The organism is Dolichospermum compactum NIES-806 (genome assembly GCF_002368115.1).
Classification (GTDB): domain Bacteria; phylum Cyanobacteriota; class Cyanobacteriia; order Cyanobacteriales; family Nostocaceae; genus Dolichospermum; species Dolichospermum compactum.
This window is the reverse complement of record NZ_AP018316.1, coordinates 202,232-259,902: the sequence shown is the minus strand read 5'-3', so window position 1 is coordinate 259,902 and position 57,671 is coordinate 202,232. Positions and strand designations below refer to the sequence as shown.

General features: G+C 38.3%; 45 protein-coding genes, 3 pseudogenes and 1 riboswitch (2 of these 49 running past the window's edge). Of the genes and pseudogenes, 21 read left to right on the top strand and 27 right to left on the bottom strand.

Features of this window, described 5'->3' with window-relative positions:
- Nucleotides 1–1,002, top strand: the 3' portion of a protein-coding gene (gene lnt, locus CA730_RS01110) for an apolipoprotein N-acyltransferase (protein WP_096662909.1). The gene continues 555 nt to the left of window position 1, outside the view; only the last 1,002 of its 1,557 coding nucleotides appear in the window; the start codon falls outside the window, past its left edge; the stop codon is at nucleotides 1,000–1,002.
- 478 nt (nucleotides 1,003–1,480) lie between these two features.
- Here the strand turns inward: lnt and ftsY are convergent, their stop codons facing one another.
- From ftsY to murG, 4 genes are all read right to left on the bottom strand, one after another.
- A complete protein-coding gene (gene ftsY / locus CA730_RS01105) occupies nucleotides 1,481–2,950 on the bottom strand; it encodes a signal recognition particle-docking protein FtsY (protein ID WP_096662906.1) in 1,470 nt (489 codons plus the stop codon).
- Nucleotides 2,951–3,040: 90 nt separating this feature from the next.
- The gene (nusB, locus tag CA730_RS01100; protein ID WP_096662903.1) at nucleotides 3,041–3,682 is read right to left on the bottom strand and encodes a transcription antitermination factor NusB; all 642 of its coding nucleotides are present in this window, start codon (nucleotides 3,680–3,682) and stop codon (nucleotides 3,041–3,043) included.
- A 71-nt stretch (nucleotides 3,683–3,753) separates the two neighbouring features.
- Nucleotides 3,754–4,539 carry a DUF502 domain-containing protein gene (locus CA730_RS01095; RefSeq protein WP_096662900.1) on the bottom strand — a complete coding sequence of 262 codons (786 nt, stop codon included), beginning with the start codon at nucleotides 4,537–4,539 and terminating at the stop codon, nucleotides 3,754–3,756.
- A gap of 490 nt (nucleotides 4,540–5,029) precedes the next feature.
- Entirely contained in the window at nucleotides 5,030–6,103 is a 1,074-nt protein-coding gene (gene murG / locus CA730_RS01090; RefSeq protein WP_096662897.1) for an undecaprenyldiphospho-muramoylpentapeptide beta-N-acetylglucosaminyltransferase, read from the bottom strand.
- Nucleotides 6,104–6,188: 85 nt separating this feature from the next.
- On the opposite strand from murG, the gene CA730_RS01085 reads away from it, so the two are divergent.
- Nucleotides 6,189–7,001: a hypothetical protein gene (locus tag CA730_RS01085; protein ID WP_096662894.1), complete on the top strand. Its 813-nt coding sequence runs from the start codon at nucleotides 6,189–6,191 to the stop codon at nucleotides 6,999–7,001.
- A 57-nt stretch (nucleotides 7,002–7,058) separates the two neighbouring features.
- Entirely contained in the window at nucleotides 7,059–7,820 is a 762-nt protein-coding gene (locus CA730_RS01080; RefSeq protein WP_096662891.1) for an SDR family oxidoreductase, read from the top strand.
- 161 nt (nucleotides 7,821–7,981) lie between these two features.
- Here CA730_RS01080 and CA730_RS01075 read toward each other — a convergent pair whose 3' ends face one another.
- The 11 genes from CA730_RS01075 to CA730_RS01025 form a co-directional block, all read right to left on the bottom strand.
- Entirely contained in the window at nucleotides 7,982–8,992 is a 1,011-nt protein-coding gene (locus CA730_RS01075) for an ABC transporter ATP-binding protein (RefSeq protein WP_096662888.1), read from the bottom strand.
- Entirely contained in the window at nucleotides 8,989–10,077 is a 1,089-nt protein-coding gene (locus CA730_RS01070) for an iron ABC transporter permease (protein ID WP_096662886.1), read from the bottom strand. The genes CA730_RS01075 and CA730_RS01070 overlap by 4 nt, the downstream gene beginning before the upstream one ends.
- Complete coding sequence (locus tag CA730_RS01065; protein ID WP_172891149.1) at nucleotides 10,077–11,288, bottom strand: ABC transporter substrate-binding protein; 1,212 nt, start codon at nucleotides 11,286–11,288, stop codon at nucleotides 10,077–10,079. Before CA730_RS01065 ends, CA730_RS01070 begins: the two co-directional genes overlap by 1 nt.
- A gap of 56 nt (nucleotides 11,289–11,344) precedes the next feature.
- Complete coding sequence (locus tag CA730_RS01060) at nucleotides 11,345–12,205, bottom strand: (2Fe-2S) ferredoxin domain-containing protein (RefSeq protein ID WP_053537768.1); 861 nt, start codon at nucleotides 12,203–12,205, stop codon at nucleotides 11,345–11,347.
- 69 nt (nucleotides 12,206–12,274) lie between these two features.
- On the bottom strand, nucleotides 12,275–14,377 hold the full coding sequence (locus tag CA730_RS01055) for a TonB-dependent receptor plug domain-containing protein (protein ID WP_096662882.1): 2,103 nt from the start codon (nucleotides 14,375–14,377) through the stop codon (nucleotides 12,275–12,277).
- Between the two features lie 283 nt (nucleotides 14,378–14,660).
- On the bottom strand, nucleotides 14,661–15,041 hold the full coding sequence (locus CA730_RS01050) for a DUF1636 family protein (RefSeq protein WP_053537766.1): 381 nt from the start codon (nucleotides 15,039–15,041) through the stop codon (nucleotides 14,661–14,663).
- Nucleotides 15,042–15,412: 371 nt separating this feature from the next.
- Nucleotides 15,413–15,554: riboswitch (cobalamin riboswitch) on the bottom strand.
- A 73-nt stretch (nucleotides 15,555–15,627) separates the two neighbouring features.
- The gene (locus CA730_RS01045; protein WP_096662880.1) at nucleotides 15,628–16,128 is read right to left on the bottom strand and encodes an MbnP family protein; all 501 of its coding nucleotides are present in this window, start codon (nucleotides 16,126–16,128) and stop codon (nucleotides 15,628–15,630) included.
- A gap of 249 nt (nucleotides 16,129–16,377) precedes the next feature.
- A complete protein-coding gene (locus CA730_RS01040) occupies nucleotides 16,378–16,524 on the bottom strand; it encodes a chlorophyll a/b-binding protein (RefSeq protein WP_039204925.1) in 147 nt (48 codons plus the stop codon).
- 48 nt (nucleotides 16,525–16,572) lie between these two features.
- On the bottom strand, nucleotides 16,573–16,785 hold the full coding sequence (locus CA730_RS01035) for a chlorophyll a/b-binding protein (protein ID WP_039204924.1): 213 nt from the start codon (nucleotides 16,783–16,785) through the stop codon (nucleotides 16,573–16,575).
- Between the two features lie 146 nt (nucleotides 16,786–16,931).
- On the bottom strand, nucleotides 16,932–17,945 hold the full coding sequence (gene cydB, locus CA730_RS01030; protein WP_039204923.1) for a cytochrome d ubiquinol oxidase subunit II: 1,014 nt from the start codon (nucleotides 17,943–17,945) through the stop codon (nucleotides 16,932–16,934).
- Nucleotides 17,945–19,375, bottom strand: coding sequence for a cytochrome ubiquinol oxidase subunit I (locus tag CA730_RS01025; RefSeq protein ID WP_039204922.1), 1,431 nt, complete (start codon nucleotides 19,373–19,375; stop codon nucleotides 17,945–17,947). The genes cydB (CA730_RS01030) and CA730_RS01025 overlap by 1 nt, the downstream gene beginning before the upstream one ends.
- Before the next feature lie 460 nt (nucleotides 19,376–19,835).
- On the opposite strand from CA730_RS01025, the gene CA730_RS01020 reads away from it, so the two are divergent.
- From CA730_RS01020 to CA730_RS01005, 4 genes are read left to right on the top strand one after another with little or no spacing between them, the layout of a single operon-like run.
- Nucleotides 19,836–20,618 carry an energy-coupling factor ABC transporter permease gene (locus tag CA730_RS01020; protein WP_096662877.1) on the top strand — a complete coding sequence of 261 codons (783 nt, stop codon included), beginning with the start codon at nucleotides 19,836–19,838 and terminating at the stop codon, nucleotides 20,616–20,618.
- Entirely contained in the window at nucleotides 20,605–20,907 is a 303-nt protein-coding gene (locus CA730_RS01015; RefSeq protein ID WP_039204921.1) for an energy-coupling factor ABC transporter substrate-binding protein, read from the top strand. The genes CA730_RS01020 and CA730_RS01015 overlap by 14 nt, the downstream gene beginning before the upstream one ends.
- Nucleotides 20,904–21,716: a cobalt ECF transporter T component CbiQ gene (cbiQ, locus tag CA730_RS01010; RefSeq protein WP_096662874.1), complete on the top strand. Its 813-nt coding sequence runs from the start codon at nucleotides 20,904–20,906 to the stop codon at nucleotides 21,714–21,716. The genes CA730_RS01015 and cbiQ overlap by 4 nt, the downstream gene beginning before the upstream one ends.
- Complete coding sequence (locus CA730_RS01005; RefSeq protein WP_039204917.1) at nucleotides 21,691–22,521, top strand: energy-coupling factor ABC transporter ATP-binding protein; 831 nt, start codon at nucleotides 21,691–21,693, stop codon at nucleotides 22,519–22,521. Before cbiQ ends, CA730_RS01005 begins: the two co-directional genes overlap by 26 nt.
- Before the next feature lie 93 nt (nucleotides 22,522–22,614).
- Here the strand turns inward: CA730_RS01005 and feoB are convergent, their stop codons facing one another.
- A complete protein-coding gene (gene feoB / locus CA730_RS01000) occupies nucleotides 22,615–24,414 on the bottom strand; it encodes a ferrous iron transport protein B (RefSeq protein WP_197705481.1) in 1,800 nt (599 codons plus the stop codon).
- Nucleotides 24,411–24,656, bottom strand: a complete 246-nt coding sequence (locus CA730_RS00995; protein WP_096662871.1) for a FeoA family protein — start codon at nucleotides 24,654–24,656, stop codon at nucleotides 24,411–24,413. Before CA730_RS00995 ends, feoB begins: the two co-directional genes overlap by 4 nt.
- 309 nt (nucleotides 24,657–24,965) lie before the next feature.
- On the opposite strand from CA730_RS00995, the gene CA730_RS00990 reads away from it, so the two are divergent.
- The 3 genes from CA730_RS00990 to pyrE all read left to right on the top strand — a co-directional run bounded on the left by CA730_RS00990 (nucleotide 24,966) and on the right by pyrE (nucleotide 28,201).
- Nucleotides 24,966–26,408 (top strand): cytochrome ubiquinol oxidase subunit I, encoded by a 1,443-nt coding sequence (locus tag CA730_RS00990; RefSeq protein WP_096662868.1) that lies wholly within the window; start codon nucleotides 24,966–24,968, stop codon nucleotides 26,406–26,408.
- Between the two features lie 10 nt (nucleotides 26,409–26,418).
- The gene (gene cydB / locus CA730_RS00985; protein WP_096662865.1) at nucleotides 26,419–27,432 is read left to right on the top strand and encodes a cytochrome d ubiquinol oxidase subunit II; all 1,014 of its coding nucleotides are present in this window, start codon (nucleotides 26,419–26,421) and stop codon (nucleotides 27,430–27,432) included.
- A 151-nt stretch (nucleotides 27,433–27,583) separates the two neighbouring features.
- On the top strand, nucleotides 27,584–28,201 hold the full coding sequence (pyrE, locus tag CA730_RS00980) for an orotate phosphoribosyltransferase (protein WP_096662862.1): 618 nt from the start codon (nucleotides 27,584–27,586) through the stop codon (nucleotides 28,199–28,201).
- A gap of 86 nt (nucleotides 28,202–28,287) precedes the next feature.
- Here pyrE and CA730_RS00975 read toward each other — a convergent pair whose 3' ends face one another.
- Nucleotides 28,288–29,598 carry a tetratricopeptide repeat protein gene (locus tag CA730_RS00975; protein WP_096662859.1) on the bottom strand — a complete coding sequence of 437 codons (1,311 nt, stop codon included), beginning with the start codon at nucleotides 29,596–29,598 and terminating at the stop codon, nucleotides 28,288–28,290.
- Between the two features lie 95 nt (nucleotides 29,599–29,693).
- A complete protein-coding gene (locus CA730_RS00970; protein ID WP_096662856.1) occupies nucleotides 29,694–32,792 on the bottom strand; it encodes a plasmid replication protein, CyRepA1 family in 3,099 nt (1,032 codons plus the stop codon).
- A 360-nt stretch (nucleotides 32,793–33,152) separates the two neighbouring features.
- Between CA730_RS00970 and CA730_RS00965 the strand changes: the two genes are divergently transcribed.
- Both CA730_RS00965 and CA730_RS00960 read left to right on the top strand, forming a co-directional pair.
- Nucleotides 33,153–34,163 (top strand): DUF262 domain-containing protein, encoded by a 1,011-nt coding sequence (locus CA730_RS00965; RefSeq protein WP_096662853.1) that lies wholly within the window; start codon nucleotides 33,153–33,155, stop codon nucleotides 34,161–34,163.
- Nucleotides 34,160–34,615 carry a HEPN domain-containing protein gene (locus tag CA730_RS00960; RefSeq protein ID WP_096662849.1) on the top strand — a complete coding sequence of 152 codons (456 nt, stop codon included), beginning with the start codon at nucleotides 34,160–34,162 and terminating at the stop codon, nucleotides 34,613–34,615. Before CA730_RS00965 ends, CA730_RS00960 begins: the two co-directional genes overlap by 4 nt.
- Before the next feature lie 109 nt (nucleotides 34,616–34,724).
- On the opposite strand, the gene CA730_RS00955 is transcribed toward CA730_RS00960, so the two are convergent.
- Both CA730_RS00955 and CA730_RS00950 read right to left on the bottom strand, forming a co-directional pair.
- Nucleotides 34,725–36,371 carry a Ppx/GppA phosphatase family protein gene (locus CA730_RS00955; RefSeq protein ID WP_096662846.1) on the bottom strand — a complete coding sequence of 549 codons (1,647 nt, stop codon included), beginning with the start codon at nucleotides 36,369–36,371 and terminating at the stop codon, nucleotides 34,725–34,727.
- A gap of 203 nt (nucleotides 36,372–36,574) precedes the next feature.
- Nucleotides 36,575–37,621: a methyltransferase gene (locus tag CA730_RS00950; protein ID WP_096662843.1), complete on the bottom strand. Its 1,047-nt coding sequence runs from the start codon at nucleotides 37,619–37,621 to the stop codon at nucleotides 36,575–36,577.
- Between the two features lie 220 nt (nucleotides 37,622–37,841).
- Here CA730_RS00950 and CA730_RS00945 point away from each other — a divergent pair, with 220 nt between their 5' ends.
- Both CA730_RS00945 and CA730_RS26315 read left to right on the top strand, forming a co-directional pair.
- Entirely contained in the window at nucleotides 37,842–38,723 is an 882-nt protein-coding gene (locus tag CA730_RS00945; protein ID WP_096662840.1) for a 4-hydroxybenzoate solanesyltransferase, read from the top strand.
- Between the two features lie 118 nt (nucleotides 38,724–38,841).
- Nucleotides 38,842–39,021, top strand: a pseudogene (locus CA730_RS26315) (hypothetical protein); the annotation flags it as partial.
- A gap of 273 nt (nucleotides 39,022–39,294) precedes the next feature.
- Here the strand turns inward: CA730_RS26315 and bchD are convergent.
- The gene (gene bchD / locus CA730_RS00940; protein ID WP_096662837.1) at nucleotides 39,295–41,316 is read right to left on the bottom strand and encodes a magnesium chelatase ATPase subunit D; all 2,022 of its coding nucleotides are present in this window, start codon (nucleotides 41,314–41,316) and stop codon (nucleotides 39,295–39,297) included.
- A 440-nt stretch (nucleotides 41,317–41,756) separates the two neighbouring features.
- Here bchD and CA730_RS00935 point away from each other — a divergent pair.
- A pseudogene (locus CA730_RS00935) lies at nucleotides 41,757–42,401 on the top strand (Uma2 family endonuclease).
- Between the two features lie 188 nt (nucleotides 42,402–42,589).
- On the opposite strand, the gene CA730_RS00930 reads toward CA730_RS00935, so the two are convergent.
- The gene (locus CA730_RS00930) at nucleotides 42,590–43,543 is read right to left on the bottom strand and encodes an RsmB/NOP family class I SAM-dependent RNA methyltransferase (RefSeq protein WP_096662834.1); all 954 of its coding nucleotides are present in this window, start codon (nucleotides 43,541–43,543) and stop codon (nucleotides 42,590–42,592) included.
- Between the two features lie 290 nt (nucleotides 43,544–43,833).
- Between CA730_RS00930 and CA730_RS00925 the strand changes: the two are divergent.
- Both CA730_RS00925 and CA730_RS00915 read left to right on the top strand, forming a co-directional pair.
- Nucleotides 43,834–45,285 (top strand): annotated as a pseudogene (locus CA730_RS00925) (DUF2157 domain-containing protein); the annotation flags it as partial.
- Between the two features lie 661 nt (nucleotides 45,286–45,946).
- Entirely contained in the window at nucleotides 45,947–46,681 is a 735-nt protein-coding gene (locus CA730_RS00915) for a GDYXXLXY domain-containing protein (protein ID WP_096662831.1), read from the top strand.
- Nucleotides 46,682–46,948: 267 nt separating this feature from the next.
- Here CA730_RS00915 and sppA read toward each other — a convergent pair whose 3' ends face one another.
- From sppA to purE, 3 genes are all read right to left on the bottom strand, one after another.
- Nucleotides 46,949–48,766 carry a signal peptide peptidase SppA gene (sppA, locus tag CA730_RS00910; protein ID WP_096662827.1) on the bottom strand — a complete coding sequence of 606 codons (1,818 nt, stop codon included), beginning with the start codon at nucleotides 48,764–48,766 and terminating at the stop codon, nucleotides 46,949–46,951.
- A gap of 77 nt (nucleotides 48,767–48,843) precedes the next feature.
- Entirely contained in the window at nucleotides 48,844–49,893 is a 1,050-nt protein-coding gene (fni, locus tag CA730_RS00905) for a type 2 isopentenyl-diphosphate Delta-isomerase (RefSeq protein ID WP_096662824.1), read from the bottom strand.
- A 292-nt stretch (nucleotides 49,894–50,185) separates the two neighbouring features.
- Nucleotides 50,186–50,698 carry a 5-(carboxyamino)imidazole ribonucleotide mutase gene (gene purE / locus CA730_RS00900; protein ID WP_096662821.1) on the bottom strand — a complete coding sequence of 171 codons (513 nt, stop codon included), beginning with the start codon at nucleotides 50,696–50,698 and terminating at the stop codon, nucleotides 50,186–50,188.
- A 184-nt stretch (nucleotides 50,699–50,882) separates the two neighbouring features.
- Between purE and nagA the strand changes: the two genes are divergently transcribed.
- The 4 genes from nagA to sodB all read left to right on the top strand — a co-directional run bounded on the left by nagA (nucleotide 50,883) and on the right by sodB (nucleotide 57,038).
- Nucleotides 50,883–52,079, top strand: a complete 1,197-nt coding sequence (nagA, locus tag CA730_RS00895; RefSeq protein ID WP_172891147.1) for an N-acetylglucosamine-6-phosphate deacetylase — start codon at nucleotides 50,883–50,885, stop codon at nucleotides 52,077–52,079.
- A 1,283-nt stretch (nucleotides 52,080–53,362) separates the two neighbouring features.
- Entirely contained in the window at nucleotides 53,363–54,478 is a 1,116-nt protein-coding gene (locus CA730_RS00890; RefSeq protein ID WP_096662815.1) for a septal ring lytic transglycosylase RlpA family protein, read from the top strand.
- A gap of 145 nt (nucleotides 54,479–54,623) precedes the next feature.
- A complete protein-coding gene (locus tag CA730_RS00885; protein WP_096662812.1) occupies nucleotides 54,624–56,240 on the top strand; it encodes a bifunctional pantoate--beta-alanine ligase/(d)CMP kinase in 1,617 nt (538 codons plus the stop codon).
- A 198-nt stretch (nucleotides 56,241–56,438) separates the two neighbouring features.
- The gene (gene sodB, locus CA730_RS00880) at nucleotides 56,439–57,038 is read left to right on the top strand and encodes a superoxide dismutase [Fe] (RefSeq protein WP_096662809.1); all 600 of its coding nucleotides are present in this window, start codon (nucleotides 56,439–56,441) and stop codon (nucleotides 57,036–57,038) included.
- A gap of 305 nt (nucleotides 57,039–57,343) precedes the next feature.
- Here the strand turns inward: sodB and CA730_RS00875 are convergent, their stop codons facing one another.
- A protein-coding gene (locus CA730_RS00875) for a ParA family protein (RefSeq protein ID WP_096662806.1) crosses the window boundary here: on the bottom strand, nucleotides 57,344–57,671 show its 3' end. It continues 557 nt past the right edge of the window; only the last 328 of its 885 coding nucleotides appear in the window; its start codon lies off the right edge, out of view; it ends in the stop codon at nucleotides 57,344–57,346.

Below are 57,671 nucleotides of genomic sequence, written 5' to 3'. Positions count from 1 at the left end.
GCGGTGATTGTGGCTTTTAATGGGTTAATTGCGGAATATCTCACGCAGAGACGCAGAGGCGCAAAGGAAGAAAGAATCGCTATTTATTCGGCTTTTTCTCTATTTATTTTGGCTCATTTAATTGGTTTTCTTTTCTATAGTCAACCGTTGACGGAAGGTGCGAATACGGCTTTAAAAATTGGTGTAATTCAAGGTAATATTCCTAATAAAATTAAGGTTCTTCCTGAAGGTTTACGTCGGGCTATGACAGCTTACACTGAAGGATATTTAAGTTTAACTAATCAAGGTGTCAAAGCTGTTCTTACCCCAGAAGCTGCTATCCCTATTTTTTCTCGGACTTTACCCCAAACTCCTTTATTAGAAGCTATTCGAGAACAGGGTGTCATAGCTTGGGTAGGTGCTTTTGGTGAACAAGGAAGTAGTTATACAAATAGTTTATTTACGGTTCTTGGTAATGGGGAAGTTACCAGTCGTTACGATAAATCTAAACTTGTCCCATTAGGAGAATATATTCCTTTTGAAAATATTTTAGGGGGGATTATTCAACGGTTATCACCACTAGAAGCACACCAAGTTCCGGGTAAAGCTAATCAAATTTTTGATACTCCTTTTGGTAGGGTAATTATTGGTATTTGTTATGAATCTGCTTTTGCGGAAAATTTCCGTTATCAAGCTTCTATGGGTGGGAAATTTATCCTCAGTTCTTCTAATGATGCTCATTATACTGCTGCAATGGCAGATCAACATCATGCCCAGGATATCATGCGGGCAATTGAAACCGATAGATGGGCTGTAAGGGCAACAAATACAGGCTATTCGGCATTTATTAATCCACATGGGCAAACTCTCTGGAAATCGGCTTATAATACCTATCAAACCCATTCAGAAACTATTTATCCCCGTCAAACTCGGACTTTATATGTGCGTTGGGGTGATTGGTTAACTCCTTTATTGTTGGTTCTGAGTGCTTTGAGTGGGATATTCCGATCAAGCCCTATTTAAACCCACATTCCGTAGATGTGACTCAGATTATACCTTTGATTTATTTACGTTTTTTCAGCAAACCCTAATTAGGCTTGTTGAATAAAGCTAAAGTTCCTTCCGCAACGCTAATTTTTAGATATGAAAACTTCCAGATTATATACCTTGACAATAGCATAAAATTTCCAGATGTCAATACCCTAGTAAAATCGTTAGCTTATTGATTACATTCTCAATAATCTTGAGAATCAACCGAGTATATTCTCAACAAACATAGAAATGTGATTTTTTTGAAAAAGAGAGATTGAAAAAACTTATCTGTCTGACTGCATTGCTAGAAAATTAGCAGCTATGGTTTAAATCTTGCTAGATTATCAGAAGATGTAAGGATACCTGGACATACTCCTGATAGCGCAGCGTGGCGTTAGCCATACTTCTAGCCCTCACAGATAACTTTTTGGTGCAAACCCTATTTATGATCGCTTTTTTGATGGCGGTATCAACCGCTTAGTAATGCTTCTACAAATTCGTAACTAGAAAATGGACGCAAATCTTCAATTCCTTCACCAGCGCCAATAAATCGGATAGGTAAGCCTAGTTGCTGGACAACAGCGATCGCTACACCGCCTTTACCTGTTCCGTCTAATTTGGTTAAAACAACGCCGCTGAGTTGGGCTGCTTGGGAAAATACTTCAGCTTGTCGCAGTCCATTTTGTCCTAAGGTGGAATCGAGAACTAATAGGGATTCAACCCGGGCATTAGGGGCTTTTTTATCTATGATTTTGCGAATTTTGCCCAGTTCGTCCATGAGGTTTTTCTTATTTTGCAGTCTCCCAGCGGTATCTATTAATAGTAGTTCAGTTTCTCTGGATTGGGCAGCGGCGATCGCATCAAATACCACTGCTGCTGGATCTGTGTTTTTACCAGGATTGGCGATAACTTCGACACCGCTTCTATTTCCCCAAACTTTGACTTGTTCCACTGCTGCCGCCCGGAATGTATCTGCTGCACCAATTAGGCATTTATAACCGGATTTTTGGGCTAGGTGAGAAATTTTACCGATGGTTGTAGTTTTTCCTGCGCCATTGACTCCGGTAATTAACCAAATTGTGAGTTGATCTTTTTCGGGTGCAAAGCTGGGTTTGTCTGGGTTTTGCAAGGGTGCATCTAGCATACCTCTGAGAATTTCTTTCAGATAAGCGATCGCTTGTTCCGGTGGAGTAACTTCTGTCAGTATTTTTTTCTGGAGCGCAGCAATAATATAATCTGTTGCCTCTACACCCACATCTGCCTGGAGAAGTAATGATTCAATTTCATTTACAGCCGCTTGGTTAAGAGGTCCTTGACCAACAATTGCTTTGAGTTGGTTGAGAATATTCCGTCGGGTTTTATCCAAACCTTGACGGAGTTTTTTCAACCAAGTAATTTCTTCTAGAGAAATATCTTCGGCTTTTCTCCCTTGGGCGGCTAAAACCTTGGCTGACCACTTAAATCCATCATCAAATACAAGTTCTGGAATCTCGACTTCTGTTTCTGTTGGGGTTGTTGGTGTTTCTGGAATTTCTGTTTCTATCGCACTAGCAATTAATTTCTCTTGTTTAGCTTTTCTTTCCGCCGCAGCCCGTTCTAAAAAAGATAAATTAGCTGTTTCTAGTTCACTGACAACATCTTCAGTAATTTCTACTATATTTTCATCTACTTCTATCGGTGCAGTTTCTGCTTCTGCTTCAGTTTCTCCTATTTCTTCAGTAACAGGATTTTCTTCAACAGCTACAGATGATTCTGGTTCTATTTGTTGTTTTTCTTGAATATTTTTATAAGCAGCCTTAGCAAAAGCCAACAAGTCCGCCGTATCTGGTCCGGTTGTTGCTGTTTCAGTTGCTTCTACTGCGGGTGTTTCCTTCTGATTTTGAGTTTCAGGAGTATCAGCAGATTCATTATTTGGACGACGAAACCAATTAAAAGCCATTGTAGTTTAGGGAATGGGTAATAGGTAATGGATAATGGGTAACAGTTTTGCAACTGACAACTGACTAATGACAACTGACCAATGACCAATTTAAACAGGTTGTTTTTGTTCGCTAACTCGACGGAGAACACCATTAATAAATCGGTGTCCGTCTTCTCCACTGTAACGTTTAGCTAGTTCTACAGCTTCATTAATAGCAATGCTGTCGGGAACTTTCATAAACTTTATTTCTGCGGTGGCTATTTGCAAAATATCTCTATCAATTTGGGCTAAACGGGTAACTTGCCAATCTACTAAAGCATGAGAAATAGATTCTTCGATAGCCTGATGATTTTCACTAACGGTAATAATAATAGCTTTAGCGTAATTACGAACTTCCTTATCTTGATTAGCTAACTGAATTAATTCAGGAAAATCAACGGATGTACCTAATTGATTAATAGCTATTTGGGTATAGGAAATTGCCTCTTTCAACATAGTTCTAGCTGTATTTAAGTCAGCGGCTCTCGTTTCGCTAGTTAATAGGCGATCATTGCTCCGTTGTAGTTCGCCTGCGGCATTATTCAATGTGTCCTGTACCTCTAATGTCAGGGTACGGACTGCCCCTAAAACTAGCTTAGAGACTAATTGCTCGTCTGATAGGGTTTCCAGTTTCTTGGGGTTAATGGGTAATTGGCTAAGGCTTAACAGAGCCAATTCACGGGCTATTTGTTGGGGTTTACGACGTTGCATACAGTTAGTTGGGATGATAAAAAATATATGAGTTCTAGCACAGATGAACAATTAGCTTATCTATTTTTTGTTCACTTTACTAGGTTGGTATCGAGTTTAGGTTCAATTTCGGGAATTTCCCGCTGTTGTATTTCTAAAGATGATCCTGCTGACAGTCCAGAAAGCTCTGGTAATTGAATATTAGGGGCGACTATACCGCCAGACACAACTATCTTAAAAGCATCCTCAACGGATATAGAGAGATTAACTACATCCTCTTCTGGTACTACTGCATACCATCCTGTTGTGGGATTGGGGGTAGTGGGAATAAATAGACTGAGGACGGGACGGGATATTTGATTTTGGATTTCATTGCTAATTGCGCCGGTGACAAATGCGATCGCCCAAATGCCCGGACGAGGGTATTCTACTAAAACTACTCGGCGAAATTTACCATTAGAATCCTTTAGGAGGGTTTCTAATAGTTGCTTGAGAGTTTTATATACCTGTCCTGCCAGAGGAATCGCTTGTAGTAACCGTTCACCAAAATCCAATAACCACCGACCAGCAATATTTCTAGCCATTAAACCAATAGCCAGAATACTTAGTAATGGTACGGCTAATCCTACCAGTAAATTAAGTATATTTACTAATATAGGATTTAACCCATCAAAGGGATTCAGTTGTTTAGGAACTTGGGTGAGAAAGTTAATTACCCAGGTAGCTATGGTAATTGTTAACCAGATTGTAGTTGCGAGGGGAATTACCACCAGCAAACCAGCAATCAGGTCATTTTTTAAGTCTTGTTTCCACCGTTCCATTCCCAAACCCCGATTATCGTTATTTAGCTTCGTCAAACTGTTGTGATTATTTTCCATTTCAGCTTAGTCACATTGGGAAGATCAGCAACTGATGACAACAGGCTTTTATCATGGTGAGAAAATGCCCTTTGTCCTCTTCTCTCATAATAAAAGTCAAACTATCGCTACAAAAGTTCGCAATTTTCCTAGTTCAATGTAAATATAGCCATTAGTCCACCGTCATGACGGCTGGTAAATCTTTTAGAGTTGTTACTTACAGATTAATGAGGTACAGAATCTAAATTCAAAGCCAGACAGCAAACCAGTTTTACTCCTGACTCCTGACTCCTGCTGTATCTTTGTAATATAGCAACGGACAATGCTGTTAGGACATCTACCAATGCTAAAACTTAGACACTAAAAGACTTTTAGCACTGTCACCTGTCACTTCCTGTCACCTGCTATGCTTGTAAACGATTGTTGCAAATCTGAGAGATATTGTCTATCTTACCGCGCCATATCACCAAATGCTCACAATTTAGATATGACTATTTTAAGTTAATGGGAATTAATTTTCGATCGCCTCTCTCACCAAAGTCGCCAATTTATCTGCACTATCAGGAACAGCGATTGATGCGGCTTTCTCTGCCATTTTCCCTAATTCCGTCCGAGACTGCAACAAATTCAACACCTGAGTTGTAAATATTTCTGGAGTTAAATCCGACTGTTTAAAGGACAAAGCCGCACCAGCCTGAGTAAATACTGCCGCATTATAAGATTGATGATCTTCCGCCGCAAAGGGATAGGGGATCAAAATTGATGGAACACCACAAACTGCCAATTCTGTCAAGCTACCCGCGCCAGAACGACTAATAGCTAAATTAGCTCTTCGCAACAAAGCCGCCATATGATCATAAAAAGCCAAGGCGATATATTGAGGATGTTGAAGACTATGAATATCAGGATCATTATCCCCTGTTAGATGCACAATATAAGCACCGGCTTGAAACAAAGCGTCCGCAGACTGTCGGACTAATTTATTTACAGCTACAGCCCCTTGACTACCACCAAACACCACAATTAGAGGCACACCATCAGGAATAGGTAAATCTAAAGTGTTATTAACAGCTTCATCTAAAAATTGAGACCGCACAGGAGTACCCACACAGACAGTTTTTGTCCCAGGTAAATATTGAGTAGTTACGTCAAATCCTATTGCCACAGCCTTACACCAAGGACCAAAAAAGCGGGTAACTTTACCCGGTATTGCATTGGATTCATGAAAAACCACAGGTAAACCCAAAGAACGCGCTGCAATCACCGCAGGACCGGCAATATAACCCCCTGTGGTGAAAACTCCTTGGAACTTTCCTTGTTGCAAAATCCGTCTAACTTGAAGAATCGAACTGATTAGTTTCCATAAAGTGCGGACAGAACCAAGACTCAAACCTTGCTGAAACCCTTCAACAGCAACCGTATTTAAAGGATATATCTTGGGAACTAACTGAGTTTCTAGCCTATTTGGCACACCCAGCCATTCAATATTGTATTCTGGCAGTTTTTCTGCCAATGCGATCGCAGGAAACAAGTGTCCACCTGTCCCACTAGCTGCTATAAGTAATTTAATTGATGGATTTACCATTCCCGACTATACCATTTATCTCCCAGTTTCATTAAGATAAAACAAATTCCTTATCTTGTATCATCAAATCAGTAAAATCTTCCTTATGACTAAAATTATCCCCTTATTAATGAAACGTAACAAAACATTAAGCCTTAGTATTTCCCTAATTTCCAGCGTACTAGCAATTGGTTTATCCAGCACTTGGCAATTGGTGCAAGCCGGTCAACCCGCAAATGCTTCTGCTACACTAACTAACCTATTAACACAAATTGATAATGCTGCTAATCAAGGTAATGTGAACGGTGTCATGGAATTTTATAGCCCTAAATTTACTCATGGTGACGGCTTAAATCGCAAAGCAATGGAACAAGCCTTAACAGGACTTTGGAAACGATATCCCAAATTACGTTACACAACCAAGCTAGAATCTTGGAAATCGGAAGGCAATACAATTATTGCGAATACTGTCACCACAATTAGCGGTTTACCAGCATCAGGTAATAATAATTTAACTCTGCAATCTACAATTAAATCGCGGCAAAAAATCGCAGGTGCAAAAATCGTTCAGCAAGATATTCTATCAGAACGGACTCAACTAACCGCTGGTAGTAAACCACCCCAAGTAGAAATTAAATTACCACAACAGGTAAAAGTTGGGGAAAAATATAGTTTTGATGCCATTGTCCAAGAACCATTAGGTGAAGATTTTCTCTTGGGAACAGCCATAGAAGAACCCATTCAAAGCAGTAAACTCCTCAACCCCACAATTGCAAATTTAGAATTTCTCAATTCTGGTGGACTCTTCAAAATAGGACGCGCACCTTCTACTCCCGGACCTCAATGGATTTCCGCTGTAATTCGCCGAGGTGAAGATATGACTATTATTACTCAACGGTTACAGGTGGTTAAGAAGTAATTATTAGTCATTAGTCATTGGTCAAGAGTATACTAACAACGAACAACTGACAACTCTATGCAAAACCAAATTGTTTTCATTACCGGTGCAAGTAGCGGTATTGGCGCTGCTTGTGCGAGAATTTTTGCTCATGCTGGTGCAAAGCTGATTTTAGCCGCACGACGGTGGGAACGGTTACAGCAATTAGCTAATTCATTAGATATTCCATCAGAGAAAATCCATTTATTACAACTTGATGTGTGCGATCGCTTGGCTGTAGAATCAGCTATTACTAACTTACCCTCATCTTGGAAAAATATTGATATTCTCATTAACAATGCCGGTTTAAGTCGCGGTTTAAGTAAATTGCAAGAAGGCGATTTTCAAGACTGGGAAGAAATGATAGATACTAATATCAAAGGTTTACTTTACCTTACCCGTTATATTGTCCCAGGAATGGTAGAACGGAATCATGGTCATGTCATCAATATCGGTTCTATTGCCGGACATCAAACCTATCCTGGTGGTAATGTCTATTGTGGGACAAAAGCCGCCGTTAAAGCCATTTCTGAAGGCTTAAAACAAGACCTTTTAGGAACTCCTGTGAGAGTGACATCTGTAGATCCTGGTATGATAGAAACAGAATTTAGTCAAGTCCGGTTTCATGGTGATACAGAACGAGCTAAAAAGGTGTATGCAGGCGTTAAACCCTTGACTCCTGATGATGTAGCTGATGTGATCTTTTTCTGCGCCACTAGAGCCAGTCACGTTAATATTAACGAAGTCATACTTATGCCAGTTGATCAAGCCAGCGCTACCCTAGTAAATCGGCAGCTTTGAACTCAATCCTCGTTCCCAGTCGGAGTCTAAAACTGTAAAGATCAAAATCCCACAGATTCTTCACTCCTGCCCTTTGCCTCTTGCCATAACGACAATTTTCAATGCGAACCTACTTAAGTAAATTAAAAATAAATAGGGTAATTTTTTGTATAATTACGAATTTAAAAACTTAAAAATTTAATTACTTCATATAAAGAATAATATGTAGACACAGCTTTATATTTCCTGACTTTCCAAAAAACCTCTTGAGGACTAGAAATAACTTCTACTGTAATTTGTGCAGATTTACCACCTTGTAACACTGTAAATCCTACTCTTTCTAAAGCACGAATTGTCCAAATAGTCGCAATATCTTCACCTATCAAATTAACTGTTCCTTTTTCAGGTATATGCAGATTAAATTCCCCAGAAAAAATATTAAATTCTACACCTTCAGTGCGGAAAGCATCAGCAAATATACCATTTAATATCAAATCTTCCGGTGCGCCAACGTGGAGAATACCATTATTTCCTAATAGCCAAATTTTATCAGCAAGACGTAAAGCTAAATCTAAATCATGGGTAGAAAGCAAAATTGCCTGATTTATATCCCTTGCTAATTGACGTAATAATTGCATAATTTCCACCCGACGTGGTAAATCTAAAAATGCTGTAGGTTCATCCAATAGCATCACCATAGGCGACTGTGCTAAAGCTCTAGCAATCATGATTTTTTGTCGTTCACCATCACTTAATTCACTCACATTCCGTTGGGCTAAATTTACCGCCCCCACAGATTTTATCGCCCAATTAATAATCTCTTCATCTTCAGATGATAACTTTCCCCACCAGTCAGTATAAGGATATCTGCCCATACTCACCAAAGCGTAAGCTGATAACATTCCCACATCAATTTTTTCAGTCAATACCAAACTTAAACGTTTTGCTAATTCTTGTGGTGGTAACTTGTAAATATCATTTTCTAAAAGTTTGACTTCCCCAGCAATTGGTGGCTGCATTCCTGCCAGAGTGCGCAATAATGTAGACTTACCCGCACCATTAGGACCAAGTAGACAAACTAATTCTCCTGTTTGCAAAGAGGTAGAAATATTAGATGCAACATTCCGAATAGTTTTCTGGGAAGTCTTATAACCAATAGTTAAATTATGAGTTTCCAGAATTGAGTTACTCATGACGGAAAAGATTTTCTAGAGTTACGTTGTAGAATTACCCAAGTAACAACAGGAGTTCCTATCAAAGCAGTAATAGCATTTAAAGGTAAAACCATTTGATTTATCAGAATTTGGGAAACCAAATCAGCAAATAAAGCTAAAATTGCCCCCATGATTATGACACTAGGAATTAATATCCGATGATCTGAAGTATTAAAAAGACTACGACAAAGATGGGGAATTGCCACACCTAAAAATGCTATCGGACCACAAAAAGCAGTAATCGCTCCCGCTAATATAGAAGCACTGCTAATCACAGAAAATCTGGTTTTTTGGACTGTTAACCCTAAACTGCGTGCATAAGATTCACCTAATAAAAGTGCATTTAAAGATTTTGATTGCAGCACAGCAATTAATAAACCTACACAAATAACTGGAGTTAAAATAGCTAATTGTTGCCAAGTTACCCCAGTAAAACTGCCAAAAGTCCACATTATATAACTTTGAATCCGTTCTTGTGAACTAAATTGTAACAAAATACTTACCATTGCACTTGTCGCATATCCAAATAATAAACCTAAAATTAACAGCGTCATTGTGTCTTGCACACGACGAGAAACAACTAACATCAACCCTAATACTGATGCTGCACCAAAACTTGCCGCTATAACTAAACTAAAATCACCAATCATTCCTAAATCAGTTAATAACGTCGGTACAGTCAAACTTGCTGTCAGTAAAACCAACGCTACTCCTAAACTTGCACCGGAACTAATTCCTAATACAAAAGGACCCGCTAAAGGATTTTTAAATAGAGTTTGCATTTGCAAGCCACTTACCCCTAAAGCTGCACCGGCTAACGTTGCAGTTAAAGCTTTAGGTAGACGAAATTTGAGAATAATATTTGTCCATGTTGTCTTTTCTGCTTCTTGTCCCAGCAAGATATTCATAACCTCATGAATGGGAATATTCACAGCCCCAAATCCTAAATCCAGCAAAAATGCCAAAATTAAACAGATTAGTAAAATTGAAAAAATCAAATATTTCTTATTAATAAATTTCCAGAGTAAAAATTTATTAATAACCTCATGCTTTTTAATTAACATTATTTATTCACTTTTTGATAGTAAAATAGGTTATAATTTGGTAATATTTCTGGATGAAATATTTTAATTAAATCAGATAAAACTACATCAGGGTTACTAATCCCACTTTGCCAGTAATCATTACCACCATTGGGACTAAGGCGAGCATTATTATTATAGAGATTTCCTTTTTTGAAAGCATTAAAATCACCATAACGATTATCTTCAGTCACAACATCTTTTAAACTTAGCCAAGATTGTCTAAGATTCAACCAATAATCAGCATTAGCAGCGCGTTCAAAAACAGCTTCAAAAGATATAGGTAAACTACCAGAAGATTTATCCTCACTCCAGAGATAATTTGCACCTGCATCAGCGAGATATTTGGCTACATAACTATTACCACCTGGTGTGTGCCAAGTCCCTTTAAAATTGAAGCCTACAAACACAGTCGGACGATTTTTAACAGCTTTAGCTTTAGTAGCAATATCTGCGTATTTCTTAGCAATTTCAGCAAATATTTTCTCCGCATCTTCCTCCTTATTAAAAAATAAAGCAGTAAATTTTAACCATTCACTTCTCCCCAGTGGAGTATCTTCCATATATTCAGCATTTATCGCCACCTTTAACCCAGCTTCCAACAACTTAGGAAAACTATCAGTTTGTTGATTTCCAGTACCAAAAGTTGTAACTAACTCAGGATTAAGTTCTAAAACTTTCTCCACATTCACAGTAGAATTATTCCCAACAGATACCACCTTACCAGCCTTAATTCTGTCAATAAAATCTGGTGTAGTTACTTGTTTAATATCACTAACACCGATTAACTTATCAACAACATTTAACTTAGAAAAATGTGGTAAATGAGTTGTAGAAAGAGAAATCACAGAACTTACAGGTGTAGTAAATACTTGGGACTTTTCAAACCCTGGTGGTGTCGGTGTACCGCATTGAACCAAAACATATTTAAAACCTGTTTTAGCATTTTTCCAAGGATTTTTAATCGTCACGACTTTGTAGTTTTTATAATATTCAACTGCAAAGCCGATAGCATGATTAACCTTCACCTTATTGGGAAAATAATCAACATTAGAATCATACTTTTGAACACAGCCATTATCAACTGAACTAACAACCGGACTATTCTGAGAACCTTGACAAGAAACAACCAAAACAGCAACTAAAAACAACTGACATAAAAAGATAATAATCTTAGACTTGCCAAAAATCATCTTCCATATTCCTCTTTGCGCCTCTGCGTGAAAAAATCACCCTACCCAAACACCAACTAAGGATATATATATTCAACAACCTTATTCCCCTCAACCAAATGTTCCTGTACAATTCTTTCTGCAACTTCCGGTTTAACACGACTGTACCAAGTTCTATCAGTAGAATGATAAACAACAGGACCTAACTTACAAACCTGTAAACAACCACTTGTTCTCACTTCCAAATCTAATTCTGCCTTCTCAACAGCAGCCTTTAAAGCCTCAAAAGTAGGTTGCCATTTTCGAGAAGGATAACAACGTCCAGAAGTACAAACTGCAATGTAGGCACATTTGAGAGGATTTTTAGTAAAAGGAATGGGCTTTTTACCTAATACATAAATATCTCTAAGTTCCTGATAAAAATCCAACTTTTTAAAATCAGCCTTACCTTCAGGAAGCAAATTTTCATCTTCCACATAAGGATTAGGTAAAAATATCGTCATAGCCTTTTCACCAGCACCATTCCAAAATTGAATACCCCAACTTCTGGGTTCTCCTTCGGGATTTATCCTTCTATAAAATGCACCCTTATTAATCAAACGTTGCTGTCTTACTTCGATAGAAGTTTCAGCATTAGGTCCACCTAGAGTTTCCTCAATACATAAATGAAAATGCCAATCTCTAGTAATAACAGTTAAATATCCATCATAGAGAACGCATTTTTTAGGTGCTTCGTGAAACTCCAACTCTAAAACACTACCTTGTTCCAAATGTCCTAAACCAACTTGATGCCAATTTTCCTGAAATAAAGTATAAGCTAAACAAGCCAGAACATCACCTTGACAATCAAAAAACTCATATTCAATTTGCCAATCATTTCCCGTAGCTTCAATTGTTTTTTCATTTACTGGTGTTACCCAACAATTAAAATCAGCCATAAAACATCCTCCTTGTATTAAACTCTTGTATTACTCTCTGTGACTCTGCGGCTCTGCGTGAGAAAAATATTAAAAAGTAGAACTTAAACCAACTTGAAAACCTCTACCTCCGTCAGGAAAACCAGGAAACAACTGATAACGCTGATTAAAGAGATTTTCCAAACTACCTGTAACTACCAGTTTATCACTTAAAGGTACACGCAGTTTAAAATCAAAAGTCGTATAACCAGATAAAAATTCTGTATTTGTATTATTAGTAGGATACCCATTTAAGGAATTCATTAGTAAACCCAAATACAAACCTTGAGGATTTTCATAAGAAACTCCCAAATTTAATTTATCTGCACCAGCAAAGCGCAGTTCTTTGTCAATTTCCGCCGCATTAGAACTTTTCAAAATACGTGGATCATTTGCCGTGTAATTAACGAAAGTATAAACGTTTTTGGCCATTTGCAAATTCAAACTAGCCTCAATTCCTGTAGTTTCCACCAGTCCGATATTTTCCCAAGTTCCTGTATTACCATTTACTGGTGGTGTCAGTCGCTTAAAGGCAATTGGATCTGATACGCTATTTTTGAAAAAGGTTAATCTTACTAAACCAATATTACCAAGTTTTTGGTCAATGCCAATATCAAAACTATCACCTCTTTCTGGTTTAAGTTCTGGGTTGCCAATATTACTAGGATTGACATTAAATAAGTTAGCAATGGTGGGAACTCGGAAATTTTTGATGTAATTTGCTCTTAAAGTAGTTGAATCAGAGACAGCAAATTTTGTTCCTACAGATGGAGATGTAACAGAACCATTTACTAAGCTACTAAAGTCTTGACGTAACCCTAAATTAATAGTCAAGTTGGGGATTAATGCTACTTCATATTTGCCAAATAATGCTCCTTGATTAATGTCATTATCATAATTCAATGTTTCTTTATTAGTGGAATAGCTAAAAGAAGTATTCCGAACATTGACAGTGCGATAATCAAAGCCATAAACTAAGCTTTGATTTTTAGCAAAGTTCCAACTATGTGTAGTTTGAATTCCGTAGGAAGTTTGATTAGTCTCAAAGCGACTGGGAGATGAAGATGAACCACTAGGATCAAAACGAGTATTCAAAAAATCACCATAAATTCTTGCTGTTAATAAAGAATTATCCCCACCTCCTAATTTTGAATTCCAGGTTAAATCAGTTAAAACTTGATCTGTGTATTTGCGATTTTTATCTGTAAGTGAATTAAAAAAACCTTGTCCATTGACTGGAAAAGGAATTGGCACTCCTCCTGGTGTTCCTTGTTCTTTATTTAAGTATAAAGTCGAGAAACTGAGGGTATTCCGTTTTCCTAAATCTGCCTCTAATTTGACATTGAAATTATTATAAAGTGCATCATTATTTTTTCGAGTTCCTGTAAAGTTAGCTTCGGGAATAGAAAAAGGATAATTATTTTCAGCTTGGGTACGGTTGTAACCTACAACCCAAGAAATATCACCTTTTTTGCCACTATTTTGAATACTCTGTTGATTGAGTCCGTAAGCACCAAAATTGACTTTTGCTTCTGTGGTAATTTTCTCTGTAGGACGACGGGTGATAATATTAATTACTCCCCCAATTGCATCAGAACCATACAGAGTTGAACCTCCTCCTGGTAATACTTCAATTCTTTGAATATTGTTAGTTGTAAATTCGGAAAGATCAAAACCACCACTTCCGGCATTATTAATTGGTCTACCATCAAGTAATATTAATACTTGACCAGTATTAGAACCACGAATTAATTGACCACTTAAAGCATTAACTTCTGTTCCTACTGTACCATCGCCTAATATACCAGGCAGAAATTTAAGTGCTTCTCTGATAGTTCTCGCACCTTGCGCTTCCATTTCTTCACCCGTAATTACATAAATTGGCCGGGTAGAATCTTTCACTGTTCCTTCCTGACGAAAGGGTGAAAAAACAGGTTCATTTAATAACTTCTCAATGACATCTATTTCAATATCAGCTTCTTTTTCTTCAATATCTGCTGGTGTATTTTGAGTAATTTTCTCTGTGACTGGTTCTTCATGTTGGGGAATTTCTACTCCTATAACTTTGCAATTCTCACACAACATTCCCAAAGTCATAGTCACACTAGACGCAACAATTTGAATTCCCAGTTTCGCAACTAAATTGATAGACATTTTTTACCTAAACACCTGTATAACTAAAAATTTGACCAAGGTAAAAGTTGCAGTCTTTTTCGTTAACTAGCACGGTAATTTACTCAATTACACGGTAAAAAAGAATGCGACAATAAAGAAAAAAGCCGCACTGCACTTGAATGATAATTATAATCATTATCACACAAATGGTAAAAATTGCAATAGCGGCTTGGCATCAATTTAACTAGTCACCAACAGCAAAATACTTTTTATACTGATATCTAGTGAACAATTAACAATAGTTGACGTTTAACTTTGCCACTTATTTTAGTGCAGGTATTTTCGCTAAAATACCTTTTTTCAATGGTTCTGGGCGTTCTGACCAAGGTAGCAAACCATCCGCTTTAGCATAGTATAGACTGGCACATTTTAGTATAGCAAATGTACTATTATCTACGGGTAAATCACCAAAGAGATAGGTTGATTTTCCTGCTGCTGCAAAAGCAACGACACAGGAATGACTGCAAGCACTCATACATTCAACCCCCTGAATGGAGAATTGATTGTGCAATTCACTGTCTGCTGCAAGTTGTTGAAGCTGTTTTAGTAGTTGTTCACCTTTACTTTCACCAACTCGCTTACCGTCTTCCCACTTACCACCACAAGTTGTGCAGACAAATAGATTATGTTTTTGATTGAGCATTGATTTAGAAATGTGTAAGAATCAGTTAAAAATGCAGACATGAAAGTTTTTACAGCAGCAACTTCTCCTGTAAATAAATAATGTTTGAAATCATTCCTTCCCAAGTTAAAAAAGGGCTGATATCAATTGGTGTATTTGATTGAATGGCAAACTGCTATGTCTATTTGAAATTGGCAGAAATCTATTGAAGATAGCAGTAAGCGTCAGTCATATATGCTTTCCGTCTTCTTGAATAAAAGGTTGTAAAAAATTAAATTGACTGTTGATTGTCTCAGAGTAATAGACAATCTGTAGAGAATCTCTGAAGCTAAAATGATTACTTTTGATGGAATATTCATGATTTTACTCATCTGTACCACGCAGATGGATATGAGTTGATTTTACTTTCGGCGGGCATTCTGACTTAGAGAGATAAATCTCATTACAGCTGCGGGACAGCGTTGGATTTACACCAAACTTTCCCCCTTGCGTTTAATGGTTTTTGCCATTAAAACCGACGTTGAGGACAAACATACAATAATTATCGTTTATTGTCAATGGGAGTGGTAGGATAATTTTATTTAAGTCTTGCTGAATTGAACTGCAATTACAAAAGATTGTCGTTAAATATAGCAATTACGACATTTTTATTAACATCAAACTTGGTAAAAATGACTTTTGAGGCATTCAAATTACTACAAGTTGATGGTTTTTGAATTCCCTCAATTGCTTGACAACAAGTGCTACCTAAATGAATCGATAAACCCTGAGATTTTTCACTTTTTTCACCATGCTTTACCTGAGAATCGTGAGTTTGGGTTTTCCAATCCAAACGAGCAAATTTATAGCCAAATAGCCAATTCCACCATAAAGAAGTCAGATTTAATGGAGATGGTGCAGTGACAGAATCAGCATGATTAAGATTGACAGGAACACCTAAAGTAAATTGTAAGCCTTGATAAGGTTGTTTACCCACTCTTCCTTGAAAATTAATTGTTACTTCTTGGGTATTAGTAGTTTGAGCTACAGTTTTGGTAACACCACCAAAATTTCCAGCCAGAATAATTCCTGCTATTGTGGCAGATGTTAATAATAATTGCCGTTTCATGGTTATTTGTATAAATACACGAATTTAGTCTGAAGTAGTCGTACCTTTACCAGACTCAATTTTCAGTTAAATAAATCACTAAGTCAAAAGACAAGTTGTCAAACTTGATTTTTAATATGATTGGTTGCTATAAATTACTGAATCTTTAAATCAAAAGAAGTCTTAGTTTCAAAAACCAAGACTCCATTTGAGATTACTTAATATTTTCCTAATTTAATTGATGTTTTATCTGTTGATTCAAGAACTGATTTACAGGCTTGTCAACCATCCAATCAAGCCATTTCCTGTAATCGCTTCTACAGCTATGAGTGAGACAAAGCCAATCATGGCTAAACGTCCATTCAGCTTTTCTGCGTATTCTGTGAAACCTACTCTTGGTGTTTGGTCTACTTTCATGATTTTCCTACTTTAATTAATGTTTTGTCTGTTGATTCAAGAACTGATTTACAGGTTTGTTAACCATGCAATCAAGCCATTTCCAGTAATCGCTTCTACAGCTATGAGTGAGACAAAGCCAATCATGGCTAAACGTCCGTTGAGCTTTTCTGCGTATTCTGTAAAACCTACTCTTGGGGTTTCGTCTACATATACTTTGGGTTCAATCGCAAAGCTGTTGAGTTGACCGAGTTCGTTGGTGGTAAAGCCTTTAGCTGTCATGTTTTTTTCCTTTTTGTTCTCTTATGTAAATAAATATAACATTTTGTAAATATATTTTGCAAGGGGTTGACACGATAAAAAAATACGGTATACTGTACAAAGTCTGTCGGGTATACCGTATAATCAAGTTCAGTTAGAATGCGATATTATTCGCCGTAATGACTACTAACTACTTTGCCTCGAAATACCCTATATAGATAGGCATTATAGAACAGCATAATCGGTACAAAAAAGCCAATGAAGGTAATCATCAAAACTTGAGAACTAAAGGAAGAAGCTGCCTCAAAAATGGTGATTTGGGTGGGAATAATGTAAGGAAAGATGACAAAAGCTAAACCCACAGTTGTAATTAAGAAGACCACAACTGCCCAAATAAAAGGTGTCATTTCCTGACGAGCGTTGATGCTGTAAATTAATCTGCTAACTGCTAAAAGAGCCAGTATAGGAATTAACGCAAAGATAAATACTTCTGGTTGATGAAACAAGCGATCGCGTATATTTTCATAGTACACGGGAACAGCAGCAGTAATCAAAATTGCTCCAATAACTGTCGCCCAAGTTGATAATAAAGCTGTGCGATAATAGGTTTTTTGTAGTTCACCTTCTGTCTTGATAATTAGATAGGTTGCACCAATCATCACATAGCCTTGCATGACAGTTAAAGCTACTAGAATTGATGGCAAATTTAACCAATCCCAAATCCCACCAATAAACGCACCTGTACTATCAACTTTGATTCCAGCTAAAACCCCACCCAGAATTAATCCTTGGGATAAAGTAGCTAATAAACTACCACCAGCAAAGGCAAAACTCCAAAAAGTTTTATTGTGGGAATGTTCTCTAAATTCAAATGCCACCGCCCGCAAAATAAATCCAATTACCATGCAGGTGATTGGAATATACAGAGCATGAACAATTGTGGCATAAGCCAGAGGAAAAGCCCCAAATAAAGCTCCTCCAGTACACACTAACCAAGTTTCATTAGCGTCCCAAACACTACTTAAAGTGTTAATTAAAATGCCTTTTTCTTCCTCATTTTTTCTCCTGAAAGTTAAAATCCCTACTCCTAAATCAAAACCATCAGTAATCAAATAAATGGAGAGAAATAAGGCGATAATACCAAACCAAACTATCGGTAATATTCGTTCCAATGTGTCCATTAAACCTCTCCTTTCTGAATTTTAGTTCCTACAACTTCACCCACAAATTCTCTTTCATTACTACCTGTTGGTAGTGGTAATTCCAAATTTGGACCTTGGCGAACAATGCGACTACCAAAGTACAAAGCAGAACTAAATAACAGCAAATAAATAACTGTATAGGCTATTAATGAAGTGAGAACCGTATTTGCTGGAAGATGAGAAACTGCATCTGCTGTTCTAATTTTTCCGTAGACAGTCCAAGGTTGTCTTCCCACTTCTCGCACTATCCAACCAAACTCCACAGCCATATATCCTAAAGGTGCGGCAAATACCCAACCTCGCATCAACCAACGTTGTTTAGTGATATTTTCTATGGCAAGTTTACCGCGTAACCATTGAATAACACTGAACAACATTAATCCACATAAAAAGAAGCCAATTCCTACCATGATACGGAAAGAATAGAAAATAAGACTGATAGCATGAGGTCTATCTTGTGGTTGCCATTCTTTTAAACCTTTCACTGGTTCAGAAAGAGTAGGTTTCATTTCTAAGATGTAACTCAAAGCATGAGGAATATTAACTTCCCAATGATTTTTCTCTCCAGTTATATCAGGTGCAACTAACGCTGTCCAAGGTGCAGATTTTCCGGCGGGAATAGTATCCCAAATTGCTTCTATCGCGGCTAATTTTGTGGGTTGGTTGTGATAAACTTCTTCACCACTGATATGACCAACAAATAGTTGTAAAGGAGTGACAAAAATAGCTAAAGCTAAAGCCAATTTGAAAGATGTACTAAAGAAAGCATGATGGCGATTCTTGAGAATATACCAGGCACTAATTCCGCCAATTACAAATAGTGCAGTTTCTAAAATCGCCAAAACCATGTGAAACCAACTATTTAATGCGGCTGGATTAAAAATGGCTTCGATAAAATCATGGACGATGAATTTACCATTCACCATTTCACCACCAGCAGGTGTTTGCATCCAAGAATTAGCGACAATAATCCAAAAAGAAGATAGACTTGCACCGACAAAAACCATGATTGTTGATAGCAAATGTAACCAACTAGGTACACGATGCCAACCAGAAATCATAATGCCTAAAAAGGCAGCTTCTAGCATGAATGCCATTGTGCCTTCAAAGCCTAAAATTGTGCCGAAAAAGTCACCAACAGCTACAGAAAATGGAGACCAATTAGCACCAAATTCAAATTCTAAAGCAACTCCTGATGCGACTCCACACCCAAAATTAAGAATGTAGATTTTTGACCAGAAACGCGCATGACGGTAGTAATCAGGGTTTTTTGTGAGCAACCAGAGAATTTCTACTACTACCAAATAACCCGCCATGCCGATGGTTAAGACAGGCCATAACATATGAAATATGCTAGTCACGGCAAATTGTATGCGTGACAATATAATGGGGTCTGACAAAAATCCCATAACTACCTTTTTGTGAATAAACAAAATTTTAGGGCGATGAGTTGTAGATATAGCCCGTATCTCTATTTATGACTTTTTTTATTATTTCGTCAAAAGACACTTTGTCAGAGTTAAAATAAATAGATTAATTCTATTTATTTTGTATATAAACTATCTTAATTAGTGGTTATATTTGTTAGCAATAATACTTTTATTTCATGCCATAAATGTTGAATTATATTATTGTTAGTAGTTTTTTCTGTCTAACTCTGGGGTAAGTCCGGGTTTAACTATAGTACTATAGTCAATACCAGGTAAATATCTTATTTGACAGCTTGTCTTTTGACAAACTGACTCTATGAAGTAAATAATCCTACCTGGAGACTTGGGACGTAATATCTCTAGTTATTTTTTCGTAGAATGTGGGGGGATGCCCGCCGATAAGAAAAAAAAGACGTTTATATAAATCTGCGAGGTACAGATGATATCTAGAAAAAAACCGGGGTTAGTTAGTCTAATCCTCATAGCTGTTATTAGTTTTTACTTAGTAGTTAATTTTCCCAAACCTGCTTACGCAATGCACATTATGGAAGGTTTTTTACCTGTGCAATGGGCTATTTTTTGGTGGGTTGTGTCACTACCATTTTTTGTTTTAGGGTTGCGGAGTCTGACTCGCATTACCCAAGCTAAACCGGAATTGAAACTTTTGTTAGGTTTGGCTGGTGCTTTTACTTTTGTCCTGTCAGCGTTAAAAATTCCCTCTGTCACAGGTAGCTGTTCTCACCCCACAGGAACAGGTTTGGGTGCGGTGTTATTTGGACCTTTGACTATGACAGTTTTGGGTAGTTTGGTATTGTTATTTCAAGCTTTGTTATTGGCACATGGCGGTTTAACTACTTTGGGTGCAAATACTTTTTCAATGGCGATCGCTGGACCATTTGCCGCCTACTGGATCTATAATCTCACAATGGGGCTGAGTGGTAAACAAAGAATCGCCATATTTTTAGCCGCCGCATTGGCAGATTTACTTACTTACATTATCACTTCAATCCAACTTGCTTTGGCTTTTCCTGCACCTGTGGGTGGATTTATCGCTTCATTGATTAAGTTCGCGGGAATTTTTGCTATTACTCAAGTACCCTTAGCAATTAGTGAAGGATTATTGACTGTTTTGGTGTGGAACTGGCTGCAATCTTATAATCCTCAAGAATTGGAACTTTTACGATTAATCAAGGGTAAAAATCAAAGTCATGAATCAATCTAAAACAACCTTAAATAACTGGTTTTTAATATTAGCCGTTTTAGCTTTAGCCGTTGCACCTTTAATATTTGTCCGCGGAGCAGAATTTAGTGGTGCAGATGGTGAAGCAGAAAAAGCTATTACAGAAATCCAACCTGAATACAAACCTTGGTTTAAATCATTTTTTGAACCAGCTAGTAGTGAAATTGAAAGCTTATTATTCGCATCGCAAGCGGCTTTAGGTGCGGGAGTAGTTGGTTATGCAATTGGTGTATATAAAGGACGTTCCCAGCAACAAAAACGTGAAGAATGAGTCTACAATTAGATACTTTAGCTTATACCAATCAACTGCGAAAATTACCACCAGAACATAAACTAATTTTTGCATTTACGACTCTGATTATTTCTCTTTGTAGTCATCCCTTAGTACAAATTTTAATGGTACTTTGGATGACTGTTTGGATAGTAATCTATGCAAGGATTCCGGCTGGTGTTTATTTGCGATTGTTAATGTTTACCATAGTTTTCTGTTTGACAAGTTTACCAGCATTAATAGTAAATGGAGTTGCAATTACTAATTTGCAAATCGTCCAATTAGATTCATGGTATGGACTGACTTTTGGGCAGTTATATATTTATGTTAGCCGTAGTGGTAGCATTCAAGCATGGGGAATTTTAACTAGAGCAATAGCTTCTACATCTTGTTTATATTTTCTCATGTTAACTGTACCTTTCACAGAAATATTACAAACTTTACGTTGGTTGAAATTTCCAGCACTTTTAACCGATTTATTATTACTAATGTATCGGTTTATTTTCATTTTGCTTAAAACAGCTAATGAATTATTAACAGCACAAAATTCTCGTGGTGGCTACCGCACTTGGTATACTAGCATGAAAAGTTTAGTATTATTAATCGGACAATTATTACAGCGAACCTTACAACAATATAGTCAGTTTTCCCTGGGATTACAAGCACGAGGTTTTGCTGGTGAATTACGATTTTGGCATCCCCGCCGCTATCATTCATCTCCACGATATACCATTGAAGCAATTTGTGGCTGTGTAGTATTAATAGGATTAGAAATTTGCCGAAATGCAGGAATATTTACTCGAATTTGAGCAAGTATATTACACCTATCCAGGTTCAGAAAGGCTACAGCAACCAGCTTTGAATGGTTTAACAATGAGGATTCCCTATGGGAAAAAATGTGCCTTAATTGGTCAAAATGGTTGTGGTAAAACCACCCTTTTCTTATTAGCCAATGGTTTATATAAACCTAATTCTGGTACTATTAGTTGGTGTGGAAAACCGTTAATTTATAATCGTCATTATTTAAGTCAAATTAGGCAAAAAGTCGGTTTAGTATTTCAAGATCCAGAACAACAATTAGTAGCTTCTACAGTTGAAGAAGATATTTCTTATGGTTTGTGTAATTTAGGTTTACCCACAGTAGAAATTAAACAGCGAGTAGAACAGGTATTAAGTGAATTTCAACTAACTAATTTAGCAGAAACACCAGTACATCATCTCAGTTTAGGACAGAAAAAACGAGTTTCTATTGCTGATGTTATGGTATTACAACCGCAACTTTTAATATTAGATGAACCAACGGCATATTTAGATATTAAACATACTCGTAATCTGATGAAAACTCTCAAGGACATTCATCAACATGGTAAGACTTTATTAATAGCAACCCACGATTTAGATTTAGTCTATCGCTGGGCAGATTGGGTTTTTGTCATGGATAAAGGACAATTGATGCTAGAAGGAACACCAGAAGATGTATTTAGCCAAAAGACACTTTTGGAGGAATTAGAATTGGGTATACCATTAATATATGAAATGTTAGTTAATGGTTTATCTCCTGAAGAAGGAATAATTATAGAACGAGTCCGACAACAAATATTAGAAGATGGTTGAAAATTTAGCTAACCGTAATATATTTTTGTAGATAAATTGTAGGTTGGGTTAAGCGACATAGCAACCCAACAAAATTCCGAAAATGTTGAAAAATTAAAATCCTAAAGCCCTCGCACTTTGATAGAAAATAAAACTTGTTACCCAAGCTAAACCAACAGACCAAGCCACCGATATAACTGCAAATTTCCAACTTTTAGATTCACTTTTGAGGACGGCAACAGTTGACAAACAAGGAACATAAAGGAGAGTAAATAACATGAAACTATAAGCCTGTACCCAATCTATTTGATGGGCGATCGCACCCATTAAATCTGCCCCCTCAGACTTACCATAAATGACCGCTAAACCACCTAAAACAATTTCTTTAGCAATAAAGCCAAAAATCAGTGCCACAGCCAATTGAGGATTAATTCCAATGGGTGCTAATAATGGTTGTGTGGCTTGACCAATCATTCCTGATAATGTTTGGGAACTGGCAATTGGGACACCAAAAGGCAAATTATTTAATAACCAAATAGCCACCACACCAAAGATAATAAACCGATTTGACCACTTTAAAAAATGCCTAATTTCTCCCCAAGCACGTAACCACATTTGCTTGATGGTGGGAAAGCGATAAGGTGGTAATTCTAATACCAATGGTTCTTTATTCGGATATCTGCCTCTAAACAAAAATGCCGTCAAGATAGCTGCGACAAAACTAAATAAATACAAACTAAATAAAACTACAGGTGCAATGTGAGGAGAAAATAAAGCTGTAGTCATGAAAATAAATACATTCAGTCGCGCTGAACACAAAGAAAAGGGAATGACGAGCATGGAAAGCATTCGCAAACCAGGGGAACGCATGACTCTTGTCCCCATAATTGCGGGAACATTACAGCCAAATCCCATTAATGACATCACAAAAGAACGACCATCTAATCCCAGTCGTTCCATAAAAGCATCCATCAAAAATGCCGAGCGTGATAAATATCCGCTATCCTCAACAATAGCCATGCAGAAGAAAAATAACAAAATTACGGGGATAAAAGCCGCAACTGTTCCCATACCACCATAAATACCGTCAATTAGGAAACCTTTCAAAAACGGTGGTAAACCCCCTAATAGTGGTTCTAATGCTGCTACTTTAAACCAGTCCAGGATATTTCCCAAAAACTCTTGCATAGGTGTTCCCAAGGCATATACTACCTGGAACATCAAAAACATGGTTGCAAAAAACAGCGGTAAGCCGAAAACTGGATGTAAGAGAATTCTATCTAAGCGTGTTGTTAGGTTTTCCTGAACTTGTGCTGGAGTATAAACTGCATCTTGTAATAAACTGCTCATTTCTGAGGTGATTTTACTATCGCACGCAGAACACTGTTCTAAAGAACCTGCTGTGATTGCTTCTTCCTGTTGCTGGAGACTATGAGCGATCGCTTTTACTGCTTCATCATAACCATTACCATACTTAGCACTAATGGGCAATACTGGTATTCCCAGATGCTTGGCTATTTTATCAGGCTCAACTTTTACCCCAAATTTTGGGGCTTCATCTGCCATATTCAGTAATAATACTGCGGGAAGATGTAAATGTTTTATCTGTAAAGCTAGACTAATTTGGCGGTCAATTTGAGTAGCATTGAGAATTATTATTATTAAATGTACTGGTGTACTTTCCAGAAACCGCCGCACCACAGCCTCATCTTCCGAAAAACCCCGTAAATCGTAAATTCCCGGCAAATCTACTACCTCGGCTTCTTCCTCACCAAGTTTGATTTTTGCCATCATCAAATCTACTGTCATCCCTGGCCAGTTGCCGATACTAGCATTAGCGCCTGTAAAACGGTTAAAAAATGTGGATTTGCCAGTGTTTGGCATTCCTAAAACCGCAATCTGTTTGATAGTCATGCTTTTACACTCACATTTGTAACTTCTATTTCTCTAGCTTCCCGACAACGTAGCATCACTTCTGTTGTGCCAATGCGAACATGAAGTGGTCCAGAAAGCCATCCCCGACGTAGCATCACAACTTGTCTACCGGTGCGGAAACCCATTGCTAGAAGGCGTTGGTGTAATCCAGGTTCACTATGCAATTGGGAAATTGTGGCAATTTGACCAGGCTGTAACAAGCCGAGATGATTTTTTACCATTATTTAGAAATAATTCTCAGTTGTATTGAGAGTAATTATCAATATAATCTCATGTTTTTACAAAAATATTAAAATTATCTCAAAAGATTTATTCTGTACTGTTATATTTTAGGTTAGTTTTGATATGGGTATCTTTGCAGTTAATACCTTTGCATAGAACAAGTATAAAACGACCGATTGTCAAACCTTAAACGACCGATTGTCAAACATTTCAAAGCTTAAAACTTTTGGAAGTAATATAATGTAAACAAATATTAATGTGTATCCTGAATAGGTATTTAGCCCTTTTGCGTAACTCCCTTAAAGAGTATGGAAATTTTATCTAATACCGTCGCGTTATCACGGTTGCAATTTGCATTTACGGCGATTTTCCACATGATTTGGCCTGTTCTGACTACAGGTATGTCTATCTACTTAATTGTCGTCGAAGGACTCTGGTTAAAAACCAAAAACCCTACTTATTATCATCATGCTCGTTTTTGGTCAAAACTGTATTTACTAAACTTTGGAATTGGTGTTGCATCAGGTTTACCAATGGGTTTTCAGTTTGGGACTAACTGGGCCCCACTATCAGAAGCGGTAGGAGATTTCTTAGGTAGTATTCTGGGATTTGAAGGCTCAATGGCATTTATGTTAGAGGCTTCTTTTTTAGGAATTATGATGTTTGGTTGGGAGCGAGTTCCTCCCGTAATTCACTATTTAGCGACTATTCTTGTGGCTTTTGGTGCGAATCTTTCCACATTCTGGATTTTAGTTGCTAATTCATGGTTTCAAACTCCTAGTGGTGGACAAATGGTGAATGGTAAGTTTATTGTTGATGACTATTTTCAAGCAATTTTAAATCCTTTCATGGTGAATAGTGTTCTCCATATGTTCTTGGCAACGTTGGAGACTTCTTTATTTGTCATTGGGGGAATTAGTGCTTGGTATATTCTCAATAATCGCTATCAAGAATTTTTTAGCAAATCATTTAAAATAGTTTTAGCAATATCTATTTTTGTCGCTCCTGTACAAGTATTAATTGGTCATGCTAGTGGTGATCAAGTTTATCACTATCAACCAACTAAATTAGCAGCAATAGAAGCCCAATGGGAAACAATTCCCGCTGGAGAATCTGCAAATTGGAGTATATTAGCATCTCCTAATGGCAAAGCGGAAAAAAATGATTGGGAAATTTCTATTCCTAATGGTTTAAGTTACATTTTAGAACTCAAACCTAAACTTTCTGATCCTGTTTTGGGACTCAAAGAATGGAAACCAGAAAACCGTCCACCAATGATTCCTTTAATTTTCTATTCTTTCCGAATCATGGCGGGAATCGGATTTTTCTTAGTCGGATTAATGCTGTGGAGTATCCTTCAATGGCTTAGAGGTAAACTGAATGCCAATAATATCAATCAGCAAAAATGGTTGTTACGGGCTTGGATTTTAGCTGCACCTTTAGGCTATCTAGCAATTGAATCAGGCTGGATTGTGCGCTGTGTAGGAAGACAACCTTGGACAGTATATGGGCAAATTCGTACTACTGATGCAGCTTCTCATTTAGAACCAAGTGAAGTGTTATTTTCACTCTCAGTTATTGCCCTTCTTTACAGCGTTTTGTTTGTCTCAGCCATGTTTTTTGGTAGCCGCATTATTCGCAAAGGACCAGATTTAACTTTACCAATACCTGGAGGTGAGATCAAAACAGTAATTGCTACTGAATCTGTGAGTCATATTCCCGATAGTCGTCCTCTGGAAACGCCACAATAGGAACAATTCTATGGAAGCTTTATTGCGCTTTTTACCACAAGTTTGGTTTGTAATTCTAGGGCTTTTTCTGTTCCTATATGTGCTTTTAGATGGCTTTGATTTAGGCGTTGGTATCCTCTCTTTGACTTCTTCTGATGAAAAACGCCGTAGCCTATTAATGACCAGTTTAGGTAATGTTTGGGATGCTAATGAAACTTGGTTAGTTTTAATGGCTGGGGCATTATTTGGGGCTTTTCCTTTGGCTTATGGGACAATTCTCACTGCCCTTTATTTACCTTTGATGGTAATGGTTGTAGGGTTAATTCTGCGGGCTGTTGCCTTTGAATTTCGGGAACATTCTGATAATAAAAGTTTCTGGAATTTTGCCTTTGGAATTGGCAGTTTCATTGCTTCCTTATTTCAAGGATTTGCCTTGGGTGGTGTATTAGCAGGAATCAAAGTTGATGCTGCTGGGCATTTTATTGGTGGAATATGGGATTGGTTAAGTTGGCAATCATTATTAACAGCCTTGACACTTGTACAAGGTTATGTATTGATTGGTTCAACTTACCTAATTCTCAAAACAGAAGGGAAATTACAGGAAACTCATTTTAAAACTGCTAAATTAGCAGCTTGGACAACTTTAATTGGCGCAATTTTAATTACTATTACTACGCCAATTGTTTATGAAAATGCTAGAGCTAGGCTATTTCATCAACCAGAGGTTTATATTTTTGCCCTGATTCCTTTATTGGGTATGCTGTTGATTTGGTTGCTACTCAAAAGCTTAGATAAAAAAGAAGAAATTGCTTCATTTGTTTACACAGCATTAATATTTCTGCTGACATTTATAGGTTTGGGATTTATTGCCTTTCCTTTCATTATTCCCCCATCTATTACCATTTATCAAGCTGCTTCTTCTGCCACTTCAATGGTCTTTATGATTACGTTCATTGGGTTTTTGATTCCCATTATGTTGTTTTACAACATCTACAACTACTTTGTCTTTCGGGGTAAGGTAGTCATGAGTGAAGAGGGGGATTGACATTTTCAGAGAGAAAACCACACTCGTTGCTGCGGACAGAATTAAATTAATTTAATTCTCGCTACTTTTTGGGTAAATCTTAATTTATGCTTAATAAAGATAACTCTGTTGAGTTGCAATTTTGATTTAACACAACTTTTAATTGTTTGTAATGTCTTATTCCGCCGAAGTTTCTAGCAACCCAAACATTTGGGCAACTACCACTGATTTAACCACTCTCCGTCAAAAGTTACTAGATTTATTTTGCCGACTTGCGTATCAAGAAGGTGATTTTGTTCTTTCCTCTGGACAACAGAGTTCTTACTATATTAATGGTAAACAAGTCACACTTGACCCCCAAGGTGCTTTGGCTATGGCGAGATTATTATTACCAATGTTACCTAAAGATACTCAAGCTGTGGCAGGTTTAACCTTGGGGGCTGATCCTATTGTATCAGCAGTTAGTGTAGTTTCCGTATACGAAAATAGACCGATACCAGCTTTAATTATTCGCAAAGAAGCCAAGGGACACGGAACAATGGCTTACATTGAGGGTCCCAGTTTACCCCAGGGGGCAAAAGTCGTGGTTTTGGAAGATGTGGTAACAACTGGACAATCTGCACTCAAGGCTGTAGAACGGCTACAGACTGCTGGTTATAAGGTAGATAGGGTAATTTCTCTCATAGATAGATTGCAGGGCGGTGGGGAGCTATATGAGTCGGCTGGGTTGCAATTTGAGGCTTTATTCACAATTGAGGATCTTCAAAAACACTATCGAGAAATTAACTGAGGAGTCAGGAGTTCAGGAGTTCAGGAGTTCAGGAGGAAGAAGAAAGAAGAATAGTTTTCACCTGTTCCCTGTTCCCTGTTCCCTATTCAAGACTGAGACATTCTAGAAATCAGATTGGTAATCTCCTGATAATACCGCGTATTTCCTGACTGAGAATAGAGATCAGCAGATTTACGAAAATCGGCGATCGCATGTACTTGATTACCCAAATGTTTATGGATATCTGCTCTGACTAAATAAGCTAAAGGATAACGCGGCTGTAATTGTATCGCTTGGTTTAAATCTGCTAATGCGCTATTTAATTCTCCGACCAGAAAGCGACTCCGACCTCGATTAAACCAATCTTCGGCTAAACTGGGGTTAATACTGATAGCTTGAGTATAATCTGATATGGCTTTTTGATATTCTTTCAGGGCATAACGAGCATTGGCGCGATCGCTATAAAATACAGCAGACTGGGGATTTAAGCGTAAAGCCTCTGTGAAATCACTAACTGCACCAGCAAAATCCTTAACTGCATAACGACTATTACCTCGATGATAATAAGCAGCTAAAAAATCTGTATCTATTAGCAAGGCTTGATTATAGTCTTGAATAGCCATTTGTATATTACCTAACAACTTATGAGCATCACCTCGCTTACAATAAGCCGGGGCAAACTCTGGAGACACTTCTATAGCTTGAGTATAATCTGTAACTGCATTAACAAAGTCTTGCATAGCCTCTCGTACCATTCCCCGTCCATAATACGCTGTAGCTAAATGGGGATTGATTTGTAATGCTTGGTTATAATCTTTAACTGCATTTTCATAATTTCCTAATTGATGATGTGCATTAGCTCGAAAACCATATACTAAAGCTAATGTGGGATTGATTTGTAATGCTTGGTTATAATCTTGAATAGCATTTTCATAATCTCCCAAGTTGCTATAGACTAAACCTCGTTCAGAGTATGCTTGAATATCATCAGGAACTATTTTTAATGCTTGATTAAAGTTAGTGATCGCTTGGTGATAACCTTGAATACGAGCATAAACTAAACCGCGATTGTAGTAAGCTGCACCAAATTTAGGATTAATCTCCAGAGAAAAATTATAATTAGAAAGCGCATTTTCATATTCTTGCAAAGCATAATAACTATTACCAAGATTATGATAGGCTTCCGCAAAATTAGGATTTATTTTTATACATTGATTATAATCAGCAATCGCTTTTTCATAATTCCCTAAAATATGGAAAATATTACCTCGATTAATATAAGCCATTGAGAAATCAGGGTATAATTCTAAAACTGCATCAAAATTAGCAACTGCTTTTTCATAATTACCACTATGATAATGATCTAAACCCTGTTGGTGCAAAGCATTAACAACATCAAAATTGATATTTTTATTCATTGTGTAACTTGTAAGCGCACAAAATAGATTTTACCACAAATACAGGTAGATCCCCGACTTCTTAAAGAAGTCGGGGATCTGTTTTTGTTTTTTGTTTAACTTATCAGTACAGTTTCATACTGAGACTTTCCAGATAAATCCACCATTTCTCGTTCCATATTCTGTAAAGAAGTTAACATCAAATCATCACGGTGTTGCCAAACTGCAAATATTTTATCTCTACCATCATTGAGAGTTTCCAAATTAATTGTATAACCATCATTAACTTGTTGCAACTTTAAACCTAACAAACTTAAAAGTCTGTTTAATAACTTAATACCCGAAACAGATTCTTTACCTCTAACTAAATCAATTCCTAAAGCCCGTTTAATGTGTCTACTACTTTGTCCAGCCGCATTTTTTAGCCAAATCAAGTCAGGATCATTTTCATTAAATACCCTTTCTATTTCCAAAAACTGCATTATTCCCAAAGCCCGCATAGCTTCTACTTTGAGAGTATAAGTTCTTAAATCTGGGAGAAAAACCTTACCCTCACCCCACAATAACTGCTGACTCCATTCTTGTTGATCTTTAATATGAAAATATTCACTTTCATGAGTTAGATAATAATGAATTAACAATTGCCCATAATATCCTTTTTCATCTTGTAATTTAAGTTGAGGAGTAACTACAATTCCATACCTTTGTCTGAGAATATATTTATTAACTTGATGACGTTCTGCATTGCTGAGAGAATGCTTGGTTAATAGATGTTCATATTCTACATAGTCAATATCTTTGGCTGTAGCTACAGAATTGGCTGCTGCTAATTGATTCTGCTGCTTAATGTCCTTGATTTTGCGTTTAATTTCTTTAGCTTTTTGACGACTTTGCGCCCAATCTTTTTGCACTTTCACAATTTCGACAATTAACCGTTGACGATTTTCTAAATCACTAGGTTCAGTGGCGAAAAAGGCTAAACGTAAATCACGGAGAATATTGTTTTGTACTTCATTACTTCGCATTTGAATATAATGACCATCAGCTATCAATCCATCTTGCATAGATTGCCGATAAAGACGAATAGAGGCATTTACCCTAGCAGATAATTTTGCCCAAGTGCGTAAATGAATGGGATCATAAACTAAAGGTAAATCTACATCTATTTTGTGTAAAGGACTTAATAAAGCCAAATTTTCTTTTTGATTTTCTTGATACCAATGAGATAGTAACCGATAATTTGTACTACCGCTACCAATTAAGCCAATACCGCGTTTAGCACACCAAATTACACGGGGGACATTATCCCTCACTCTTGCTAAAGCTTGACGGGCTTCTGAGTCAGGAATTACCCCTTGAAAAATACCATAAACTCGGTCAAAATGTTGGACATCAATACTAATTCCTGTTCCCAAACTAGGGGTAACAAAAACAGTGTCATAATCAGTAATTTTTTGATTTATTGCTGCTATTAAATTAACGGCTGCATGGCCAGGTGTATTTGTAGTATGACTGCTAACTACCAAGGTTTCAGGAAATTCTCTTCTGAGCTTTTGTAAACGTTCTCTTAAATAACGTTCAATGGTTTCACAACTGTAACGTCCAGAACGACTATCGGTAGTTACATAACATCTTCGCCCAGCAATTAAATCTAATTCCAATTGATGAATTAAGGGTGTAGGATTGGGTGAATCATAAAAAGTGGTATCCCAACCTTTTGCTGGTTTCCATTCATTAACAACTACCCAAGGTGTTAATTTAATTCCTGATAAAGTCTGTAAATATTCTAAAGATACATCTGATAAATCAGCATCTTGGGCAATGATTAATCCTCCAGTTGTGAGAATTGTAGAAACTAGTTGTTGAAAAATGCGGAGAATTTTAACTCGTTTTTGTTTACAGGTATTGCTATTGAGTAAATGCCATAAAGATTGTTCAACTTCGTCTAAAATTAATATTGCACCATGCCAATCTTCAGGTTTTAATTTCCAAATTGAATCTATACATAATCCTAAAGAGGGGGTAATTGCTAAAGGATAAGTAACAGGTACTTCATCAGCTTCTATACTCCATGCTTCCTGTTCAAAACCCCATTTAATGCCGATTTTATCACATAAAAACCGTCCTAAGATGATTCTATGGGTAATTAACAAAACTGGTTGATTATTGTTTTTTGATTGTTGAAAAATGCTTTGTAGGGCTGTGGTTTTACCTGTACCTTTTGCTGATTTAACTCCCACTAAACCAGAGGTAGGAAAGGCAATATTTCCCAAATAAGGACGGTTAATAGTCAGTGTTGCCGGAATTGTTAACTCTGTGTGAGGTTTAGTTTGGGCAATATAAATATCTAAATCTAGACTTTGACGATAAGTTTTATCAAAGGCTGTTGCACCTTTGGCAATGATAAATTCATCAACTCCTTTTTCTTTTCCTGGAAGTTCGACAACTTTAACAGGGCAGTTTTGTTGTTGAAATAAATAACCGAGTTGGGAAATAGCATTATTGACAGCGGCAATTTTTTTGGCTTGGGTTTCAAAATCAAAACAAATATAAAAATCGCGTTTTGTATTTGTAAATGGGGCTAAATCAGGGATTAATTGCCGCCGGGTAACTTTGCCAAATTCATCTTTAATGACCCGATAACCGCTATTAATACCAGGAATCGCAATCGCAACATATCCCTGACTTAAAAGGGCTGCGGCTTTTTTCACACCTTCACAAATAACAATAGCTATTTTATTTTTAATTACCCATGACCAAAAACCTTCAGCTTCACCATCATGATTAATGGTGATATTTTCCGGTAAACTTAAGTTGTAACGTTGTCCAATTTGTTGCCAAATCTCTAAGGATATGCGTAAACAAAATATGCGTGTGGGTGTGCTGGGAGGATGTTCGTATTTGATTGATTTACCTTTTTGATTTTGTCGCGGTTGGTTGGGCTTAAAACATCCCCATTCCATACTATGCCAGTTGTTTAGGGGATCTATTCCAGAACACCACCAACCACCCTCTATCACATGATTATAACGATGTAACCAAGCGTTTTTAATCATGCCTGTATTGGTACGCGGGAGTTGGTCTGAAATCAGCAAATATTCATAAGCGCTGATGCCTTGAAGCGATTTAAAGTTTAAAAGAATTAAGTCTAAGTTTATACCACTGTTCTTGACTAATTCTTCAAGGTGTTGTGGATGTAAAGAAGGCAGATACATAAGCTGAAGCAGCTAAGGAAGATAACAAGATCAAAACTTTAGCACGGCTCGGCTGATTTTTTATAAAAGAAATTCCTGTTTTTAAGTGTTATCTTTTTTACTTTGTTTTGATAAATACTTCTGTGAATATATCAATGTGTGGTTAGGGCTGTGCAACCGTAAATATAATAAATTTGTATTGTGATATTTATATATATATAATTTTTGGTTATAAGTATTAGCCGTGAGGTTAGTTCACCCAGGGACGCGGTTTATGGCAATCTGATAGATATAATTTAAATAAACTGGCAGATGGGCTACGATCTAAGAGGATGTGCAACCATTGCACTAATATAGTAAGTATAAATGTATAAATAACCTATGAACTACGACATACAAGAAACCGAAAGTCCAAGACTAGAAGTTGAGTATTACGGTGCTGATTTTCCTGTTGATACATTAGTAAAACGAATGGAAGAAAAAGAATTTATTATTGCAGAGTTTCAGAGACAGTATGTTTGGAAAGAAGAAGAAGCATCACGCTTTATTGAAACCTTGTTATTAGGTCTTCCTAGTCCTTCACTCTTTCTCGCTAAAGATAAGTTTTCTAAAAAATATCTGGTTATAGATGGACAACAACGTCTGAAAACTTTACAATATTTTTTTCAAGGATTTTTTCCAAATGGAAAAGTATTTAAACTTAAAGGTGTTGTCCAACAGCTAGAAGGATTAACTTATTCCACATTACCTTCATCCGAGCGTCGTGAGCTTGATAATGCAATAATCCACTGTATAATCATATCTGAAAGTTATGATCCACGGGGGATATTTTATCTATTTGAACGACTGAATACTACTGGAACTCCTTTAAATCCCCAGGAAATTCGTAATGCTATTTATCATGGTTCTTTTAGTGAACTACTTCAAGATTTATCAAACAATGAAACCTGGAGAAAGCTTTATCATAAAGATGATATTATTTCTAATGGACAAGAGCTTATTTTAAGATTTTTGGCTCTACATTTCGATTTAGTGCATTATTCAGGAAATATGATTGATTTTCTTAATAAATTTATGTTAAAAAATAAAGACTTGAATATAATTTCTGAAAATGAAATAAAAAATTTATTTTTCAGCACAATAGATTTTCTTGAAAATTGTATAGGATCGGAAGTTTTTTATCCTAAAAAATCATTCAACACACTTCTTTTTGAGAGCCTGATGCTTCTAACTCCTAAAGGTTTGGAATGCTCAAAATTCAAAAAAGCCTACGAATTACTCACAAATGATCAGCATTTCTGGTCACTTACTAAACACTCTACCACAAGTAAAAAAAATCTTATGAAGAGACTGGAGTATGTGGAAGAGCTTTATAGAAATACTCATTTATGAATCCATCTATATTAGCTCATCGTCAGAGAATAGATAATCTATTTAAAAAAGTTGCCCTTTTTGAAGAACTAGAGATTAAAAGTGAATGGTCAAAATATTTATGTATATTGGTATCAGGATTCATTGAGGAATCTTTGAGAGTTTTATTAGAAAAATATTGTGAAAATAAAGCTTCAGTCAATATTCAAAAATTTGTTGGAAAAAAGATAGATGATATAACAAACTGTAAAACAGAGAAAATTAAAAGAATATTGCTTGAATTTAGCTCAGATTGGGCAAATGAATTCACTAATAAAATAAATGATCAAATAAAAACCGCTATAGATAATGTGGTTGAAAATCGCCACAAAATAGCTCATGATAAAAGTATAGGTATGAGCTACCACAATATATTGAGCTACTATAATAATGTCAAAAAGGCTGTAGAAATTTTGGAGGAAATAATCAAGTAACTATTCCTCTGCAGATTTCATGAATATACAGCACTTCTAGGTGTTATGAGGTGCAATAAACCCACCCCCAACCCCCTCATCGCAAGCGATGAGGGGGCTAAGATGTAGTTCAGATAAAATGTGCTGTATTCATTAATGTTGCCACGAATCTTAAACCAAATTCTTCTTCAAAAACTCCTTTTTTGTAATCTAAACTCCACATTTCTAAGGAACATTCATCATCAATGGTAGATGGAAATATGGAGATCTTAAATTCTTTGAAGTTGGGAATATAGTCACATTTAATATAAGAAATAGCTCCTATTTGTCTTCTGTCTAAAGCCACAGCTAATCTTAAGATTGCGCTGAGTTGATTAACCATTGTCCGATGTTCTTTGTGGAGTAGATTTCGATAGCTGTCGTGCTTTTTCTTGGGTGGAGATTTGCGGTGATAACGGGCTATGTTGGCGATGATTTCGATTTCGGTTTCGTTATAACCGAGTAATTCACTATTTCTAATTAAGTAGTATGAATGTTTGTGGTGTGATGAATGACCGACATAGTGGCCACAATTGTGTAAAATGGCAGCAGCCCATAGTAATTGGCGTTGATCTGCATTCCAATAATGTAGTTGTCCTTTGGTTTGGTCAAATATATCTAACGCAAAAGCGGTAACGCGAGCGCTATGTTCTAAGTTAGTTTGGTATTTTTTAGCAGTTTTTAATACACTGCGTTCTCGAATGGAACTTTGAAACCGTAGTCTGTTGTCAATGAAGCCATGAGTCAGCATCCAGTCTACAATTACGCCTTCTCGAAGAGAACGTTCACATACTATTAAGGATTCGACTCCTAACAAGGTCATTGCTTCCTGTAAAATTACTGCCCCTGAAAGTATCACTTCTGACCTCTTCTCTGGCATCCCGGCGATCGCAGCCCGTTCCACATTGGTCATTTTGCGTAAGCGATTTACCCAGGTTCGCAAGTCTTGAAGACTGAATTGATAGCCGTTGAGGGTGGTGGGAATAAGACCTAATTTTTCCCGCGCATGGATGGTAGCAATGGTTTCTATTGTCCCAGATGTGCCGATTAACTGGGGAGAATCGCCAATTTTGAGTTTTCCTTGGACTTCTTCGACAGAACGTTCTAGCATTCCTCTAGCGTAGGCTTGGAGGTATTTAAATTCGGTTTCGCTGATGGGATCTGAGGCGATTAATTCTCCGGTTAGGCGCACTGCACCAATTTTGGTACTGGTGAGACTACGGGGTTCTTCGCTGTCTCCTAAAATCAATTCTGTTGAACCACCACCAATGTCAATGATGATGTGGGGTTTGTTGTTAAATTCCATCCCCGACAAGACACCTAAGTAGATGCGACGGGCTTCTTCGGGTCCAGAAATCAAGTCAACGATTAAGCCAACTTCAGTTTCGATTTGATGAAGAAATTCTTTGCCATTGGGAGACTCACGGACGGCACTTGTCGCTACAGCCACAATGCTATTTGTTCCTAAGCTTTCAGCAAGGGTTTTGAATCTGCCTAAACAGGCGATCGCCTTACTCATGATTTCTGGTTTTAAGTCCCCAGTCATTAAATTGCGATCGCCTAATCTCACCGTTTCCTTTTCTCTGGCAATAATGGTAAAAGATGGTAAAGCAGCTTCAATTTTTACTATTACGATATGTAGAGAATTTGTACCAATATCAATAGCCGCAATCATCTGATTTTCTGGAACTGGTTGATTGAGTAGATTTCTGTTGTCAACAGGGATTAAATTCAGCATCTGGATTATCGCTCGAAAAATAGATAAAAATATCGTCTTGAGGTCTCCCCATTATCAAAATAGATTAATTACATTAATGGAGACTATAAATTAGCTAACTGTTACAAAGTTCACAAAAATCCTGCCCAATCCGTATTTTTAATTGTTAACTACAGAAAAAACTCAATACCAGTTCAGTTAATTACTCAGATATTTCGGGAACATTAGCCACCTATCGCTTGCCCTTCTACAACACTTACCATTCCTCGCGTTGGCACAATTCTCACTAATTCAAGTTGAGCTTTTTTAAATATATTAAAAAACTCTTCAGCGGTTCGTTCCTTGCCTCCGGTACACATCACCAACATATTAACGTCCATAAATTTGCCGGGAAAAGGCTCATTACCTGAAGGTATAACTGACTCCACTACTAAAACTTTACTATGGGCTGCCATCGCTTGACGACATTGTTGCAAAATGGCGATCGCCTTTTCGTCATCCCAATCATGGATAATATGCTTGAGCAAATAAGCGTCTTGTTTGGGTGGCAATGGCTCAAAAAAGCTACCGCTAACTAATTGGTAGCGATCGCTTGTTTCATCGTCAGTATTACCTCTTTTATTTGCTATACTTAATTTAGCCCGCTCAATCACATGAGGTAAATCAAATAATATCCCCGTCATTTGCGGATAAGCCTGGAGAATCGAGGTTAGTAAACTTCCCATCCCTCCACCCACATCAACTAAACTGTTAATTCCTGTAAAGTTATAATCAGTAATTACCCCGGCAGCTTCAATTTTAGAAAAACCGGTCATAGATCGATCAAAAATATCCGCAGCCTCCGGGTTTTGACAGTAATAGTCAAACAGATTCATGCCAAATGACTTTTCAAATCCGCTCTCACCTGTTTTAACAGCGTGGACAATATTACCCCAACTTAATTGATGTTCGATATCACCTAGCATAATTCCTACATCTCGTAATGAATCAGGCACATCACTACGGAGCAGGTTTGCCATGGGAGTTGTAGCAAAATACCCAGGACTTGTCTCAATAAAGATGCCTACACTCGCCAATGCTCTCAAAAGACGATAAAGGGACTCTTCATGGGTTTGAGTTGTATTTGCAAGTTCAATATAACTCTTTTCCTCATCAGTAATATAATCAGCAATGCCTAGCTTCGCGGCGGCATAGATGGATTGAGACACCCAATAACCTGTAAGCATTTGCATTAAGTCCATGGACTGGGGTGAAACAGTGGTAATTTTCATTGTTAGTGATAATTATTCTTCACTTAAGTAGTTTAACACGATAAAATCAAACTCTGTGAAAAAACGTAAAATCACTAAAAACCTATTTACTTTTGCTTGCATTGCTATAAAGATAATTTTTAACGCCTACTTACTTAACTTTATTTGTTTGCAAAGTACCTGATTGTTTATGGCTAATGAAATTATGGTGTAATCAAGGTACTATGCACAATCGTCTCATATGTTGAAAACACCAAAAACCAACCAAGAACCATTATGGCTTGTAATTATCCGGCTGTTAAGGTGGAATAAACCGGAAGGTAGGTTAATTCTGATGATACCCGCATTATGGGCTGTATTCTTAGCCGCTGCTGGTAAACCGCCTATCCCCCTAGTAGGAGTAATTATTTGCGGTAGTATGGCCACCAGTGCGGCTGGTTGTGTGGTTAATGATTTATGGGACAGAGATATTGATCCCCAAGTTGAAAGAACACGCGATCGCCCCCTGGCATCTCGCGCCCTTTCCATTAAAATTGGGATTGTGGTGGGGATAGTCTCCCTCGCCTGTGCCGCAGTTATCGCCTTCTATCTTAATCCATTAAGCTTCTGGTTGTCTGTGGCCGCCGTTCCGGTTATCGTCCTTTATCCTGGCGCAAAACGGGTATTTCCTGTTCCCCAATTGGTGCTTTCCATAGCTTGGGGTTTTGCGGTTTTAATTAGTTGGAGTGCAGTTACAGCCAATATTACAGCGCCGACGTGGTTACTTTGGGGGGCGACGGTGCTATGGACATTAGGATTTGATACGATCTATGCAATGAGCGATCGCATAGATGATCAACGTATAGGTATTAATTCTAGCGCTATATTCTTTGGTAAATATGCCCCAACAGCGATCGCTATTTTCCTCATTGGGACAGTTATTCTCCTAGCTGGAGTAGGTTTCTTAGTTCACTTAAATACAGCATTTTGGATCAGTTTAATCCTCGCTACCATTGCTTGGATTTGGCAAATTATCCGCTTACAACAGCCAGAAATACCTCATCCTGCCTATGGGGAAATATTTCGTCAAAACGTCTGGATTGGTTTTCTAATTTTGGCAGGAATGATCATTGGTTCTTTTTAAATTTGTCATCGATTTAACCAAATCAAAATTTTTTTGTCAATCTAACTCAAGCTAGATTCAAAACTATCAGGACTTCTGTTTTAAAGGTTGGGATATTAATCTACAAGCCAGATGCAACCCAACCTTTTTTTATACTAGCGATTCAGAAATAGAAACCTTTCCTAGCAGTTATGAAATATTGGTATTAAAAGCCGAAGATAAAAGCCAACCGGGCGCAAAATGGAATCATGGTAATAGTCATGGAGTCGCAATTGATGTGACATCTTTAGAAATTATCTATTGGGCGGAAAAATGGTAAAAAAAGGAGTCACCGAGTCAATTTAACCCCTGACGAATAGAATTTCTGTTTGATTTGTTGTTTACAGCGATTTCCAATCATATAAGGTACATCTTAGCCCCCTCATCGCTTGCGGGGAGGGGGTTGGGGGTGGGGTTCTTGTTCCAGGTTTGATGACAATTTACTGTACGTTAAGTTGACACCAATGAGCTTTTGCTTTACCCCTACATTTATGGGGATATTTTTCGTGAGAAATCCCAAACCATAACTACGAACAATTAATTTTTTGTCAACTTACTTGGCTTTCATATCTGCGATCGCTCCCCTAGTCATCGCGGCGATCGCTTTATCGGTCGCTTTGGGTAGGTGATAATATTTACCTCCGGCTGTTTTCGCCAATTCTTTAGCAAAGCCCGTTGATACAAATTTGCTCTCCGTATCAATCACCAACAATTGCATCCCTGAAGCCCGAATTCTGGCTGCAATATCTAATAACTCGGCTTTGATATCTGGCTTTTCACCCGGTTCTATGGGTTCTCCTAAAGAACGAGCTAAAGGAATATTACCACGACCATCAGTAATTGCCACAATAACAACCTGTCCGATATCCCCACCCATTTGGGCATTTATCCCCACCCGCACGGCTTGAGTTAAACCATGTGCGAGGGGTGAACCACCACCGCAGGGCAATCTTTCTAAGCGATTTTTGGCTAAAGCAATGGAACGGGTAGGAGGTAATAAAACTTCTGCTTGTTCTCCTCGGAAGGGGATTAAAGAGATTTGATCCCGGTTTTGGTAGGCTTCGGTTAAAAGCTGCATTACCGCACCTTTTGCAGATTGCATCCTATTTAAAGCCATTGAACCAGAAGCATCCACCACAAATACCACTAATGCGCCGGCTTTTCTCACCAACCGCTTAGAACGGATATCTCCCTGTTCAACAATCACCTTTTTATCAGGTTGTCTAGCGCGACGTGATTTTTGATACGGGGCTGCGGCTCGCAGTGTGGCATCTACGGCGATTCTTCTAGCTTTACCTTTGGGAATCATCGGCTTGATGTAACGTCCCCGGTCGTCGGAGAAGATAATACTACGACTACCAGATTTACCTTGCCGTTGTGCCATTTGGGTAAAATACAGCACTTCTGGGTCAAGAATTACCCCTTCTGGATCAAAGATAAATTCTTCGGGAATGTCTGGGGGTTCTTGCTGTTCCTGTTCTTCTTCTTTGTCTTCTTCCTGTTCTTCCTCTTGTTTTTCTTCTGATTCCGACTCGTCTTGATTTTCTTGTGGTGGTGGGGGTGGTGGTGGTGGTTGGTCTGGGGGTGGTGTCTGCACTATGGTGGTTCTGGGAACTATCACCAACTCGACTGCGCGACGTAGATCTTCAGCGGTGACGCTGTTTCGTCCTTCTAAGGCTGCTGCGGCTTTGGCTACGCGGACTGCAAATAGTTCTGCACGATGTCCTTCTACACCTCCGCGAATGGCTTCATTGACGAGATATGCAATTTGCTCTTGGGTAATGGTAACTTCTTTTAACCATTCCCGTGCCAGGATGATTTGGGTTTTGAGGGAGTCTATGTCTTCGCTGTATTGTTGGAGAAATTCTGAGGGAGATTTGGAATAGGCGATCGCTTGTTCAACTGCCTGTACTCTTTGATCTATACCCAGAACTCCGTCTGCTGATAGGGCGATCGCTATTCTATCAAGTAAATGTTCCCTGAGCGCCCCTTCTTCTGGGTTATAGGTGGCAATAAACAACGGTTTGCAGGGATGTTGAAAACTAATTCCTTCCCGTTCAATTTGATTCCGTCCGTCCGATAATACCGATAAAAGTTGGTTACTAATTTGGTCATCTAATAGGTTGATTTCATCTACATACAGCACACCTCGATTAGCTGTAGCCAGTAACCCCGGTTGAAAAATTGTATCACCTTGTTTAACCGACTGTTCCACGTCCACAGAACCTAAGAGTCGGTCTTCCGTAATCCCCAGAGGAATTTGCAAAAAAGGTGCAGGGATAATTTCCGTTTCTATGTCTTGTCTTTGTTCAGCCAGAAGTTTATCATCCCATTCTTCGGGGTGATTGGGGTCACAGTTGCTAACAGAACCTTTCACAACTTCAATAGGTGGTAACAAAGCGTGAATAGCACGCGCCATCACAGATTTAGCCGTACCACGACGACCTGCAATTACCACACCCCCCAAAACGGGATCAACTGCTGTCAAAAGTAAGGCTATCTTAATGGCTTCTTGACCAACCACAGCAGCCAAGGGAAAAGCAGTCATTGTCGGGGTCAGAGTAGGCGATCGCATTGTTTCCTTAATAGTTATTATAGTCTTAGCATAGCAATTCCTGGCACGTTTTAGCTAAAATAGCAGAACCCCCTCGCCTTCTCGAAGAGAGGCGGTCAGAGGGAACGGGCAACAGGGAACAGGAAAAACTCATGTTTAAAAACATGAGATTGAAATAATGACACTGTTTTTTTCGTGCTACGCATCTTAAAAAACATCTTTTTTTTGACTGAGCTTTAAACTCAGCAACTTTTGTTTCTTATCTGTTCCCTGTTCCCTTCTTTTGTAATAGAGGAAGAAAGAAATCTACTACTACGCTTTCTGTTGGACAGGAAGTCCACACTGTACCGTCAGATCAGTGTAGGTAGTTCACATAGTTCACATATAATTACCAATAGATTCATAAGTGCCACTGTCAAGTTAAAAAATTTATTTACCTTGGGTAAAATGGAGCTACAGAAATGGTACAACAACTCACACCGGAAACCAAACCAGAAATCATCTACCCTGATAGTGATGGAAGTCCCATGGCTGATAATACAGAACATTATGAATGGATAGTTAAAATTAAAGAAAATTTAGAAATATTATTTGCATCAGAAAATGATGTTTTCATCGCAGGTGATTTACTTTGGTATCCAGTTAAGGGAAGTGTAAAAACTCGTCAAGCACCTGATGTTATGGTGATTTTCGGTAGACCAAAAGGTAAAAGAGGTTCTTACAAACAATGGGAATAAAATATTGCACCTCAAGTAGTATTTGAAATTCTATCTCCAGGAAATCGTAGTCAAGAAATCGCAAAGAAACTCCTTTTTTATCAACGTCATGGCGTGGAAGAATACTATGTTTATAATCCAGACAAAATCGAATTAACAGGTTTTATTCTTGAACAAGCATGGCTATAAGAGATTGAAGAAATCAATAATTGGGTAAGTCCCCGTTTAGGAATACGGTTTGAATTAACAGCAGATAATTTAGAAATTTATTATCCTGAAGGGCGGAAGTTTTTCACATCTCTGGAATTAAATCAACGTGCAGAAAAGGAATGTCAACGTGCAGAACAAGAACGTCAAAATTATCAAACCTTATGGACAAACTGTAGTTAGTGTCGCCACTATATTGACTGGAGTTTAGACGTTAAATTTAGACTAAAGTTACTTTGTGTGGCTACATTGAAATTATAGTAATCTTTAGTATCAGCACGTCTTACCCAATCATTAAAGACTAAATATTAGTCCTACTGACACTGTAAATCACACGCAGGTGGGCTTTATTCGGAGAGAATCAAAGAACACTACATACTTCGATATCTCCACATAGCAGACATAGACTCTAAATCGACCCTCTTCGCATCACCTTCCATCATATTTTTAAACAACGCCGTAAACGCACCCGCACCCAACCGATATTGCGGAAACATCCGATAACAAGGAATGCTAGTTAAACGAGATTGAAAAGTAGATAAATGATCAACTTTCACAGCTTGAAAATGAGGAAACCGTTCCAAAAACCATTCACAAACCTGCTCATTTTCTTCAGGGGAATAGGTGCAAGTCATATATGCTAAATAACCTTGAGGGGCAACAACTTGGGCAGAATTAGCAATAATGCGTTTTTGACGATTGGCACTTTTATTAATTGAAGTTGAGTGAAAACATCCCGGTGCTTTCTCATTTTTAGCTAATAGAGATTGCCCAGTACAAGGGGCATCAACCAGCACTAAATTACTCGAAGCCGGCAACAATTCTGCAAAAATACTTGAATCTCTATTTACTACCCCACTGGGTTTAATTTGACAACGTTTTAAATTAGAAATCAGCATTCCTAACCGCTTACCAATTACCTCATTAGTAATTAGCAAATCAGGTCTTAAAGCCTTCCAGGCAAACACACTTTTACCACCAGGGGCAGCACACATATCAAAAACCACAGATATTGATTCGGGAATTGCCAACAAAACAGAAGCAGAAAATACCGAAGAAAAATCTAAACAGTAAAAATATCCTTGTTCATGGAGAGAATGCTTACCAGGTTTTTCTCCCAAAGATAAACGGTCTACAAAATGCGGTTGCCAATGTGTTGGAGTTTGCACTGAAAAAGGCAAAACCTCTGGTTTGTTTTGACACCAAAGAATGCAAGGTGCAAAAGGTTGGGGATGAACTAAAGCATCTATAAACTTTGTTTGTTCATCTACATTTGTAAATAACTGTCGCGTAACTTTAAGCAATAAATTAGAAGCTTTTTCCATATTAATTTCTACCAAATTAAATCAGAACAGAAACTGTTACATGAGAACAATGCAATCAATATATTTGGCTGCATACTAAAAAGGCATTGACCGATATTTAAGCATTCAGCCGTCAGCCGTCAGCTATTAGCTTTCAAATCTGAAATATAGGTAATTAAACCGTCGTAACTTAAAGGAAATCAACACTTCCTTGTTTTTGCTATTCCTCCTCTTTGCTGACTACTGATAGCTGAATGCTTACCCAAATTAGGATTTTAGATTTGGTATTACACTTATGTACCGGAGAGGTCATGATATTTAACAATTTTCAGCAAAAACTGCGCCAAGAATCACAACGTTGGCGAGACGAAGGCATTATTAGTTCTTCCCAGTATGACCAAATAGCCAAGCGGCATCAATTTAATAAGATAGAAGAATCTACCCGTGATAGTTTTGGTGTCATTGCCATTGTCATCGGTGGTTTACTATTAGGCTTAGGTTTAATGACCCTTGTGGGTGCAAATTGGCAGGGCTGGTCACGGGACGTTAAGTTTATCTTGTTAATGAGTTTATTTCTCTCCACAGCCATTACTGGGTTTTTAACTTGGAGAGAACCTACACTTACCACAAATCAAGGTAAAAAATCTCAAGAAGGTAAAAGAGTAATCGGAGAAGCATTGTTAATTCTCAGTGCTTTTATTTTAGGGGCAACCCTCATGTTAATGGGGCAAATCTTCAATATTAGCGGTTCAGCTTCTGAGTTATTTTTAGCTTGGGGTTTTGGGGTGTTAGTCATGGCTTACAGTCTTTCTCTCAACTCTTTGGGAATTATGGCTATTGTCCTCATTCAAATCGGTTACTGGATAGGAATTGGTAATTTAGGATCTGAATCCGGGGAAGTGACTTGGGCGCGGTTAGCTATTCGCCATATGCCCTTACTATCATGGTTACTGTTTGTCCCTTTAGCTTATATTTGCAGATCCCGGTGGATTTTTGGCATGGGAGTTGTGGCATTTATTATATCTTTGCAATATAATCTCAGACCTTTACCACTCTTAACATTTTCTGATGCAGTTTCTTGGATAGCTTCCTTTGCTTTGGCTTTACCACCTGCCTTACTTTGGAGTTATGACGATTTACTTTTCCCCACAGTTAATTATCGGTTATTTCAACCTCTGGCACGTAATTTAGGCTTAACCTGTTTTGGGGTAGTTTTTTATCTTTTGTCTTTTCGTTCTCAATGGGAATCTATAGATTCTAGTGGCAGTTTATCATTTTTCAATCCCTTCGATTCAACTAATAATTTATCGAATATATCGCCATCTTTGCCAATTATTGATTTAGGGATTCTCAGCGGGTTAGCAGTTTTGCAATGGTTATTTCTAATTCGTCAAAGCAATAGTCCACTTCGACGGGAAGTATTTTTCAGAATTGGCATTATTACTACTTTTTTAGGGTTTATTCTGATTACTCCTTTTTGGCATCAAGCTATCACCAGAACTACTGAACTAGGCATTTTCATCTTCAATGTTTTATTGGCAATATTAGCCTGGGGATTAGTTCAAGAAGGTTTGAAGTTACGAAAAAGGAACGCATTTTGGTGTGGTATTTTATTATTTACCCTGCAAATTATCAGCCGGGTTTTAGAATATAATACTGAGGTTCTTTTCCGGGCTTTAGTATTTGGTATTTGCGGTTATTCCCTCATTGCCGCCGGACTTTGGTTTGAACGTCGCTTTACTACTTCTAAAACTAGTAATAGCGGTGGTAGTGGGAATAGCGGTGGTAGCGGGAATAGCGGTGGTAGCGGGAATAGCGGTGGTAGTGGGAATAGCGGGAATAGCGGTGGTAGTGGGAATAGCGGGAATAGCGGTGGTAGTGGGAATAGCGGGAATAGCGGGAATAGCGGGAATAAAAGTAGTAGTGGAGGCGCTAACGACAGTAGAGGTGATAACAGAAGCAATAGTGGCAGTGATTATCGGAGTGGTAGTGGAGGCACTAACGACAGTAGAGATAGAGATAGAGATAGGGAGAGGGATAACAGAGGCAATAGTGGAGGTGATTACCCGAGTAGAAAGTAATAGGATAATTCTCAATCAAAATTAAGACATATTCATGAGGAAGAATGCAGCAGTTAAACCCACCTTCCGCACCCCCAGGTGTCACAATCGGTAATTTCGGATTTTTGAATACCTCAAAGGATAATTTTTATACAAAACCCTGGAAATTTTACATAGCGAAGCGCTGCTGCAAGCAGTTCGCCAATCTCAAATCTCCAAACGACCAATTTTCGTTGTGTGACAGTTAAGGGTGCGGAACGTGGGATATAAATCTCTGCGGATAAATTCCTATCGAAAAATTAGCAGGAATGGGAAAAGTATTTTTCCCTATTATCTATTACCAATTACTAACTAAATTAATCCCATGAAAAATGACTTCCCTGAATCAAAAAAAACCTTAAATCCAGAAATGGAATTTTCCGAAAAACTGACATTTCGGGATTATCTCAGGGCTACAGAACAGAAGGCTAATAAACCTTTACCGATTTGGCGATTAATTGCCCCTTTATTGGTTCAATTAGGCTTAATTCTGGCTGTACCTTCTCAGGCAATGTATACGGATGTGACGGGTAAGACAGTAATTTTGCAAACCCTGCCTGTAGATTCTAATGATGTTGTCCGGGGTTCTTCATTGAACTTAGATTATAATATTTCCCGTCCTGAAACTTTGAGAAGATTACCGGGTTGGAATGATTGGTTGCGAAGAAATTCCCGCAGGGGTAGACAAATTTCTCAAGGGAGTATCTTATACTTAATTTTGCAAGAACGACAATCTTTTGATAGAAATGAACTTCAGTCTTGGAAACCTATTCGGGTAATTAGTAATCGTCCTGTTTCCTTATCTAATAATCAGGTAGCGTTAAAAGGTAATTATCAAGACGGTTTGATTAATTATGGGTTGGAAAACTATTTCATTCCTGAAGAACAAAGACAACAAATTAATGAGGATATTTCGCAAATTCAGGAAACCAGAAATGGTAGACAACAACCAATTTTAGTCAGAGTAAAAGTAGATCCTCAAGGTAATGCTATTCCTACGGGTTTATCCATAAGAGATGCGAATGGTGAACGTGGCTATCGCAATTATCGTTTTCAGTAGGATTAATTTGTCTGAATCAGGATTTACAGGATTTAAGAATTTACAGGATGATAGAAAAAATTCCCAAATTTCATCAACCCAATCACGATGATAAAACCTGGTTCAGACATTCTTACCTTTGTGTCCCTACCTGAGATAATTCTTAATTATGAAAATTCCCATTCAAGTCAGGTATAATGAGCAAGAATTAAACGCAGATGGCAGAGGATAGACGCAAATGAACGCAGATAAATTTGTAGTTCATTAGACTCGTAAATTCTATATTTCCTATTCAATTTTCAAGTTAATTGGTAAGCGGGTATAAATCCCTTGGGGATCATTCATTGTTTGCAAGGTTTTGATTTCCTGTTGGAATTTTTCTAGTTCATTTATTAAGGGGTTTGAGTTTTTAGTTTGGGTTTTTTCTATGCCTAATTTGGCTTTTATTTCATCTAATTTTTTACCAAATAAGCGTTCTGGAAATGTACTAACTCTGGGATATTCTTGTATTTCCCAATCAGTTCCTAATTTTGCTTGTTTAGCTGCATATTCAATGGCTGCATTTAAACCACCAATTTCATCAACTAAACCGATTTGTTTGGCTGCTGTTCCTGACCAAACTCGTCCTTGGGCGATTTCTGCTACTTTTGCAGTTGGAATTTTCCGTCCTTGGGAAACTTTTTGCAAGAATAGATTATAAATGCGGTTAACACTGCGTTGATAAACTGCTAATTCTTGAGGTGATTTAGGACGGGAAATGGTTTGTTGATCTGCATATTGAGCCGTTTTCACGCTATCCCAAGTTATGCCATTATTATTGCCTAGTTTTTGACCATTAAATAATACGCCAAAGACACCTATAGAACCTGTAATGGTATTAGGTTGGGCAAAAATGCGGTTGGAATCACTTGCAATCCAATAGCCACCAGAAGCAGCTATATCTCCCATAGAAACAATGACGGGTTTAATTTGACGAGTTAATTTGATTTCTCGCTGCATGATTTCGGCTGCGGTAGCGCTACCACCAGGGCTATTAATTCTTAAAACTACTGCTTTGATTTGATCATTTTGGCGAATTTTTGAGAATATTTTCGCAAAGTTATTACCGCCAATTTGTCCTTCGTCACCGCTACCGTTAACTATTTCTCCTTCTGCATAAACAATGGCAATTTGATTGTCTGAATTTGAAGATTTTCCGGGAACTTCGGCATAATCACCTAAGCTGATTTTTGTGAATGTTTTATCTTTTTCACTGTTACCAGTTAATTTTTTTAAGTCTGTGAATACTTGATCTTCATAAGCAATTGTATCTACTAGACTGTTAGATTTAGCTTCTGTGGCTTCTAAAATTGATTTACTATTAGCGATCGCTTGCAATTTCTGCGGTAGAATGTTTCTGCTTGCACCTACAGATTTCCGCCACTCTCCCCACACATCATCTAACAATTTCTGGGTTTGTTCCCGGTTCTCTGGGCTGAGTTTATTGAGCATTAGCGGTTCTACTGCACCCTTAAATTTACCCACCCGCACTATCTGCACACCAACGCCGTATTTTTCAAATGCCCCCGCTAAAAACATTGGTTGTGAACTTAAACCGTTCATTTCCATTGCTCCCATAGGATTAACTATAACTTGATTGGCTACGGAACTGAGATAATATTCTTTTTCACTCCAATCTGTACTATAGGCAATAATTTTTTTGCCAGTTTTACGGAATTTTTCTAATGCTTGACGGATTTCTTTCAAGGAAGCATAACCAACTGCACTATTAGCATTAGTTCCATCTATATAAATACCCACAATATTTTGATCACGTCCGGCTTTATCTAATGTTTCCACAACTTTCCGCAGTGTGATGTTATTTTCTTGAACACCGCTAAAAGTTTTTTCCAAAAATTGGCTGGAATTAGGTTCACTATCGGTGATTTTCATAGACAAGTCGAAAACTAAAACTGACTTATCTTTGACTATTGGGGCTGAACTTTGAGAACTAGCAAGCGCAATTAATATTAATAAGAATCCCAGTGTACTGACTCCAGAAAAAATTGTCAGTCCTAGTAAACTACCAATTAAACTTGCTAAGGTTTGTTTAAGAAAATTAGTCATTAGTTATTAGTTATTAGTTATTAGTCATTAGTTATTAGTCATTAATGCCAAAGTAATGACCGGAAAATAACCTTTTTCTATTGTATACGCTGTAAACTCTGAGACTGCTTTAATTTATACAGGCTGCTATTAGCAGTGCAAAATAATACAGTGGTGATTTCGGCAATTAAAACCTCTGTCAATTCTACTACAGCCGCTTCCGATACTGCCGCTGCTTTGAGAAAGGGCATTGCCAAACCAGCAATATCAGCCCCAAGTGCGATCGCTTTAGCCACATCTAAACCATTGCGTAAGCCCCCAGAAGCAATTAAGGGAACATCGGGATCATGCTCCCGAATACTGGCAATACAATCGGCTGCGGGTATCCCCCAGTCCCCAAATGTTTGCCCCAACCGCCGCTGTAAGGCTGTTTCTGCCCGTTCACTTTCAACCATTGCCCAAGATGTACCACCAGCGCCAGCCACATCAATCGCTTGCACTCCCACAGCTATCAGTTTTTCTGCCATAGTTGCGGAAATTCCATTACCCACCTCTTTGGCAATTACGGGAACTGGTAAGTTGTTACACAAGTTAGATATTTTGTCAAGTAATCCATGAAAATTAGTATCACCCCTGGGTTGAATGAATTCCTGCAAAGGGTTAATATGTAAAATCAAAGCATCAGCTTCGACCAGATCAATAATTCGCAAACATTCATCAATGCCATATTCATAATTAAGCTGTACCGCGCCTAAATTAGCAAAGAGGAGAATATCTGGCGCATATTTACGAACAGCAAAAGTATTGCCAACTTGAGGTTTTTCCACTGCTACTCTTACAGATCCTACACCCATTGCTAATTTGTATGCTTGGGCAACTTCAGCCAAACGACGGTTAATAATTCCCGCTTGTTCTGTACCTCCTGTCATGGAGGAAATTAACAAAGGTGCATGGAGATGTTTTCCTAAAAATGTCGTACTCACATCAATATCTTTACCATCAATTTCCGGTAAACAAGCATGAGTAAAGCGATATTTTTCTAACCCAGTGGTAATTGTTGGAGATTGGACATTATCTTCTAAACAGATGCGGATATGATCTGCTTTGCGATTTTGGGTTTGGGCTGAGGTGTTGATGGGAGGGTTCACGACTTAATATGGAGTTATGTGAATATTTATATTTTGCACTAAGTCCTGGCGAATATAATTCGCGGCTACACGAACTAAGTCCGCGCAAGCGGACTAATAAATTTTAACCCACGAAGGTGGTCACTGAGCAGTTCGACCCTTCGACAGGTCTGACAGTGAGCTTGTCGAACTGCTCAGGGCATCGCAAGCTCACTGTAACACTTTCCGATAGCGTAGCGTGGCGTTAGCCATAGTGTGGGTTTTGCCTGTATATATGCGCTTTATAACCGCCTGATGTAAGATGTGTAAATATCTATTGTTGTAAATATTTTTCATATCCCAGATGGTCTAGTTTCGCTTGCTTTTCCATGACCATATTACAAAGACTTTGCCGATAATCTTGCACTTTTTCGAGTAATTCTGGTTGGTGAGTAGCAAGAATTTGTACCGCTAAAAGTCCAGCATTTTTAGAATTCCCAATAGCGACGGTAGCAACAGGTATTCCTGCTGGCATTTGCACTATAGAATATAAAGAATCCACACCTTGTAAATTCCGAGTAGCGACGGGAACACCAATCACAGGTAAAGGAGTTAAAGATGCTACCATACCAGGGAGATGTGCCGCACCACCAGCACCAGCGATAATTACCTTGATACCGCGTTGATGTGCAGTTTTAGCATATTCAACCATCCGTTCTGGGGTACGATGGGCAGAGACAATGGCAACTTCAACTACAATACCAAATTCTTCACAAATAGCGATCGCATCCCTCATTGTAGGCAAATCGGAATCACTACCCATGATAATACCAACTTCAAGACTCATATAATTTAGGGAACAGGGAACAGGGAACAGGGTGCGGGGAGAGAATAAATTTCTATCTATTCCCAATGACCAATGACTAATGACCAATGACTAATGACCAATGACCAATGACCAATGACCAATGACCAATGACCAATGACTAATGACCAATGACCAATGACCAATGACTAATGACCAATGACCAATGACCAATGACAAAAATACCATGCTGGCAAATGTAGATATTATCAACGTAAGAATCCCCGGTTATCAAGATTTACAAAGAATCTTAGTTAACCAAGCAGGCATAATCGAGGAAATTATGCCCATGAACACAGCATGGGAAAAAGTTGTACCACAAAACTTACAAATTTTAGATGTAGCTGGAGACTGGATTTCTTTAGGTGGTGTGGATTTACAAATCAATGGTGGACTAGGATTAGCCTTCCCGGAATTAACAGCGGAAAATTCCTCCATGCTGCCAAAAATCTCTTCATTTCTGTGGGAAGCAGGAGTTGACGGTTATTTACCCACCCTAGTGACAACCTCCATCGAAAATATTCAGCGATCGCTCGCCATTCTCGCCAATTATACCCCCAATTCTCCAACCTCCGCCCAAATTCTCGGAGTCCATTTAGAAGGTCCATTTTTAAACTACTACAAACGCGGCGCACATCCAGCCGAATATCTTCTTCCCCTTACCATAGATCAAGTTAAACGGGTATTAGGAGATTATGCCCATATCGTCAAAGTTATCACCCTCGCACCAGAATTAGACACCACAGGTAAAGTCATTCCTTATTTGCGTTCCTTGGGAATCACCGTCAGCTTAGGACATTCACAAGCCATAGCCACAGAAGCCCAACAAGCCTTTACCCAAGGCGCAACCATGATCACTCATGCCTTCAACGCCATGCCACCCCTACACCACCGCGAACCGGGCTTATTAGGCGCAGCCATGAACAATCCTGATGTGTTTTGTGCTTTCATCGCTGATGGTCAGCACGTTACCCCAATGATCTTAAAAATTCTTCTGCGTGCCAGTGAAAGGTTATTTATTGTCAGTGATGCCCTTGCACCATTAGGATTACCTGACGGCATCTATCCTTGGGATACCCGACAAATAGAAGTTATCAACGGTACAGCCAGATTACAAGATGGCACTTTATCAGGAACAACCCTACCATTATTAACTGGAGTTCAAAATCTAGTAAAATGGGGAATTTGTGACTTAGAAACCGCCATTAGCCTCGCTACAGACGCACCCAGGCAAGCTATCAACTTACCGAAAGTTGCCGCCCAACAACCCGCCCACTTATTACGTTGGAAATGGGATGAGGTTGGTAAAGAACTGACATGGAAACGGTTAACTGTACCGAACAGTTTTACTCCTGACTCCTGACCGAAAAATTTTAGATTTTAGATTTTAGATTTTGGATTGGGAATTTTCGGTACAAGCCCCGCCCCTTCAGGGGGGAATTAATCAAAAATACTCGCTGCGCTGCGTACGCAACGCTTTCGCCAATCTAAAATCCTCAAGCTCCACACTTGTTTGTTGGAGTCAATCCAAAATCCAAAATCGTAAATCCAAAATCTGATGACTCCTGCTGTAATTAGTTTTCAGCAAACCCTATTTATACTCAAAACGGCTAAAAGCTGGACTTTTTTATCATACAAAGAACAAGTTCAAAGCCTCTCCAGTATTAAATATTATTCCTTTTCCCTCTCCTTTTAGGCTACGGTGTACACACAAGTGGTATCTGCAAGGGTTTCAGGCGTTATAGACTGAATTTTCTTTGGCGAGTTCGAGTTATAGTTAGCGACTACACCATCTTTCAGGGATTTATACTGGCAATACAAGTTTTGGAAAATGCCTAAAAGTGCTGATGATAACATTTCTGTATTTTCCGAATTATATGTATGTTTAATAGCTTGATATAAAATTGATTACTGATTTTACTCCATAACAACAAGTAAGTATGTATTCTTATATACTTAATAAGTGCATTTGTGCGCGTTTGATGCCATTTTTCTATGGTCTCATTAATTTTTTATTTGGGGATAAGAATAAATACTTACTGGAAATAAATCACTGTTATTGCTTGACAGTAATTGTTTTAATTGCAACTAATTATGTAGACATTTTAAATATATTTACTTACTAAAAATGTAGATAAAAAACCATGTATTGGGCGAAAAGAGTCCAAGTATTTTGACAATTTAATCTTTGTCTAGATTATGTTTAGGCTGGTGATATCTTTTGAAGAGTCAACTATTGGCAGTAAAATTTCATCTAAACACCAAGTGACTGGATGATTTTTCGATACTTCAGAATTTACAACTACTGAGAATAAATGTTAGGTAGTAATGGTTAAATTGGGCGATCGCTTAATATGAAGTTTCTCGAAGAAAATATAGAAATCTTAAAAAAAACGTTACATAGCCAAAATCCTGACTTGAAAACGGTTTACAAGCTTAAACTCAACTATAAATTTAGCCATATCCTTCAGACTTCCGCTAAAACCCTGATCCCCAAGCTCGAAAATTCATGTTAATGTATTCGAGTTACAAAACACAAAGTGAAAGCGGAACGGGTTCAAGTTTCCAGCGAAAGTCACTGTTCACAAGGTGAAAAACCCGCTAATCAGAAAACTTAAGTTCTACAGTCGCTTTAAAATCGGACGCATGAATCAAAGACATTTGTGGACTACAGTTGCCGTAATTCTGGCCGTTTTGGGTTTACCCTCAGTTGGTCGAACTCAAACCAGTGAGGAAAGTTCCCCAACTAGGCAAGCATCATCTATCAGTGATGCAGTCAAAGTGGGAGAATACCAATCCCCAACAGAAAACTCAACCTCAGATGCTGTGATTACTAGGATTCATCCTCACAGTATTAAAGGTTTACAAGCAGCTACTCTTTATGTTCGGGACATTCCTGTTCTGACTTTTTTGGGTTCTACCCCAGTTACTAACAACAAAACTAAGGTTGGAGTGATTGGCAATAATGAGAATATCAATCCTGACTCTCTTGTTGCTACCAATACAGCGAAAGTTGCCAGTTTTAGCAATGCTGGTAATACAATCAATTTTAACAAACAAGTTAGCTCTATTGACAATGATCCAATTCAGAAAGCTAGTGTGATTGCCGCTAGAATTAACGAACTGATCCAAAACAATGTAGATGCAAGCAAGATTACTGTCAGTTGGAAAACAGCGGATAATTCCGTAATTAACAATAAAGCCAATAAAAAAGGCTTCTTCCGTAAACAACCGTCAGTGGATCGCTACACCATTACCATTGACGGTCAAGAACTGGTAGAAGTCAATGAAGGTACTAGATTAGCAGATACCACAGAAAATCTTGCCCAAGATGCCTTACAAGCAACTAACAGACTGCGGAGACTAATCGGCAACGCATCTCCTATTCAGACAATTGCTAACTTACCCGCTAGTAAATCAGTTTCTAGTGCTAGTCTACCCCGGAAGATTGCCTTCGGTAATGTCAATCTCAGTTTCCAAGGGATGGCTTCTTGGTATGGATATGATGGTTCTGGTAATAAAACCGCTAGTGGTGAAAGATATAATCCCGAAGGATTAACTGCGGCTCATCGTAGCTTACCGATGGGAACAAAAATCCGTGTCACTAACACCCGTAATGGTCGTTCTGTGGTTGTCAGAATCAATGATCGAGGACCTTTCATCCGGGGTCGAATTATTGACCTTTCCGCTGGTGCTGCGCGGATATTGGGTATGATCAGCAGTGGTGTTGCTCCAGTTAGTCTTGAGGTTTTAGGAAAATAACCCGTTTCCTAGTTCCGACTCTGTTTTCGCTTTTCACGATTAAATTCCCCTGGTTCTTCTATTTTATCTCCCAATTATCCTTTGCGCCAGGCTGCGCTATCAGATATACACTAACGGGGGAAAGGATAGAAACTAGGGGTATTTTGTGCGTGTGCTGACAACAGTTGCAGCTTTACGCTGCTATTTAAATCGTCATCGCTGGCAAAGCCATCTGAGGCTACCAGATGATCTAGGACTTGATGAACAAACCAGTTGGTATCCCACAGCAGTTGGTTTAGTGCCAACTATGGGGGGTTTACATCAGGGGCATTTAAGTTTGATTAAACGGGCTAGACAGGAAAATTCGACGGTAATTGTGAGTATTTTCGTCAATCCTCTGCAATTTGGACCCAATGAGGACTATCAACGCTATCCTCGCACTTTGGCACAAGACCGAGAATTTTGTGAACAGGCGGGAGTTGATGTGATTTTTGCCCCAACTCCGGAAGAAATTGGTGTACCGGGGAAGAATATAGCAGAAACTCAGGTGACGCAAGTGATCCCTCCATCTGATATGATATCTAGCTTGTGTGGTAATTTTCGGAGTGGTCATTTTCAAGGTGTGGCAACGATTGTTACCAAGCTTTTTAATTTGGTACAACCTGACCGAGCTTACTTTGGACAAAAGGATGGTCAACAACTGGCAATTGTTAAACGGTTAGTAGCTGATTTAAATTTGCCAGTAGAAATTGTTGCTTGTCCTACGGTGCGGGAAGTGTCCGGCTTGGCTTTAAGTTCTCGTAATCAATATTTGACGGCTACAGAAAAAGAGCAAGCAACTGTGTTATTTAAAGGTTTACGGCAAGCTGAAGCGGCGTTTCGGGCTGGCGTTTGTGACAGTGGTGAACTGATAGCATTGGCGCGGCAAGAAATCGCAAAAGTTAGCAATATCAGCTTGGAATATATTGAATTGGTTGAACCGAATACGTTGATGTTTTTAGAAAAAGTTGAGGATGAAGGAATGTTGGCGATCGCTGCTCGTCTTGGCTCTACAAGGTTAATTGATAATACGATTTTGCGCGATGGCAATGATGGATTACGCCAACCGATCATTGCTATTGATGGTCCGGCTGGTGCTGGTAAATCTACTGTGGCTCGTCAAGTAGCCCAGGAATTAGGTTTGGTGTACTTAGATACTGGTGCTATGTACCGGGCGATCGCTTGGCTAGTCATGGAACAGGGAATTACCATTGATGACGATTGTGCTGTGGCGGAATTAGCCACTCGCTGCAAAATTGAACTCGCTCCCAGTCAAAGTCTGCAAACTCCCGTGAGAGTCCAGATTAATGATATTGATGTCACTCAAAAAATTCGCACAGTTGAGGTAACATCTCTAGTATCGGCGATCGCTGCCCAAAGTGCAGTGCGTCAAGCCTTGGTCAAACAGCAGCAAAGTTGGGGACAACGCGGGGGGTTAGTAGCAGAAGGTCGAGACATAGGCACTCACGTCTTCCCAGATGCGGAAATCAAAATCTTCTTAACCGCTTCTGTCGGTGAAAGAGCGCGTCGTCGTCAGCAAGACTTTCAAAAAACAGGTTCAATCTTGAGTTTAGAACAACTAGAACAGGAGATTGCTGAACGCGACTTCAAAGATAGCACCCGGAAAGTCTCCCCCTTGCAAAAAGCGGCTGATGCCATTGAACTCCAAACCGACGGTTTAACTGCTTCTGAAGTAGCAGCACAAATCATTAGCCATTACAACCAGCGGCTATCCCATAGTTAGGAGTTTGGTCTAAATAGATGAAATTTGCTTTGTTTATAAACTAACTGGTGGTAATTTTCACTTTGGTAGTAGAATGACAATGTTAAGTTTTGTATTGCAGGATTAAGTAGGGCTTACTAAATACGAAACCTGTAATTTGCCTAGCTATGGCAATAGCTTTCAACTAGAAAACAGTAAAAAGAAAGAGGATTTCACAAAATGGCATTTACCCAACCAGCTTTACCTTTTGCTTCTGATGCTTTAGAATCCTATGGCATGAAGGCTGAAACCTTTGAATATCACTATGGTAAGCATCATAAAGCTTATGTAGATAATTTGAATAAGCTTGTTGATGGTACAGAATTAGCTCACAAGTCTTTGGAAGAAGTAATTCAAATCGCTTTTGGTGATTCTACCAAAGCTGGAATCTTCAACAACGCGGCTCAAGTTTGGAATCACTCTTTCTTCTGGAATTGCTTGAAACCAGCAGGTGGCGGCGCTCCTACAGGCGCATTAGCTGCTAAAATTGATCAGGATTTTGGTAGTTTCGACAAATTCAAAGAAGAATTTTCTAACGCTGCTGCAACTCAATTCGGTAGTGGTTGGGCTTGGTTGGTTGATGATGGTGGTACTCTGAAAGTAATGAAAACCCCCAACGCCGAAAACCCCCTCGCACATGGTAAAAAAGCACTGTTAACCATTGACGTTTGGGAACACGCATATTACATTGACTTCAAAAATGCCCGTCCTGCATTCATCAAGAATTTCTTAGATAATTTGGTGAACTGGGAATTTGTCGCTGGAAATTTCGCTGCTTAGATTTTAATGGGTAATTGGTAATGGGTAATATTTTTACCGCAAGGGGTCTAAGTTAAGTGGACTCGTTGAACCAAGAATCTCAGTGGCTTTAGTCCTGAGAGTGTCAATCTTGCCTCTTGCCTTCCTCAATACCTTGTCCATTTTTTGTAGGTCGGGTTAAGCGATAGCGCAACCCGACGCATTTGTTTGGTTATGGCTATGGCTCCTACGTCGCCACGCAAGCTATCGCCACACTTCGTGAACGTACCTCAACCCAACCTACAAATCAAGACTTTTTTCGATTTGGACAAGGTATTGTTGTTAATTCACAATTTCTGCAATAATTCCTGAGTTAACTGCATAAATGCCTTAGAACCTGCTGTATTCGGACTTAGTAAAGAAACAGGCATAAAACTATCAACAGCTTTGGCAACATTAACATCAACGGGGATTTGAGCTTGACAGATTTTATCTACTCCAAAATCTTCAACCACTCGGTGCATTACCTGTTTATAATATCTGCCATTCAGGAGATTGGCATTAGACATACTAAAGACTATTCCCAACATTTTAATATCTATTTTTGCTTCATGTTCGTGACTTTCTTTTAATTGGGAAATGCGTCTTTCTAAAAGTTGAATTCCGACTACAGAT

Coding starts and splice junctions, on each gene's coding strand:
- CA730_RS01035 (WP_039204924.1), bottom strand. CDS start 16,785: ATGACAGCTAAAGGCTTTACCACCAACGAACTCGGTCAACTCAACAGC.
- CA730_RS00990 (WP_096662868.1), top strand. CDS start 24,966: ATGGAAATTTTATCTAATACCGTCGCGTTATCACGGTTGCAATTTGCA.
- CA730_RS00975 (WP_096662859.1), bottom strand. CDS start 29,598: ATGAATAAAAATATCAATTTTGATGTTGTTAATGCTTTGCACCAACAG.
- nusB (WP_096662903.1), bottom strand. CDS start 3,682: ATGCAACGTCGTAAACCCCAACAAATAGCCCGTGAATTGGCTCTGTTA.
- CA730_RS01040 (WP_039204925.1), bottom strand. CDS start 16,524: ATGAAAGTAGACCAAACACCAAGAGTAGGTTTCACAGAATACGCAGAA.
- cydB (WP_039204923.1), bottom strand. CDS start 17,945: ATGGACACATTGGAACGAATATTACCGATAGTTTGGTTTGGTATTATC.
- CA730_RS01050 (WP_053537766.1), bottom strand. CDS start 15,041: ATGCTCAATCAAAAACATAATCTATTTGTCTGCACAACTTGTGGTGGT.
- CA730_RS01070 (WP_096662886.1), bottom strand. CDS start 10,077: ATGTTAATTAAAAAGCATGAGGTTATTAATAAATTTTTACTCTGGAAA.
- CA730_RS01045 (WP_096662880.1), bottom strand. CDS start 16,128: ATGAAACGGCAATTATTATTAACATCTGCCACAATAGCAGGAATTATT.
- bchD (WP_096662837.1), bottom strand. CDS start 41,316: ATGCGATCGCCTACTCTGACCCCGACAATGACTGCTTTTCCCTTGGCT.
- CA730_RS01005 (WP_039204917.1), top strand. CDS start 21,691: ATGCAGGAATATTTACTCGAATTTGAGCAAGTATATTACACCTATCCA.
- CA730_RS01055 (WP_096662882.1), bottom strand. CDS start 14,377: ATGTCTATCAATTTAGTTGCGAAACTGGGAATTCAAATTGTTGCGTCT.
- CA730_RS00955 (WP_096662846.1), bottom strand. CDS start 36,371: ATGCTGAATTTAATCCCTGTTGACAACAGAAATCTACTCAATCAACCA.
- CA730_RS01095 (WP_096662900.1), bottom strand. CDS start 4,539: ATGGAAAATAATCACAACAGTTTGACGAAGCTAAATAACGATAATCGG.
- CA730_RS00965 (WP_096662853.1), top strand. CDS start 33,153: ATGAACTACGACATACAAGAAACCGAAAGTCCAAGACTAGAAGTTGAG.
- sppA (WP_096662827.1), bottom strand. CDS start 48,766: ATGACTAATTTTCTTAAACAAACCTTAGCAAGTTTAATTGGTAGTTTA.
- pyrE (WP_096662862.1), top strand. CDS start 27,584: ATGTCTTATTCCGCCGAAGTTTCTAGCAACCCAAACATTTGGGCAACT.
- CA730_RS00915 (WP_096662831.1), top strand. CDS start 45,947: ATGAAAAATGACTTCCCTGAATCAAAAAAAACCTTAAATCCAGAAATG.
- cydB (WP_096662865.1), top strand. CDS start 26,419: ATGGAAGCTTTATTGCGCTTTTTACCACAAGTTTGGTTTGTAATTCTA.
- CA730_RS00945 (WP_096662840.1), top strand. CDS start 37,842: ATGTTGAAAACACCAAAAACCAACCAAGAACCATTATGGCTTGTAATT.
- feoB (WP_197705481.1), bottom strand. CDS start 24,414: ATGACTATCAAACAGATTGCGGTTTTAGGAATGCCAAACACTGGCAAA.
- sodB (WP_096662809.1), top strand. CDS start 56,439: ATGGCATTTACCCAACCAGCTTTACCTTTTGCTTCTGATGCTTTAGAA.
- CA730_RS00890 (WP_096662815.1), top strand. CDS start 53,363: ATGAATCAAAGACATTTGTGGACTACAGTTGCCGTAATTCTGGCCGTT.
- cbiQ (WP_096662874.1), top strand. CDS start 20,904: ATGAGTCTACAATTAGATACTTTAGCTTATACCAATCAACTGCGAAAA.
- CA730_RS01085 (WP_096662894.1), top strand. CDS start 6,189: ATGACTAAAATTATCCCCTTATTAATGAAACGTAACAAAACATTAAGC.
- CA730_RS01065 (WP_172891149.1), bottom strand. CDS start 11,288: ATGATTTTTGGCAAGTCTAAGATTATTATCTTTTTATGTCAGTTGTTT.
- CA730_RS00930 (WP_096662834.1), bottom strand. CDS start 43,543: ATGGAAAAAGCTTCTAATTTATTGCTTAAAGTTACGCGACAGTTATTT.
- CA730_RS00995 (WP_096662871.1), bottom strand. CDS start 24,656: ATGGTAAAAAATCATCTCGGCTTGTTACAGCCTGGTCAAATTGCCACA.
- nagA (WP_172891147.1), top strand. CDS start 50,883: ATGACCAATGACAAAAATACCATGCTGGCAAATGTAGATATTATCAAC.
- murG (WP_096662897.1), bottom strand. CDS start 6,103: ATGGTAAATCCATCAATTAAATTACTTATAGCAGCTAGTGGGACAGGT.
- CA730_RS00970 (WP_096662856.1), bottom strand. CDS start 32,792: ATGTATCTGCCTTCTTTACATCCACAACACCTTGAAGAATTAGTCAAG.
- CA730_RS01060 (WP_053537768.1), bottom strand. CDS start 12,205: ATGGCTGATTTTAATTGTTGGGTAACACCAGTAAATGAAAAAACAATT.
- CA730_RS00950 (WP_096662843.1), bottom strand. CDS start 37,621: ATGAAAATTACCACTGTTTCACCCCAGTCCATGGACTTAATGCAAATG.
- CA730_RS01015 (WP_039204921.1), top strand. CDS start 20,605: ATGAATCAATCTAAAACAACCTTAAATAACTGGTTTTTAATATTAGCC.
- purE (WP_096662821.1), bottom strand. CDS start 50,698: ATGAGTCTTGAAGTTGGTATTATCATGGGTAGTGATTCCGATTTGCCT.
- CA730_RS01020 (WP_096662877.1), top strand. CDS start 19,836: ATGATATCTAGAAAAAAACCGGGGTTAGTTAGTCTAATCCTCATAGCT.
- CA730_RS01025 (WP_039204922.1), bottom strand. CDS start 19,375: ATGGGATTTTTGTCAGACCCCATTATATTGTCACGCATACAATTTGCC.
- CA730_RS01075 (WP_096662888.1), bottom strand. CDS start 8,992: ATGAGTAACTCAATTCTGGAAACTCATAATTTAACTATTGGTTATAAG.
- CA730_RS00960 (WP_096662849.1), top strand. CDS start 34,160: ATGAATCCATCTATATTAGCTCATCGTCAGAGAATAGATAATCTATTT.
- CA730_RS01080 (WP_096662891.1), top strand. CDS start 7,059: ATGCAAAACCAAATTGTTTTCATTACCGGTGCAAGTAGCGGTATTGGC.
- ftsY (WP_096662906.1), bottom strand. CDS start 2,950: ATGGCTTTTAATTGGTTTCGTCGTCCAAATAATGAATCTGCTGATACT.